The organism is Ferruginibacter sp. SUN106, assembly GCF_050611765.1.
Classification (GTDB): domain Bacteria; phylum Bacteroidota; class Bacteroidia; order Chitinophagales; family Chitinophagaceae; genus Ferruginibacter.
This window is the reverse complement of record NZ_JBODJC010000004.1, coordinates 345685-403355: the sequence shown is the minus strand read 5'-3', so window position 1 is coordinate 403355 and position 57671 is coordinate 345685. Positions and strand designations below refer to the sequence as shown.

Sequence of the window (57671 nt, the reverse complement as noted above, 5' to 3'; positions counted from 1 at the left end):
ACCTGTTGGCGTATTTGCAGCTGATGTTACATTAGCTCGCCATATAACATCTCCAGTGGTTTTATTTTTTATCCAATCATCTGGCTTCATTCCATCTGGATCGATATATCTTAATGGATTATCAAATGCATAATTGTAAGGGGAATATCGGCACATCTGGTCCGTTTTAGGATCTACTGTGTGCCATCTTCCAATTTGTGGGTCATAAAATCTTGCGCCGTAATCATATTCTTCAAGTCCCCTTCCATCACTAAATTCTTTTGCTTGTCTTTCTTTGCCTGCAAATTGATATTTATTCTCTAAGCCACCGGCTGCCTTAGTACTAATCCCCACCATCACCAATCCAAACGGATAATAATGCGTTTCCTCCAAAATTGCACCTCTTGTATGCACCACCTGCAAATTATCAAAGAACACATCAACCGGGCTTTCGTTGCTACAGTAAATATACACATAGCCGCTTTTGCCGGCAATTAAATTCTGCAGTTCTGTGTAATGGTCTTTAACGATGTTCTTATCCCCCACCATGCTAATTTTAAATCCTCCATCATAGGTTTTAAACTGCTCATCAAAAAATATTACATTGATAAATGCCCTTGGGTTATTGGGCAACGCATTGGTTTGGTTATTCTGTTGCGTTACCATAGCATTAATACCTTGTGTACCTGCTGTTGTATTAATAGTATTTGTAGATACTGGGCCATGCGTTCCAGTTATTCCTGTTGCATTAGGCGCTCCTAAAAACCCCGCTAACAAATCCAATACAGGTAAAGTACTATTGCCACCGGTACCGCCTGTATTCTGAAAGTAATAGCTTTTACCAAACACATCAATTTTATCGCCTGCCATTACTTTTAAAGTAATACCTAAACCCATTTTAGCTTCGGTACTTTTAAGTTTGTATAATTTAGTACTGTTGGTGCCGGAGAAAGTTGCATCAGGCGGATTATTTCCAATTCCATTATTATCGTTGAGATAATCTGTAATTCCTGTCGCAAGAGATTTATCAACTACCTGCGCATCTTTAATATCATAATAATTTTTTTCTGTCGCAATCTTTGATGGTTCTAACGATGCTAATGGATATTTATCTACCTGCTGCTCTTCGGTCAATACCATTCTCACATTACCTAAATGATCCTTCAGCATATAATCGTATTCAAGACTGGCGGCTGTTGTACCCGTCATAGTTTTAAACCTGATACGTCCTTCTTCATGGCCTATCAGCTGCAATACATCTGTATACTGAGGATCGCCGGGGGCTGATGGGCTGGCACTTTTACTTTCATATACCGCACTTCCTGCATAGGTGGTAGTAGTGGTATATGATTTACCCGCTGTAATGTAGTCGATAGTTTGTTTTCTTAGTTTATTGCCCAAAGCATCGTAAGTATAAGTTATAGTGCCCTTGCCTGTTATAGTAATTACCTGCGGCAGGTTTAAATGGTTATAAGTAATACTGCTGATAGATTTATTTTTATCCATCGTAAGGTTACCATTAATATCATAACCATAGTCGGTACTTGTTTTGGTGCCGGCATTATACTTAAAGTCGCCCAATGTGGAGCTGTTATCATTAAACTGGTCTGTTACCTGTTGTAGTTTATTTGATCCGGTCAGATAAGTATAACTGAGATCGTCTATTTGTTCACTGGTGTTTAGTTTTAATCCCCATTGCTGCATTCTTTTTATATTTCCGTTATCATCGTAAGCACTGGAAATAGTAGCGCCGTCTCCCATTTTTACATCAAAATTTATTCTTGCATCCTGGTTAAATGCACCGCTGGTATATTGTGTAAAATCTGCTTTCATTAATCTGTTGGCAGCGTCGTAAGCAAAATCGTATTTACGTTTTTCTCCATCACCTTTACTCTTCCAAACCATGCCTTCTATATTGCCATTGTATTGCGGTGCAGTATAGGTTTGGTTACCTATAATATTGTTATTTGTTTTATCATAACCAAGGTCAAATCCAAAATAATTATTGCTGTTATTATCTTTTGCATAGTCACGGTTCATCCCTAATAACCAGCCCCGGATATTGTAATCATAGTTTAGTGTTTCCAGGTTATTATTGCCTAATATTTTCTTTTTCAATCTGCCCAAGGCATCATATTCATTTTGTACAATGGTTTGTTCGGCTTTGGTTACTGTGCCATTTACCTGCCCTACGCTATTTACAGATTTTTTAATATTCAGTAACCTGCCAAGGTCATCATACTGCATTTTGGTGGTTACTGTAGTGGTTCGTGAGTTGCTCATTCCACCTTTTATCATCCTTTGCACTGTTATTAGTGGCTGACCCGCCCAGCTATACTGTGTGGTGGTAGCATCCATACCTCCAGTTACGTTACGGCTTTGCGCTTGTATTAGCCTGCCTTTATCATCGTAAAATAGTATTGAGGCCAGGTATTGGGTAGCGTTCAGTACTTTTACTTCCGTCCAGGTAATCATACCAAGCGTATTAGTAGTTTGCGTTTGTGTCTGCGGGTATGGATAACTGTTTGATGGAGCTAAAAAATTACTGCTCCAGGTATTATCAAAATGTCCATTTGTAATTGTAAGGCCAGAAGGCAGGTCGGCATAGTTATCATAATGGGTAGTGGTTAACCTGTCCCAGCTGCTGCTGCCGGGTATGCCCGTTTTATTAAAAGGATAATAATAAGTAGTGGCCGTAGCTGCCTGTGCAGCATGATAAGCCTGGCTGCCCGTGCTATTCCATAAACCGGTCTGGATAGGTCGGTTCAGTTCGTCATACACTGTTACTATCCATTTTCCCTGTGCCGCAAGATTGCCATCCTGTGTCATAGTAAGCCTGTCACGCTGGTCGTATACCATACTTACCAGCGCTGCACCCGGTACTTTTTTAATGATCATACGATTGCGCTGATCATATTCGTATCTAAAGCATTGCTCATCCAGTAAAGCAGTGGTTAGCTGCCAGTTGTTAGTGGTTAGTATTTGTGTACCAACAGGCTGTATTACGCAGCGAAGGTTACCTGAATCGTCGTAGATATAATAAGTGCATAACCAGCCGGTATAATCTCTTCCTGTACCGTCATCTGCGATTGCGGTAAGCTGCACTTTCTTTAAAATTACTTTACCATCCTTATCTTTAAATTCTATTACCTGTTTACCATGTTCATCCACACTTATGTTTTTAAATAATTCCCCTGCATTATACCTTCCGTTACTATTTACAGATGTATTGATTGCATAAGTACCAAAGCTGTTAGCTACCTCTGTTACATCCCATATTTTTACATCATCGTTTAAAGTATTGGACCAATATTTTTGTTCAGTACCTCTGCCTGCGCCTGCCCAGCTTATGCCCGGTGCCATGGTTTTAGTTATACGATTAAGTGGTGAAGGTTCAAAAACAGCCTGGCTGTAAAAATAGTTTTCACCCTGGCCTTTCAATACACCATTGGCATCGTTATAAAACCCTTGTTGCTCAGTAAGCGGGCTTGGTTTAAAATTACCGTCTGCTAAGGTTGATTTATAAGGCAGGTATCTAAATTGCTCCCTGCCAAGCGCATCATAAACCACCGGAGACACTATGTCTGTTGCATTTGCACCAGTTGGTAACGATTCCTGTTTACTAACTGTTTGTATTACCCTGCCCAATCCATCTATGTACTGTGTCGTTTGCCTTACATCTTTTAAAGGTCTTGTTATTAATGCATTGGGGTCTTGTTCTGGTGCACTTGCATCCCAGGTACGTACATAGTTAAAGGCCTGTTGCGCAAAACCAGCTGCAAACAGGCAATTGAAAGTAACTATTAGTATGAGTTTTTTATTGATTTTATTTTGCATGGTTCCGGAGTATTATTGATTAGTAGGTACATCGCAGGCACTTGAGCAGGTGCCATTTTTATTGGCATATTCCTGGCCTTCTGTATCAAGTAATGCTTTTGCATCTGCATCTGCCTGCGATATCAGTGAAAAATATTTTCCATAAGGCACGGTATAACTTACAAAGTTTCCCGTATAGCCGGCCGCACAGCTCTGGCATTGTATAGAACTGGTAAACGGCTGGTTAAAAAATAAAGCAGTAGTTGCACCCGGGTCAGGTGTGGTATACATATATTCGTTCTTTTTTACCACGTTGCCATCCTGGTCTTTAACTAATAATAGCCGGTTAAAAGCATCGTATTCGTAGCTATTTGTTTTATTATGGGTATCAGTAATGGATGTTACTCCTGCACCGGGTTTGTAAGTATAAGTTGTAACATATGCTGAAGGCAAGTTGGTTCGTATACGGTTTAACTCCACCTGTAATGCAGCACCATCCATAGTTTGCAAAGCCGGTATACCTCCTGCCGATAGTTGAACGACAACCTGGTCATATGTAGCACCTTTTATCTCAGCAACAGGGTATTTGTAACCATAACCCCATAGTATTGTAGTCACAATCCCTGTCTTATTATTGGTAAGCTGTAATACATTACCATTTGCATCATACCTGTCAAAACTTCCTTCAGTCTCCAGTGCATTGCCTTTTGCAGCAGTTTGAAAAGTTTGTGGTAATAGATTACCCGAATTATAAGAGCCATAATTTATTTTCTGCTCATTTGTTATGGTATTACCGGTTTGCAATTTTGTATCAATTACCGGGCTGATGATGTTACCGGAGATCATAGCATCGTATACACTGTTACCTACATAGTCATGCGGGTAAGTCATTGTTGTTTTTATAGGTTGCCCCTTACTGCTAGTGCCTTCAATCCGGGTAGTTTGCAGGTGGTTGGTATTATCATAATAATAATTGGATATTGAAGTAACAGGATTTTGCCCATTCTCATCATATACAGTTTCTGTGGTAGTTTTTAACGGTGCCCAGTAAGAAATAATGCTGTATTTTACCATATCAAAAGCATTCATCTGGTCTTCGGTTACAGTAGTTCCTGCAGGGGGGCAGCTACTGGCAGGGTATGCATAAATTTCATATGCTTTGTTTACTGCATAACCAAATACTTCCCTGTTCGCCCTGTTATCAACCGCATAATCATATACCGTCTTTTTTAGCGGAAATAAATTTCCGTTAGTCGCCTTTTTATAATGTATTTCTTCCCTGAGATTTCCATTGGTAATACTGCTAAAATTACTCAACGTTGCGTTGGGTATATCCTGTCCCCATATCACCTGACCTCTTGCATCCGCACCGGTATAAAATTTAGATTGGGTGGCTCCGCCTTCAAAATTTTCTCCAATACTTTCAATTACCGACCCATAGCTTATTGGAGAAGTATGATAATCGTATAAATTATTTAGTGAGCCTGAGTACATGGCAGTGCATAAGTAATGACATCTCCAGCTACCACTATTTCCCCCTGTTGATATTGTACAATTTGCTGATCGCTGGTAATCTTTGGAATATTGAGGCTGCTGAACATTCAATAAAGAAGAAACTGTCAGGTCGGTAATATCGGCATAGTAATATTTTTTTATCATAGGTGTTTCTCCCGGGTTTCCGGTAAATACCCTTTTTACCCTTACTCCTCCTACTATACTATTTTTATTGATCGAACTTGTAGTTTTTGGATAGTACTTCATTACCACATTTGTTGTAATGGGTGCCCCTTTCGCTTTTAATGTTATAGTATAATTCCCCGGCGCCAGGGGATATGCTGGATTCAGGTAGCGTGTACAGCTACCGTTAGATGGCCTGAATACTTCGTTTAAAACATTTCCATTAGGGCCGTTCACAATTACGGTACTGTAGTTGTGAATTTCTTCAAATGTACCGGTGCCGGTACTATTTATAACCAATTGTATCTGCTGGGCATTGTCAATACTAAAATTGGATATTTGTGAATTTTCAAAAATCGCATTACCTTGTACACTACAGGTAAATTCATGGTACGTTTTATATGTTGCAGCTAAATTTTGTAGTTGGTTACCTTCATATTCAATATTATCTGTTCCGCCTGTTGGATAAACAATCTTTGTCAGCATTCCTTTGCCGGCAAACACAGGGTCAGGTTCCCGGTTAGCCGTAGCTGTTGGAAAGTGCTGTTTCAGGGTTATATCATCTGGCTTGGGTATAAAAGATCCCTGGTTATTTTTTCCATTAAAATATCCCCAGTGATCCTGCGAAAAAGACAATCTTGGGGGCCGGCCAGCAGGGTCATTGTAACTAAAATAATGTGTCTTGCTAAATTGATTGCCGGATGATAGTTCCTGTAAACTTACCAGGTAAGGCGTTTTATCATAACTGGTAGCTGTTTCACTTGCATAAGTAAGATTTGCCTGTTGCTCATTATAATTAAAATTAAAGCTGCTTTGATAAGCAGGAGCATTGATTTGAGTAATAGTTTGAGTAATACTGCTCACCAGTTTATCGCCACAATCTGAACGTGTTTGATAAGAAAAAGATATTGTACTGCTTGTATTATAAATAGAACTCAGTAATACTCCTTGTGTATTTACTTTATTGGTACAGGTTGAATAGCTATACGGAGCACCACCAGGGGGGCAACTTACAGTTGGTCCTACTATACCACAATCCAATTGAGGGTTAACCCATTCCAAAGACTGGCTTACTCCATTATCGTAAGTATAGGTTATAGGTGCGTACAGAAAGGTTATTGTTTCGCCTGAAGGATGTATAATTTTAGACAGGTACCAGGCATTGTTCACATAATCAGTATGTGATTTACCGCAGGAAGTTTCCCGTTTTGTTTTTTCAATTGCACCTGTACCACCAAAATAATATACTATGCCATCTGTGGTGGTAATTTTAAAATTCCAGGCCGTTCCGTTAAAATCATATTCTATTTTGTTTCTGCCGGCAGGTATCTGCATCGGTTGCATTTCATTGTCCAGTACAAAACTTCCCGAAATTCCATTCATACTGAAATTAAAAAGATCCGGCTCCGCATCATAACTGATATTGGTACTGATATTATTCATATAGTTAAAACTGCCGCAATTTTGTTGAACCGGTTCGTAAAGCGGTACTATCCTCATACTCTGCTCATCAGGATTTCCACGCTGCGTTCGTGTCACCACTCCACCAGCATTCAGTGACCACCCCATACCAACCCTTGATGCTATTTCATCTACTTTAATTCCGGTAGAGCTATAACCAAGTGATACAGGAACACTTAGCTTATTACCTTTAAGAACATATAAAGGAATATTAATGGTGGGGCTGCCGGTATTTTTATTTAGTGCAATTTCACTGTGTTTTATAATGGCTGCAGCATTGGGCGCCGGCGGTAAAAAATCCGACATCTTTGCAAAATTGCCCGGATCGTTTGTTTGGCATAGTGAGGCGCTGTACCAGGAAAATGCCATCGCTAGCATTACTAATCGTTTCATTTGGGTTTGAATTTTTTGATTTGCTGTATTTTAAAAATTGTATCCTGCTCTGAACATCAGTGGCTGGCTTACCGGAGCATGGGCTCTTGCCAGTATATCATATAGCAATTGCAATTTTGTTCCTTTAGCCCATTTTGTTTTTACATTTATCTTTCTAGTCAATCCTATCAATCCGGTATTTTGCCAGTCGTTAAAACTTTGCAATTGCTGAATATTTTTAAATGCTGCATTGTGATTCATTTCATAGCCTCCCGTTATGTAAAACTGTTTTTTCATTTTCCAGTCTACAAAACTTCTGAGGCCAATACCCTGGTGGCTGATACTGATATGCTGTATGCTGCCAAATCCCATTTTATAACTGGCACCAAGTCCAATAACACTTTTATCATTTAATTTATAACCAATGCTTAACCCTATATCAGCAGTAGTGGGCACAAGGCTGTTGTTTTTGGCAAATTGGAAATTGTTGCCGAACTCAAGGCGTTGCTTAAAAGTTTGTGTTTTGGTTTGGTTGGGTTTAAAGTCCGGTATTTCGGTATCAGCACCTGCCGATTTTAAGATCTTATCTTTTAAAGTATTTAATTGTGCCTGTGCCGCTTCAATGTTCAGCCTTATTTGCGCTTGTGCATTAGGACCACCCGCAGCAATCTGATTTTGTATCAAAGCATTTACACTGGCTCTAGTTTGTAAGCCAGATAGATTTGTTGTTGCGCCGCCAGCAGATGGCGTACCAAACAGTTTTGCCAACATTCCATTCTGCTGTGCAAATTTTGTAAAGGCTGGTATCCTGTTTAAAATAGTGAGTGCTGTTTCTTCCGCCTTCTTTTTATCATTAAAAATGGCTTTGTAATTTTTAAGCGTTTCTATGTAGTAATAATTTTCTTTAGTAATTTTTTGCAGGTATTTATTATTACCGAGGTATTGCACTGCCTGGTCCATTAATTGTTTGCTCCGCTCTTTAATAAATTGTTGCATGGCTTCGCTACTGGCTTCCTGCTGTTCCAGTTCTTCTGCTTTTTGTTTAGCTTTTTTTACAGGTGCAATTAATTTTTCATCCAGTTTTTCTTTTTGCTGTTCTAAATATCCTAAGCTGGTGGTTAGCTTATCCCTGTATTCATCATATTTTACTCTTTGTGCAGTAACAACAGCTTCGCCTTTCTTGTATTTTTCTAATGCAGTTGTAAACGTGATTTGATTGTTTGCAAAGAGACGTTGCGCTGCTTCGGGATTTACTTTCAACAACAGGCTATGAATTTTATTTTCCCATTTGCTGAGTTTAGTTAATGTCTTTTCTGTTTTATTATTAATGCGGTTAGTATATTGATCAATTTTTTTATCTACCTGGTGAATGTATTTTAAAGGCACCTGTTGTAAAGATTGTAATACAGCAACACTTTTAGCCGTACTACAAAAACAGCAGATTAAAAAATATAACAACATAAAAAACCGAAACAGACTCATAGCCTTACTGATTTTATATTTATAAAAGTTTGGGATAAGGTGTTAAGAAATTGAGAAAGGCAGAACAATGCCTGCCATCTTTATTGACACAGATACGTAATTTTATACCCTGCATCAATAAGAAGCATCAATCAAATTCTTCAATAAAATTTAGGAGGAGAAGGCTTAGAAATGCATAGGTACGAACTATTTTTTAAACAACCAATACCACTAAGTGATAATTTTTTATTTTAATTAATTTTCGTACAAGCATTCTATTTATAAAAAAATAATATAGGTAATAAGCAATAGAAATCGATATTTTTTTACTACCAATTTCCTCTATTTGTTCTATGTTGTTAATTATGCATTATTCTATCCTTTACAATCTTTTCAGTCTCGTATAAAAATCTGCATAATTAAATAAATCTAAATTTAATAAAGAGTATAAAAAATCCTGCAATGGTTTATTATTGCAGGACTTTCATTCCTTTCAAAAATGGAATCGAACCCGTGGAGCCGCAGGGAATCGAACCCTGGTCCAAACATATCCGCCGTAAGCTTTCTACATGTTTATTTAGTTATTAATTGTCGGGATATAGCAGGAACCTAACCAACCAACTGTATACTTAGAAGAATGGTCTTAAGCAGTGGTCACTTCATTCCACTGCAGCATTCCGTTTTGTTTTTGAGTCGGCGGCGGAACATGGTAACAGAACTGACCTGTTCGGCGGCCCTAATGGATGTTAATCTATCGATTAAGCAGCCATGGCATACTGAGTATTGCCATTTAAGTTGTTGAATATTCAGATTAAAGTGCTAATTATCCAACGCACTACATGCTTATACTTACAAAGAACTATGCTGTCAAAACCGGTCGGCCCCGGATATTAATTAATAATTGGGTAATTAATAATTAATAATGGTGCAAATTTACGAAAAGTATTTCGTTATCGTTATAAAAGTACATTTGCAGTACAATCATTTAACAAAACATAGCTATGGAGCCCGATCTGTTTTATAAGCAAAGGATACAATCACTAGAGGAACAATACAAACAATTACAATCCAAAAAATCAATGCTCGCCTGGTTACGCTTTGCGGCCGTGGTTTCCATTATCGCTGCATTGTATTTTTTATTGTCCGTGGGTATCAGCTATGCAATTATAACAGCTTTATTGCTGGCGGTTGTATTTGTGCGGCTGATCTATACCGACCTGCAAAATAAAACTGCTATAAAAAACAACCGCCATTTAAAACAAATTAACGAAGCTGAATTGCAGGCACTGGCATATAATTATTACAGTTTTGATGATGGTCATCAATACATACCTGCCGCAGATCACCCCTACTCCAACGACCTGGATATTTTTGGCAGGGCTTCTTTATTTCAATATTGCAACCGCACCACTTCTGACATGGGTGGTAATATATTAAGCAACTGGTTGTTACAACCTGCAACTATACCAGTGATTGCACAAAGACAAGAAGCAGTAAAAGAATTATCTGGAAAAACAGCATGGCGGCAGCAATTAGAAGCATACGGTAAAGAGCAGAAAATAACAACAGTTACAGCCTCCCGTTTGCAGGAATGGCTGCAGGCCGAACCGCATTTTATCAATAATCTTTTCTGGAAGATTTTACAATATGCTATTCCTGCAATCATCATCACCGTAATTATTTTAAATGCCGAAGATGTAATTACCAACCCGGTCAGGAATCTATTTTTACTGGGCTCTGCTTTAATTGCTTTGGTGATGGCAAAAAAAATTGCGCCTTTACACATGCAGGTAAGCAAAATGGCAGATGAATTAGCCGTGCTGGCTGATAGTATAAAACATGTAGAGCAAACATCTTTTAATGCGCCATTACTGCAATCATTGCAATCAAAATTTGTTATCGAAAATACCAAGGCATCTACACAACTAAAAGAATTAAAAAGAATTGTAGAGCGATTGGACCTTCGATTAAATCCTGTAGTATTTATTCCCCTGGCGGTAATTTTGCAATGGGATATACAGCAGGCGATGGCGCTTGAAAAATGGAAACAACGCAACCGCCAAAATATTAATGATTGGTTTGATGCCATTGGGCAATTTGAAGCGTTGCATAGTTTTGCCGGCTTAGCTTTTAATCATATGGAATGGTGTTACCCAATTTTTACAGCACAACATTTTTTCATCAGCGGAGAAAATATTGGCCATCCATTGATCAATGCTGCTAAACGGGTAAATAATAATATCACCATCAATAGTAATGAAGAGCTGATGCTGATAACAGGTAGCAATATGGCTGGCAAGAGCACTTACCTGCGCAGCATTGGGGTAAATACTGTTTTGGCAATGGCCGGTGCTCCTGTATGTGCCGATACATTCACATTATCGCCTGTGCAAATTATCAGCAGCATGCGTATTGCAGATAATTTAGAAGAGAGCACCAGTACTTTTTATGCAGAACTAAAAAAACTAAAAGCCATAATCGACAAAGTAAATGCCGGTGAAAAAATATTTATTTTATTGGATGAAATTTTGAGAGGAACTAATTCATTAGACCGCCATACCGGTTCTGTGGCATTGGTAAAGCAATTGATCAAACATAAAGCAGCCTGCATTATTGCCACGCATGATGTAGAACTTGCAAAACTAAAAGATAATTATCCCGATAATATTTTAAATTATCATTTTGATGTGCAGGTAGCCAATGATGAATTGTATTTTGATTACAAACTAAAGGAAGGTATTTGCACTAGTTTAAATGCATCAATATTGATGAAGAAGATCGGGATAGAATTGTAGAGGGGTCAGACGGCTCCAAGCCGTCAGACCCCTACGCTATCTATTTACAATCTGTACTAATCGTTTTCCCCCATCCAAACCAGTCGTTACCGTTAGCATACAGCATCAATCCTAAGAGTAATACCATACCAACAATTTGTGCATACTCTAAAAATTTCTCATTAGGCTTGCGGCCGGTGATCATTTCGTATAATGTAAACACCACATGTCCGCCATCCAAAGCAGGAATAGGTAATAAATTCATAAAGGCTAATGCCATAGAAATAAATGCCGTAAACAACCAGAAAGTTTCCCAATCCCAGGTGCCGGGTAAACCATTGGTCATGCCTTTAAAACCGCCAAGGCCTTTATAGGCACCGGTTTCTGGCTTAAAGATCATTTTAAACTGATCAACATAAGAGGTTAATGATTTTACTGCTTTACTTACACCTGCAGGAAATGCCTGGAAGAAAGTGTAAGGTGTTTTTTCGATATGTAATACTTTCATGGTATCATATTTTTCATATGAATACCTGCTGATACCGATCTTGCCATTACAATCTACAATCACATTTTTTGTAACCGTATCTGTTCCCCTGATAGCTTTGAAAGTTACATTCTTATCTTTTTTATCTTCCAGGTAAGCACTGATCTCATCTAAAAAATTAATCGGAACAGCATCAGCTGCAATAATCCTGTCGCCTTCTTTTAAACCACCTTGCACAGCTTTATTGGCTGTATCTTTTGGATCAAACTCACCTAATATTGCCGGAAGCCTTGGAGTAATAAACCCTCTTGCAGCTTTGCGGTTTTCAATCACCTGGTTTAAGAATTTAACCGGTATGGTGATCTGCATTTTTTTACCTTCTCTTTCCAGGTCAACAATCCTGGCTTCTGTACCAATTAATATTTTCTCCGTAAGATCTTCAAAATATACAATCGGCTTACCGTTGATAGCAATTATTTTATCGCCACTTTTAAAACCCAGTTCAGTAATTTGTTTGTTCTGAATACCGATGCCATTTTCTAAACTCGACATAGGTATTTTTGAATCACCCCAAACCCACAATACCATGGCATAGATAAAAAACGCCACCAGCACGTTCATAATTACACCACCCAACATAATGATCAAACGTTGCCAGGCTGGCTTGCTTCTGAATTCGTATGGTTGAGGGGGCAGTTTCAAAGCCTCTTTATCCATGCTTTCATCCACCATGCCGGAAATTTTTACATAGCCGCCCAGGGGCAACCAGCCAATACCATATTCGGTATCGCCGATCTTCTTTTTTACTAATGAAAACCAGGGGTCAAAAAAGAGGTAAAATTTTTCTACCCGGCACTTAAACCAACGTGCTGTAATGTAATGCCCAAATTCGTGTAAAATAACGAGGATCGATAATGCCAGTAAAAGTTGTCCAACTTTTACGCCTACCACCGGCCAATCTATTGATAATAATGTCATATTAATTAGTACTGCTAGGGTAATTGTTTTTTAAATTAAGTATTGCTTTGCATTTAAGGGGTTCAATATAGCTGAAAAAGTTGAAGTGAGTGACACAACGATGTTAAATAGTAGTACTTCGGTTCGTCCCAAAAAAACTTTCTACAGGTTAATCAATGAAGCGGCAAAATTACGGGCTTCGCCGTCGCTGTCAAAATATTCCTGCATGGTGGGTTTTGGTATGAATTTTATATTTTCCATTGTTTTTTCCACTATGGCTGTCATATCCAGAAAGCCCACACGGTTGCGGAGGAAAGCCCACACCGCAATTTCATTGGCCGCATTTAATATACAAGGCATATTGCCACCGCGGAACAAGGCTTCGGTTGCCAGGGCCAGGTTTCTGAAAGTTTTAACATCCGGCTCCTCAAAACTGAGGTTGGGATATTTTCTGAAATCCAGCCTTGGGAAATCGTTTTTGATGCGCTGCGGAAATGCCATGGCGTACTGAATGGGCAACTTCATATCGGGCAAACCCATCTGTGCTTTTATGCTGCCATCTTCAAACTGCACCATGCTGTGAATAACACTTTGCGGATGCACTACTACCTGTATTTGCTCGGGCTGTAAATTGAATAACCATTTGGCTTCAATCATCTCCAACCCTTTATTCATCAGGGTTGCAGAATCTATCGAGATCTTTGCACCCATCGTCCAATTGGGATGTTGCAATGCATGATCTCTTTTTACATTCACTAAATAGTTAGGTTTTTTGCCTAAAAAAGGGCCACCACTTGCGGTAAGTATGATCTTTTCAATCTTGTTCCTGCCCTCGCCTACAAGGCATTGAAATATGGCCGAATGTTCGCTGTCAACAGGAATGATAGGCACTCTTTTTTCAATGGCCTTTTGCATAACCAGGTCGCCAGCCACCACTAAAGTTTCTTTATTGGCAAGCCCCACTACTTTGCCTTTTTCAACAGCTTTCATGGTTGGTTTGAGGCCTGCAAAGCCTACAATACCCGCCAGCATCATATCATAGCTATCAAAATCGGCTACTTCTTCCAGGGCTTTTTCGCCTGAAAATACTTTCACCAAAGTTTTTGCTAAAGCGTCTTTTACTTTTTGATAACGGGCTTCGTCGCCGATAACCACTGCATTGGGCTTAAATTCGATGGCTTGTTTGATCAGCAGCTCATCATTGGTTTGTGCTGTAAGAATCTCTACTTCAAATAAATCAGGATTAGCACGGATAACTTCCAATGCCTGGGTACCGATTGAGCCGGTGGAACCAAAGATAGCAATGCGTTTTTTGGGTGCCTGATCAGCCATTTGTTTTTAAAAATTGTGTCGCAAATCTAACCTAATAATTGTTGTAACGCAATTTTCACTTTATCAAAATTGAATTTTTGGATAATATTTTGCATTGCCTGCTGAATTTGAGGGTTACAGAGGTTACCAATAGATCCTTCGTGAGTATGATTAACCGCAGTGGAATATTGAAAATTGCCATTCTCAATATCCATCCCTACTTTTTTATACGCATCCCTGAAGGGAACACCTTGCAGCACTAACTTGTTTACTTCTTCCACACTAAAGAGGAATTTGTATTTTTCGTCCTGCAACAAATCCTTTTTCACTTCAATATTGCTGAGCATTAAGCCAGCCATCTGCAGGCAGTTGTTTAAATTTTCAAATGCAGGAATGATATGTTCTTTTAATAATTGCAGATCTCTTTGATACCCGGAAGGCAGGTTGGTGGTCATCAGCATGATCTCGTTAGGCAATGCCTGTATGCGGTTGCAATGACTGCGGATAAGTTCGAATACATCCGGATTTTTTTTATGCGGCATGATGCTGCTGCCTGTAGTAAGTTCATCAGGAAAACTGATGAATGAAAAATTCTGGTTGATGAATAAACAGGCATCCATACTTAGTTTAGAAAGCGTGGCTGCAATATTCGCCATTGCAGATGCTACGATACGTTCTGTTTTGCCACGGCCCATTTGTGCATACACCACGTTATAATTCAGGTCTTCAAAGCCCAGTAATTGTGTGGTTAATGTTCTGTTGATGGGGAAAGAGCTGCCGTAACCTGCAGCAGAACCCAATGGATTTTTATTAACCACAGTATAGGCTGCCTGTAATGTGGTCAAATCATCTACTAAACTTTCGGCATAAGCGCCAAACCATAAACCAAATGATGATGGCATGGCTAATTGCAAATGCGTATAACCAGGTAACAGGTCTGTTTTATATTTTTCACTTTGCTGAATCAGCAGGTCAAAAAAGTCTTTGGTATTGAAAACTAATTTTTCAATTTCGTTTCTCAAAAATAATTTCAGGTCTACTAAAACCTGGTCGTTACGGCTACGGGCACTGTGAATTTTTTTTCCTACATCACCTAACTTTTCCGTCAACATTAATTCCACCTGCGAATGAATATCTTCTACCCCTTCATTTAATGTAAAGCCGCCTTTTTGTATTTGCTGATAAATATTTTTCAATTCCACTTCCAATGAAGCCAGTTCATCTTTGGTAAGCAATCCAACAGACTCTAACATTTTGGTATGCGCCAAAGATCCTAACACATCAAATGGTGCTAAATGAATATCTAGTTGATTGTCTTTACCCACAGTAAATTTTTCTACTTCCTGTAATGATGCTTTATCTTTTTGCCAGAGTTTCATTTGATTTGTAAGTTATAAGTTTTAAGCTATAAGTCCTAAGTCTGCAGTTGTATTTTCCTTACAACTTACCACTTAATACTTTTCACTTTTATACAATTTGCTCCACCATTCTAATGTAAGTGGCTATACCATCTTTTATTTCATCTAAATAAATATACTCATCAGCAGTATGGCTTCTGGCACTATCGCCAGGCCCCATTTTTAAAGTAGGGAAAGGCATCAATGCTTTGTCACTTGTGGTTGGCGAACCGTAATAGCCTTTACCTAAGTTGATACCCGCTTTTACCAATGGATGATCCAATGCAATGGAAGTTGATTTCATTCTTGTGGTACGTGGTTTAAAGGCACTTTTCAAATTCGCTTTTAATGCATCCAGTATTTCATCAAAAGTATAGAGTTCATTTACCCGTACATCAATTACAAATTTGCACTGGGCAGGCACTACATTATGTTGTTTATTTTCTGTTTCAATTACAGTAACGGTTAATCTTGATTCGCCTAACAGGTCGCTTACTTTTTCAAACTGGTAATTTCTTATCCAGTTAATATCATCTACTGCGTTATATAATGCATTCTCTCCTTCTTTTCTTGCAGCATGCCCCGCCCTGCCGGGTGCAGTACAATCAATCACCATCAGTCCTCTTTCAGCCACTGCCATTTCCAGTTTTGTAGGTTCGCCCACAATACCGAAATCAATGTTTCCTACATAGGGCAATACTAATTCGATACCATTTACACCGCTGATCTCTTCTTCGGCACTGGCAGCAAATACTACATTGTATTTTGTATTTTCATCGTTGTAAAAATGTATGAATGCAGCAATTAAGCTTACCAGGCACCCTCCTGCATCGTTACTGCCCAAACCAAATAATTTACCGTCCTTTTCAATTGGTTTAAAGGGATCAAGCGTATACCCTTTATTAGGTTTAACGGTATCGTGGTGTGAGTTTAATAAGATTGACGGTTTATTTACATCGTAATATTTATTCCTGGCATAAATATTATTGCCTACTCTTGAAAAAGCAATATCATGCTTTGTAAAAAAAGCCATCAAAATTTCTGCCGTATCATTTTCTTCTTTTGAAAATGAAGGCGTGGAAATTAAATCTTTTAATAAGCTTACTGCTTCACTGTATAATTGTTCCTGTTGCATAATTTTTTTATTAGGCGTCAGACGGTTGCAACCGTCATGACGCCTAAAGGGGTCAGACGGCCTGGAGCCGTCAAGACCCCTTGATCAAAGTACCGGTTGTTTGTTCAGTTACATTTTGTAATAAATCATCCGCATGGCCGATCAACACTTCTTTTACGCCGCTATCAATAGCTGCAAATGCATTATCAATTTTTGGCAGAATGCCGTCGAATAATTTATTGCCGGTTTTTAATTGCTGGTAAATACCTTTTGTGATCAATCGAATGGCTGAACTATCATCATCTACATTTTCCAACACACCTTTCTTTTCAAAACAATAGATCAATCGTACATCATATACCGGCGACAAGGCTACTGCAATTGATGATGCAATGGTATCAGCGTTTGTGTTCAGCATTTGCCCTTTACCATCATGTGTCAGCGGCGCAATGATTGGTGTAAGCCCGTTGTTAACCATCAATTCCAGATTACTAATTCCTAATTCCTTTGTATTTATATCTCCAACAAAGCCAAAATCAATGCCTTCTTTAGTAACTGGTCTTTTAATTGCTGGAATAATATTGGCATCAGCTCCTGTTAATCCGATAGCATTGCATTGTATTGCCTGCAACTGAGCTACTACTTTTTTGTTTACCAAACCACCATATACCATTGTAACCAGGTCAATGGTTTCAGCATCAGTAATTCTTCTGCCATTAATATATTTTGATTCGATGCCTAGCTTATCACCGATCTTTGTTGCAATCTTTCCGCCTCCGTGAATTAATATTTTTTTCCCCTGAACAGCAGCAAATGTTGCAAGGAATGCTGAAAGATTTTTTTCATCATCAATTACATTGCCTCCAATTTTTATAACAAATAATTGCTCCATTATTTTGCTTTCAATATTTCTGATAAAACGGCTTGCGCTGCCCATACCCTGTTGCCTGCCTGCATTGTAACCAAACTATTGTTGCCATCTAAAATTTCATCACTTAATTCTACATTTCTTCTTACCGGTAAGCAATGCATCACTTTAGCATTATTGGTCAGTTTTAATTTTTCCTCTGTCAGCATCCACGAAGGGTCATTACAATAAATTCTTCCATAATCGGTATAGGTACTCCAGTTTTTTACATACACAAAATCTGCATCTTTTAAAGCTTCGTCCTGGTTTTGAGTAATGGTTGCACCCTTTGTGAATTGTTCATCCAGTTCATAATCTTCAGGATGTGTAATTACAAAATCAGCTTCGCCCCATGCATTTACCCATTGTGCAAATGAGTTGGAAACACATTGTGGCAACGGCTTAATGTGAGGAGCCCAGGTTAAAACGATTTTAGATTTACGATTTATGATTTTAGATTTTTCAATCTGTTCTTTGATAGTAATAATGTCTGTAAGTGATTGCAACGGATGCAACGTGGCACTTTCCAAACTAACAATAGGTACGCCGGCATATTGCACAAAAGATTTCATCACCAGTTCGCTGTAATCTTCTTCCTTATTTTTCAATGACGGAAATGCCCGGATGCACAACACGTCAAAATATTGTCCTAAAATTGGAGCTGCGTCTTTTACATGCTCTACCGTGGTGCCACTCATGATAGCACCATCTTCAAATTCCAAAGCCCAGCCTTCTTTATCTACATTAAAAACAATGGCTTCAAAACCTAAATTCTTTGCTGCTACCTGTGTACTTAATCTTGTACGCAAGCTTGGGTTTAAAAATAACAGCCCGATTTTTTTATCAACGCCTAACATCCTGTCTGCATAAGGATTGGCTTTATACTTCAATGCTTTTGCAACTAAAGCATTAATATCAGAAACATCTTTAACAGAAATAAAATTTTTCAATTTTTATCTTTTTATTTTTTTGACACAAACATTTGTACTTCATAACAGCTTTTAACCACATGGTCAGACGAGGGCGTCAGACCATGTTATGCTAATTCCTCAGCAATAGCTTTCAGAAAAATACCGGCATCTTCTTTCGTAATATTTAATGCCGGCAACAACCTGATCACATTGGGCTTTGCTTCACCGGTAAAAATTTTATGTTTGAATAACAAATTCTTTTTTACTTCTTTCAATTCATCCGGCAACACAATGCCGATCATTAATCCTCGTCCTCTTACCTCAACAATTTTCGGAAGTTTCTTTAATTCTTCAATTAAGTAAGTACCAACTGCTGCTGCGTTGTGTAGCAATGCATCTTCTTCAATAATTTCCAGTACCGATAATGCTGCTGCACACGCTAAATGGTTGCCACCAAATGTGGTGCCCAACATAAAATGTTTGGCTTTTAATTTTGGCGCAATAGAAATACCTGCTACGGGAAAACCATTGCCCATACCTTTTGCCATAGTGTAAATATCTGCATCAACGCCACTAAAATCCTGGCTGTAAAATTTGCCGGTACGTCCATAGCCGCACTGTACCGAATCTGCAATGTAAACGGCATCGTATTGATCACACAGGCTTCTTATCTTTTGTAAAAAAGAATCGCTGGCAACATTGATACCGCCCACACCTTGTATGCCTTCGATAATAACCGATGACACTTCATTACCATGTGCATCAAAATAATTTTGCAAGGCAGCTTCATCATTAAAAGGAAGAAACACCACATTATCAGTCTGATTAACCGGCGCTACAATATTGGGATTATCAGTCACAGCCACCGCTAAAGATGTTCTGCCATGAAATGCTTTTGAAAATGCAATGATTGTTTTTCTGCCATTATAAAACGATGCCAGCTTTAATGCATTCTCATTTGCTTCAGCACCAGAGTTGCACAAAAAAAGATGGTAATCTTCTTTGCCGGACACCTCTCCTAATTTTTGCGCCAGCTGCACCTGCAAAGGAATTTTTACAGAATTGGAATAGAAGCCCACCTTATGCAACTGATCTTCTAATCGCTTTACATAATGCGGATGTGTATGACCAATTGATATTACAGCATGACCGCCATACATATCTAAATAAATCTGTCCTTTATCATCCCATACATAAGAGCCTTGTGCTTTGTCAATCACAATATCGTTAAGTGGGTAAACATCGAATAAAGTCATAAGTTTTAAGTAATAAGTTTTAAGTAATAAGTTTTAAGTTAAGTATTTCTAGAGTTTGCTCTTACTATTAATCAGGGCTATTAACATCGCCTTGATTTCATTAATTATTTTATTTAGTATTTCAAAAATTTCTGACTTTAAATACAACAAATCTTTTGATAGCAATAAGTAATATTCGGATTCATTTGCAGAACCTAATCCAATATTTAAAAAATTAGCAAAATCAGCCTGTGAATTTTTACCGCACCCTTCTGCAATATTCGCAGGTATAGATGATGCAGCTCTCCTTAATTGATTAGTCAAACTATAAATTTCTTCTTTAGGAAAAGACTTTGTTATATCATAAACTTTTAAAGTAAATTCATGAGCTTTTTCCCAAACTTTCAGATCCTTATAGTTCTGCATAACTTATTACTTAAAACTTATCGCTTAAAACATGGATGCTTTTAATTTTAATCCAGTTGTTTCTTCTAATCCAAAAATCAAATTCATATTCTGAATGGCTTGCCCGCTGGCGCCCTTAGTTAAATTATCGATAACAGAATGTACTACTAACTTGCTACCCAATTTTTCCAGTTGAATGACACACTTGTTAGTATTCACAACCTGCTTTAGGAATACTGATTCTGTAGTTACAGTGGTAAATGGATGGCCTTTATAAAACTCTCTGTATATCACATTCAATTCTTCTACACTCAAATCGCATTTTATTTGAGAACTGATAAATATGCCTCTTGTAAAATCCCCTCTCCAAGGAACAAAATTGAAAGCATCTTCGTTTAAAGATGAAACTGATTGAAATGAATTTATGGATTGTAATATCTCTGCATTATGTTGATGCGTTAAGGTTTTGTACGCCTGTATATTATTGGCACGCCAGCTAAAGTGAGATGTAGCAGCCAGGCTTTGTCCTGCACCGGTGCTACCAGTAATACCGGTGGTATACACTTCATTCAATAAACCTGCTTTTGCCAAAGGCAATAAACCTAATTGAATAGCAGTGGCAAAACAACCCGGGTTAGCAATATTGTTTGCAGTCTTTATTTTTTCTCTTTGTAATTCCGGTAAGCCATATACAAATTGACGATTGCCGATTGTTGATTTTTGATTTAATCGAAAATCATTTGCTAAATCAATAATTTTAATTGCATCAGGAATAGTATTCTCTGCCAAAAACTTTGCTGACTCACCATGTCCTAAACAAAGAAATAAAACATCAACATCAGTACTCAACTCACCAGTGAATTTCAAATCAGTCTCGCCAACTAAATCCTGGTGCACTTTATAAACATAATTTCCTGCGTTGCTGTTACTATGGATGGACACTAATTCAGCATTGGGATGATTTAATAATATCCTTATCAATTCTCCTGCAGTATATCCTGCACCACCAATAATACCAACACGAATTTTATTTGCCATCGCCTGCCGCATTTACTTTGTGATAAATTGAGGTTTGATTACCGAATATTTTGCTGAAGCCTCTTACATCATCGCCGGTATAACCTGTATTCATTTCGCCATACTTACCAAACTTCGCACTCATCAGGTCAAATTCAGATTCAATACCGATCACCTGGAAATGATATGGCTGCAACTGTACAAATACATCACCGGTTACTGTTTGCTGACTATTGGTAAAAAATGCTTCAATATCCCTCATTACCGGATCCATAATTTGTCCTTCGTGCAACCAGTTACCATAAAATAATGCCAGCTGATCTTTCCAGTTCAATTGCCATTTGGTAAGCACATGTTTTTCCAAAGCATGGTGGGCTTTTAAAATTACCATTGGTGCTGCAGCTTCAAACCCTACACGACCTTTGATACCAATGATGGTATCACCAACATGTATATCTCTGCCTAAACCAAAAGGGCCGGCAATGGTTTGCAAATGTTGTATCGCTTCAGAAGGATGATCAAATTTTTTATCGTTGACAGTAAACAATTCTCCTTTTACAAAACCCAGCTTCACTTCTTCTGCATTAGTTTTGCTAACCTGTGTCGGCCATGCTGATTCAGGTAATAAACCTTTACTGTTTAAAGTTTCTTTACCACCTACACTTGTTCCCCACAAACCTTTATTAATAGAGTACGCACTTTTTTCAAAATTCATTTCCACACCTTTACTTTTCAGGTAGGTGATCTCTTCTTCACGGCTCAGTTTCATATCACGTATCGGGGTAATAATTTCTACACCCGGTATCATGATATTGAAGATCATATCAAATCTTACCTGGTCGTTACCAGCACCGGTACTACCATGCGCTACTGCATCGGCATTTAATTTTTTGGTATGTGCAGCAATACTTAAAGCCTGGCTCAATCTTTCGGCACTCACACTTAAAGGGTAAGTATTATTTTTTAAGCAGTTGCCAAAAATTAAATATTTAATGATATTGTCGTAATAGCTTTTTACAGCATCGATAGTGGTATGTGTTTTTACCCCCAGCTTGTAAGCATGCGCTTCAATCTTTTGTAATTCTTCTTCGCTAAACCCGCCGGTATTAACAATTACGGAATGTACTTCATATCCTTTTTCGTCGGTAAAATATTTTGCGCAGTAGGTGGTATCCAATCCGCCGCTGAAACCTAAAACAACTTTTTTCATGTGAATTATTTTTATTTTTTATTTGCCACATGAAATAACCAAAGGTTATTTCATTTTATACTACAATTTGTTTTAAATGATGAAGATGATGGGTGATATAATCTTTCGCAAGAAATTCAATCGTATGTAATTGTTCCTGTTCTTTACCTGTGTTGCATTGCAACTGGTAATTTGCAACAGGCATATTTTTTAAGATAACAACAATATGTCTGTTCAATAACGACCATAAGGTTATTAAGTCTTTACTATTATACTCTTTATAATTTTGTATGCTTACCCAATTATCCTGTGCGTACACAATGTGCGGAGTAGTTTCATATTGAGTTACAATAAACCGCCTGATATTATTTTGTGCAGAGTCGATGAGGTGGCCGATAATTTCTTTCTTGCTCCATTTATCAGCAGCAGGTTTAAGCGCAAGTTCAGCTTCAGTAAAATTTAAAAATTCAACTGAATAGGTATTTACAATATTATCTAGTTGCTGCGCTGTTTCTTCCATTTTTAAAAATTAAAAAAAGACCTGAATATTGATTTTGACCCACCACCACCATTGCTACCTGATGATTGTTTATCAAAAAATGGTTTTAATAATTTCCATTGTTTAAAGCGGATCAATCTTTCAAAGATGTTTTTATTCTCTTCAAAAAACTGTTTGGTCTCAGCAGGTTCGTAATGATCTTTAGGATCGTACAACATTGCGGTACACATACAATTCTTCCTGTCTTTATTCATTAAGATATCGTAGTTGACACAACTTTTGCAACCAGCCCAAAACTGTTCGTCATCCGTTAATTCGCTATAGGTAACAGGTTCGTAACCTAACTCAGAATTAATTTTCATTACAGCAAGGCCTGTGGTTAATCCAAATATTTTTGCTTCAGGATATTTTTCCCTGCTCAGGTCGAATATTCTTTTTTTGATCTGTTTGGCTACACCACTCTTTCTGAATTCAGGCGCTACAATTAAACCGCTGTTGGCAACGTATTCGCCTTTCCATACTTCGATATAGCAAAAGCCTACCCATTTACCATCGCTGGTATGAGCAATCACCGCTTTGTCTTCGGTCATTTTCTTTTCGATGTATTCGGGAGAACGTTTTGCAATACCTGTACCTCTTGCCCTGGCAGAGGATTCCATTTCATCTGTTATTGTTTTTGCGTAATGCCTGTCGTCTGCTGTTGCTACCCTGATGGTAATGTTACTGTTTTCCAATTTGTATAAATTGAAATGATTTTAAAAAATATTGAGAAAACTTTCGGAGATTTTTTCACTGACAGGGGCAGGTTTCAATTGCTCGTCCTATCAGCAACCACGTCGGGGTCGCGGGAGCGACTCAATTACATTTTCAATTGAAAACATAACCCTTGCAGGGCTGTTGTTCACTGAAATAATATATGGTTGATTCTTTTTCAATTTATTTATCTGTAAAGTCGTCGCAAAGGTATAGCATTATTTAAATAAAATGTGTAAAAAAATACTAAACTTTAAAATACTTTAAAATATCTTTAGTTACCGATCTGCTAAACTAAAGAAGTATTAATCAAACCATTAAACACTTGCATTATGGAAAACAACTACAGCCGTAGACAATTTATTACAACAACAGGTACCGTTTTAGCAGGTTCCATGTTATTGAATGATGCCGTTGCCGAAACCGCCGCTTTATTTACCGGAAAAAAGAAACGCTATGCCATGGTTGGCACCGGCCACCGCGGCAGCAGTATGTGGGGCGTGGATGTGCTGAAAGAATATAGCGATTATGTAGAATTTGTTGGCTTGTGCGATAAGAACAGGGGCCGTGTGGAAACCGTGCAAAAAATGCTGGGTGTTACCTGCCCTACATTTACCAATTTTGAAGAGATGATGCGGACGGTAAAACCTGAAGTACTGATTGTAACCACCGTTTGTTCTACACATAATGAATTTATCATAAAAGGCATGGAAATGGGTGCTGATATTATTACAGAGAAACCCATGACCACCGATGAAACAAAATGCCAGGCTATTATTGATGCCGAAAAAAGAACAGGCAAGAAAGTTACTGTTACCTTTAACTATCGCTACTCGCCGCACCGTGCTAAAATGTGGGAAATGCTTCGTGCCGGTGCAGTAGGAAAAATAACTTCTGTTGATTTTCATTGGTATTTAGATATTCATCATGGTGCCGATTATTTCAGAAGATGGCATCGCCTGAGAGAATTTGGCGGCAGCCTTTGGGTACATAAAGCCACACATCATTTTGATCTGCTCAACTGGTGGATCGATAGTGACCCTACTGAAGTTTTTGCATTCGGTTCGCTTGAACATTATGGAAAAAACAATTCGTTCCGCAGCACCAATTGCAGGCCTTGTGAGCATAAGGATAAATGCAAATTTTATTTTGACATGACCAAAGACAAAAGATTGATGGCCTTGTATGCCGACAATGAAAAGTATGATGGTTATTTAAGAGATGGTTGTGTATGGAAAAACGATATTGATATTTTTGATAAGATGGCCGCTTCCATAAAATATGCCAATGGCGTACAGGTAAGTTATAGTTGCACTACATATTCTCCCTACGAAGGTTACCGCATTGCATTTAATGGCACCGAAGGAAGACTGGAAGCATGGATACAGGAAAGTAATCCACCGGTGAAACTGGATTATGATGAACTGATGCTGACCAAAAATTTTGAAAAGCCTGAGTTTATAAAAGTACCTTTTGCAGAAAGTGGCCACGGTGGTGGCGATAAACTTTTAAAAGACAGAATATTTATTCCCGGCACAGCAGATAATTTACGTCAGTCTGCTGGTGTAAGGGATGGCGCATTATCTTGCCTGGTTGGTATCGCCGCAAGAAAAAGTTGTGATAGTGGTAAGCCGGTAATGATTGGGGATTTAACGAGTTTGAAACCGGGAGTGCAGAAGGTGTGATACAATAAGTTTAATTAAGCAAAGAAGTCAAGTTTCAAAAACTTGACTTCTCTATACTATATCATTAATTTTCGATAAAATCTGAAAGCGCCTCCGCAATCTTTCTATCATTACTCAATCTTGGTAATTTATTTTGTCCACCAAGTTTGCCAATGCTTTTCATATAATCGATAAAGCCATTTTTCTTTACTGCAGATATTTTTAATTGCTGTAAAATATTCCCGGCTATCAAATCATCGTAATACACATTTTTAGTCCGCAGGTTTTCATTTATTTTTTTTGCAAAACGGTTCATGTCTGCCGGCGTATTTTCAAATTCAATAAACCATTCGTGGTAACTTTTTCCGGCATCCTGTGCAATCATTGGAGCCACGGTAAACTCAGTCACTTTCACCTGTTCTTCTTCTGCAGCTTTTAATAGTGCGGCTTCCACTTCTTCGCCAATTACATGTTCGCCAAAGGCGCTGATAAAATGTTTTGTTCTGCCACTTACAATTAAGCGGTAAGGATTGGTAGATAAAAATTTTACCGTGTCTCCAATATTATAACCCCATAAGCCGGCGTTGTTATTAATGATCAATGCATAGTTCTCTCCCACTTTCACATCTTTCAGCGATAACCTCGTCGGGTTGGCGTTGAAAATTTCTCCTGCAGGTACAAATTCAAAAAATATTCCGCTGTTGGTATTTAATAATAAACCTTCTTCATGCTGGCTATCCTGGAAGGCAAAAAAACCTTCGCTTGCCGGAAATAATTCTATGCAATCAATTTTTTTGCCGATGCTTTCGTACAGTTTTGCTTTGTAGGGTTCAAAGTTTACGCCGCCTTGTACCATCACACTAAATTGTGGAAACAGTTCACTTATTTTTTTACCGCTCTTTTCTGTCAGCCTGTCAAAATACATTTGCATCCATGGTGGTATACCGCTGATGAGTGTCATGTTTTGATTGATCGTTTCTTCAACGATCTTATCTAATTTTTCTTCCCACTCTTCAATACAATTGGTTTCGTAAGAAGGCATTTGATTGCTTCGTAAATATTTCGGCACATGATGGTTTACAATGCCACTTAATCTTCCTGTAGGTATGCCTCCTACTCTCTCCAGTTCAGGCGATCCGCTTAAAAAGATAAGTTTTCCATCGGCAAATTGAGTATTGCCTGTTTCGGCCATATAGCACAACAGTGCATTACGTGCCGTGTTGATGTGATTGGGAATAGAATCTTTTGTGATAGGGATATATTTTACACCACTGGTTGTGCCACTGGTCTTGGCAAAATAAATGGGTTGCCCTTTCCACAATACATTGTGTTTACCTTCTTTAATTCTTTCGATGTACACTTTAAAAGCTTCATAATCTCTGATAGGTACCTGCTTTACAAAATCCTCGTAGGTTTTAATATCCGCAAAACCATGTTCTTTACCAAATTCGGTTTTTGCTGCATCTTTTATTAACTGTGCAAAAATGGATTGCTGGTCTTGTACAGCTGTTTCCATTCCTTTTTTTATTTGCTTATGTATGTAAGAGGCAAAGGGTTTTGCCAAAAAAGATTTTATTTTCATATCGCCACTTTATTTCACGAATTTTTGAATTCCGAACTACACGAATTTTCTAATAAAATTAAACCATTAATTTGTGTAATTCCTGTCTTTAATTTGTGTAATTGTTAAAAAATTATTTACAATCGCAATACCAATCCTTATCTAAATCAATTACCGTCACCACCACCAGGTTTTCCTGCTTGGGTGCAAACACAATACGCACATGTTGCTTATCATGCGTAACGCCTTCTAAAGGATAACTTTTGCCTTTATCGCTTTCTTCAATTTTGTTGTTGTTAAGTGTGCCGTTGTCTAATATTTCCTGTACTTCGGTTTCGTCAATATGCCTGCATTCCATCCTGCATTTAGCATGTTTGGTATAGATCAGGTGGCCGCTATGCCTGTTGAATGGAAGATCGTTATTATTGTTTGCTGTAATTGTTGACGGAATGGTTACATGTGGTTCTGTATGGGTGGTTGGACTTGTTTTTCCCCGCTGGTGATTTTTTACATAGAACAACAAACCTGCTGCTGCAATTAAAAACACAAATGACAAATACTTTTTTAACATGACGGGAATTTACAACTGCAAAGTAAAGGTTTAACGAATAAAAATGGCCGATGTTTTATTTAAAGCATCGTTAAGCCAATGTGGGTTGATCAAAGCCAGGTTGCCGGGAATATCTTCTACCTTAAAAAATTGTAATGCTGCGGTTTCATTGTTGGAAAAATCCGGGGCAATAGTTCCATCGAGTTTGGCCTCAAAATAAGAAGTAATATATTGAACCGTTCTATCTTTGTATTGATAGGTTTGTGACGCAGGAGAAGAATACACACCAATAAAACGTGTAATATTTGCCTTAGTGTCGGTTTCTTCTTCAATCTCCCTCAAAATAGCGGCTTCAATTGTTTCTCCAAACTCTACATGGCCAGAGATGATACACCATTGATTGACGTCTTTTCTTTTTTGAAGCAAGATTTCGCCTTTATCGTTAAAGATGGCGGCGGCCACTGCAGGGAGTATTTGTTGGGGTTGATTCATATTTGTAGTGCTGTAAAATAACCAGCATTAACAAAGATAAAGCCGCCAAAATCATTTTTACTACCATTTATCATCTCTGTTTTATCTTTGCAGCTCATGAGTAAATCCGTTGCATTACACACTTTGGGCTGTAAGCTTAATTTTTCTGAAACCTCTTCTATTGGCAGGTTGCTGGAACAGGATGGCTTTATCAAGAAAGATTTTGACGAAGTGGCTGATGTTTATGTGATTAACACCTGCAGCGTTACCGAAAATGCCGATAAGGAATGCCGCTACCTGGTGCGCCGCATACAAAGTAAAGCGCCGGAAGCTATGGTAGTGATCACGGGTTGCTATGCACAACTAAAACCCAAAGAAATAGCAGCCATTCCCGGTGTTGACCTGGTTTTGGGTGCAGCCGAAAAATTTAATATTGCCCATCACCTTAAAGAGATCAGCAAAGGCGATGCTACAAAGATCTGCAGTTGCGATATTGAAGACGTAAATACTTTCACCGCTTCTTATTCTAAAAACGACCGCACCAGGACTTTTTTAAAGGTGCAGGATGGTTGTGATTATAACTGTTCTTTCTGTACCATTCCCATGGCACGTGGTAAAAGCAGAAGTGACAGTATTAATAATGTGGTGGATAATGTAAAAGAATTAGCAGCTTCAGGTATAAAAGAAATTGTATTGACCGGGGTAAACCTGGGTGATTTCGGTAATGGCAATGTGGGTAAAAAAACAGAAGAGAATTTCTTCGGGCTATTGAAGGAATTGGATAATATTGAAGGTATTGAGCGCTACCGTATCTCTTCTATTGAACCGAATTTACTTACTAATGAAATCATTGAATTTGTAAGCAACAGCAAACGGATCATGCCGCATTTTCATATTCCTTTGCAGAGTGGCAGCAATAAAATATTAGGCATGATGCGGAGAAGGTATAAGAGAGAACTGTATGCTGAAAGAGTGGGATTGATCAAAACACTGATGCCGCATTGTTGTATTGGTGTGGATGTGATCGTTGGTTTTCCGGGAGAAACTGATGAAGACTTCAGAGAGACTTTTGATTTTCTGCACAGTCTTGATATCTCTTACCTGCATGTATTCACTTACTCAGAGAGAGATAATACTCATGCATTGACTTTAAAACCAGTTGTGCCCATTACAGTACGCAACGAAAGAAACAAACAATTACGTAATTTGAGTTACCAGAAGATGCAGTATTTTACGCAGCAGCATATTGGTGAAACAAGAAAAGTGTTGTTTGAAAAGCAGGATAAGAATAATATGATGGAGGGTTTTACAGATAACTACATTAAAATTACCGTCCCGTTTAATAAAGAATGGGTAAACAATATTACAACATGGACTATTTAAATGAAAAGGAATTAAATAAGTACCAGGTAACCATTCATTTTGAAATGGATGATGAGTTTATGAGCTTTGTACCACCACACCGGGTATATATTAATTCTTTAATTGAAAAAAATGTGATTGATTATTATTCGGTGAGTATGGAAACACAAAGAAGCTGGATGATCATTAATGCTGAGAGTAAGAAAGAAGTGGAACAAATGCTGGCTAAGTCGCCTTTGCATAAATACTGGACCATTGAAGTGGATGAATTATTTGTGTATGACGGGCAAACTTACCGGTTACCGGCATTGCAATTGAATTAATTTCCTGATAAAAGAAAGATATTCTTTAAAAAATTTTGTCAAAAGTTATTAAACCTTATCTTTGCCCTCCGAAATTCAAAAAGGGAGTTTAGCTCAGTTGGTTTAGAGCATCTGCCTTACAAGCAGAGGGTCGGCGGTTCGACCCCGTCAACTCCCACAAAAAAGCCTCACATTGTGAGGTTTTTTTATTGCATTAATATGCTATAATATAAAAGAGGGAAGATTACTGAGGCTTTCCCGCCCATTTTTGATTAATAAATTTTCTGCAGGGTTTTTCCAGAAAGCGGTAAGAAATAGTAGAAAGGCCCACCAGCGTCAATAAATACAACAGGCAAAATGCGGCACCTTGTAAAAATGGATATAGTATACCAGGGTTAAAATGATAGCCCAGTTTATAGGCCACCATTTTTATAAAAATAATAAGCAGAAAGTGAACCAGGTAAACGGAATAGGAAATATCTCCTAAAAAAGTAAATAGTTTATTATTGAAACCGGCTGAAATCTTACCCGTATTACAAGTGAGCAATAATATTAAAATGGCATATGCCGGTACAAAAAAGATATCTTCCACACCTACATGTAGAGCAAATAAAAGTAATGCCACATAGATGCCACAAATAATATCTGAATTAAACATTTTTCTTACGCTGCTGATTCCATACAACAAATACAATAACATCCCTGTCATAAATCCTGCTATGCTTCTTAAAAATCCATAGTCAAAATTCACATCAAGGTTATGTCCCAGGTTGGATGCCGGCTCATCTACCCCATGCCTGGGTATTAAATACAATATTGCTATATAAAGTAACACGATGCCCGATAGCATAAGCGCAACACCCAGTTTCCTGTTTTTAAATAATAACAAACAAAAAAACGGGAATAGCATGTAGGTCCACCATTCTGCACTGATACTCCAGGAAGGTACATTCCAGGTTAACTCTTTGTTTACAGGAAATGAATGAAGTAACAAGAAGTTGCTGAGAATTGCATGCTGATCGTAACGGCCCTCTGCATCCAGGTAGCCAAAATAAAATAAACCCAGGAGTATCACCAGTGTAAAGAAATGCAATGGATATATTCTTGCAAACCTGGCCAGCATAAATTTCTTAAATGCAGCTACACTTATTTTTTGAGCAAATTCCTCTTTGTAAACATGCATAATTAAGAAACCGCTCATGATAAAAAAAAGGTCTACCATTAAATAGCCCTTATCAATAAACATGCTTTGTTCTTTGGCAACAAACCTGATAAAGTATATCTGGAAATGAAAAGCCGCCACACCAAGGGCTGCGATACCACGTAAAGGAGTAAGGCTGGAAATACTAGTGGCAGAAGGTTTCATTGTGTACTTTTTGTAACTAGCTAAATACTCACCTGGTTAGCTAATGAAAAGCATGGTGCAAGGTATTTTGATAAAACAAAACTAACGAAAATTCACAGAATATATTGCCCTTAGTAATCAATATCAATTAATTATGCATCTTTTAATGAACCTTGCACTTTCTGTAATTCGAAGTTATTTGCCTGCCATTTGCGATTGATGTAATTTCTGCAAGGCTTTTCAATTATATGGTAAGAAACAGCGGAGAGTACAATCAGTAATAAAAGATACAGGATGCATAAAGCAGCTCCTTTAAAAAACGGGAAGATCAGTTCTGAATGATAACGATACCCGAACTTATATGCTACCATCTCTATAAAAATAATGAATAAGAAATGAATGAGATAAATGGAATAGGAAATATCTCCTAAAAAATGAAGTGTTTTATTATTTAACCCTGTAGTTATTTTACCCTTGTTACAGGTCAATGTTAATATCAGTAACGCAAACCCGGGTACTAAAAAAATATCCGGTATTGCTTTATGCAATGCAAATATTATCAGCAGCATACAAACGCCACATAGAATATCTGAATTAAAAAAAGATCTTACTCTATCTACTCCATACAATAAATACAAAAGCATGCCAGTCATAAAACCCGCAATACTTCTTAAAAAACCATAATCATAATTCACATTTAAATCGTGCAGCTTATCCGCAGCCGGATCATAAATATCATGCCGCGGCACTACATACAATACAGCATAATAAGTGGCCACGATGCCTAAAAATATTATCGCAATAGCCTGTACTTTTCGTTTAGCTAAAAACAGACATAATACCGGGAACAACATATAACTCCACCACTCCGCACTGATACTCCAGGATGGTATATTCCACGTAACCTCCCGGTTTAGAGGGAAAGAATGCAATAAAAATATATGGCTTACAATGGCTCCCGGATCGTACAATCCTTTTGGCTTAAGTGATTCAAAATAAAACAACCCCACTAAAAGTATCAGCGTGATAAAATGCAATGGATATATTCTTGCAAATCTTGCTAACACAAATTTTTTAAATGCTTTCAGTGTAATTTTTTCAGCAAACTGTTCTTTATAAACATGCATAATTAAAAAGCCACTCATGATAAAAAAAAGATCAACCATTAAATAGCATTTATCAATGAACATGCTTTCGTCCTTTGTAACAAATCTTAATAAGTAAGATTGGAAATGAAATACAGCCACCAGCAAAGCGGCTATACCACGCAATGGAGTAAGGCTGGGAATATTACCCGTTAAAGAAGGTTTCATTATGCATTTTTGGGTAGCTACACAACTACGCAATTCTCCACTTCATATAGCTTTTGAAAATAAACAGCAAGTCAAATATAACGAAACATTAAAACATATATTGTTTTTACTACAATTTGCCGGCTGGTACCCTATTGATTTAAACTGTATTTATTTTTTATGGTTACGCCGTCCCAGTTATCTGTACGAAACGGAGCTGCAGGAAAACTATTGGTATTAAATAAATTGCCTTCTGATGCATCATCGCACCAGTTATACCGCACAGCAACAGGTTGCAAAACATTATCGCTAAACACAATCACTTTGTCATTTTTGATCATTGCTTTTGCAAAATAAAATTTCTTGTCTGCACCGGCAATTTCAAAGCCTTTTATGTAACCATATTTATCTTTTACTAACCACCCGCCGCCGGTATGTGTAAATGATAATTCAACCTGGCTGCCATTTGTTTTCATTGATTGGTACACTGGCCCGGTATACTCGCCTGCTTGCGCATATACATCATGTAATGCAATTGCAGCAAGCCTTTTTCCTACATCCTGTTTGTTTTTAGGATGAATATCTAAAGGGTTGCCAATATCTGTAGTAACTGCCATGCCTGTATTGGGTAATGACAAAGTCATTGCCTGTGCTTCTCTAAGTTCTGCCCAGTTACTGCCATTGTTACTGTTAGCAGCAGCAGTACCAAAAGTAGATAACTGTACAAACAGAAAAGGGAAATCGCCTTGTTTAAAATGCTGCCTCCAGTCGTTGATCATTAAGGGAAAAGCTGTACGGTATTGATATGCCCTGCCTGCATTGGTTTCGCCCTGGTACCAGATAGCACCTTTAATTGTATAGGGCAATAAAGGGTTGATCATGGCATTAAACAAAATGCAAGGAAAATCGTTTGGCCCTACAGAACCACCCGTGCCGGTTGACGCCACCGACTCTACCCTGAACAACCACTCGCCTGCAAGAGGTAATACTGTTTTATCAATTGTAAGTTTCATAGTTGCGGCATCGCCATAAATGCCACCGCCACCTTGCTGGTCGGTAACTTTTACCGCAATCACATTTTTGCCGGCTTTTAAAATACCTGCAGCAATATTATATTTTCTCAATTCATCCCATTTATCTATGCTTCCCACTTTTACTCCATTTACATAGGTCTCGTCAATATCATCAACTTTTGCCAGTTCAAGTACCGCAGCTTTACCTGCATCAGCTTCACTAATGTCAATCGTTTTTCTAAACCATGCCACGCCATCCAATCCGGGGAAGCCATTCTCTTCCCATGCACCGGGTAATTTCATCGGCCACCATTTGCTGTCATCAAAATTGCTGTTCTTCCAATCAGCCGTTCCTGCTGTATTCTCCAGGCCGCCTTGTGCTTTTTTTATATTTGCCATTACAGCTTCGCTTTTTTGTTTTATCAGCGTGCCCATATCTCCTTTTTCCAGCGCAGCACTGATATCTTTAAACTCGGTACTTTGTGCAAAACCCTCCTTGCTTGTCCATGCTTCTGATTGTGTACCACCCCAGGAAGAATTGATCAAACCAATGGGTACTTTTAATTGTTTGTATAATTCTCTTGCAAAGAAATAAGCAGTAGCAGAAAAATCTCCGGCTGTTGCAGGACTGCAAACTTTCCATTCTCCTCCCGTAATATCTTCTTTAAGTGTTGCACTAACGGTATTGGGCACCTTAAAATGGCGGATGAATGCATAATCGGCATTGGCAATTTCGCTTTCGTAATTATTGATCTTACCCCAGCCTGCTATCGGCATTTCCATATTGCTCTGGCCGCTGCAGATCCACACTTCTCCCACTAAAATATTTTGCAGGCTGATTTTATTTTTGCCTGTTACCGTTAGCTGGTAAGGGCCGCCGGCATTTTCTGGCTGTAGCAGTAACTGCCATTTACCCATCTTATCAGTAACTACAGATTTTTGTTGCTGATTGAATTGCACCATTATTTTTTCTCCGGCATTTGCCCAACCCCAAATACTAATAGGTTTATTACGCTGCAATACCATGTTATCTCCAAATATTTTGGGCAGAGTTACAGTAGCAAAAGCAGAACAAACAAAAATAGAAAGTAGTAGCAGTGCAGCAATTTTTTTCATACAGCAATAATTGAATAAGATTTTTAAATGGCTGACAATATACAAAAATAGCAGGAGCTAATTGGGGAGATGCTTATTCTTTATTGAAGAGAGATAAAATAGTACCAATTACTAAAATTATTTCAACTGACTCGCCGTACGCACCGCAGGTGCCTTAATAAAATCACGGGGGAATTTTTTAATGTAGCGCCATAGAATACCCAGGAATTCAGGATATTCTTTTAAATGTATACCGCGGCTTTTTACCGCTACAATAAATGCCAGGCTAAAGCTTACTGCAAAGTTTAAAAAGCCAATACTGAATACCCCGGCAATAGTATACCATAACTCCTTAGCGGAGATCGCATTGTCCATACCAAAAAGCCCTATGGCAGTGTTGGCTGCAGAGATAGTGATGTGCCGGATATCGAAAGGAAGGCCAAATGTTTTTCCAAAAAAACCGGCCATACCCAAAAAAAAGCCGAGTGCAATATTACCGATAAGTGCGCCCAGATTATTTTCGATGTAATGAATAATTTTATAACGCCTTTTTTCACTAAAAGTATTTTTAAAAGAAGATAAACTGCGAAGCCGGTCGCCGATCTTTCCATACACTACATAATTTTCTACATAGCCTGCAATTAACCCGCTGGCAAATAAAAAGAAACCGGTAAAGCAGGCATACAATAAAGCCAGGCTATGAAAGGGTTGCTGATCGGTTAATAACTTGTGTGCGGCATTAAATTGCTCTGGTGTATTGCCACCAACAATTTTTGTTCCGGTAATTTCAAAAAATAAAAAGGCTAAAATATAGGTGAGCGGAAATACGACGGCCAAATTTCCTGCAAACGAAGCTAGTTGTGTACGGCTTACTCTTGCCACAGTAATAGCAAGATTACGCAGGTCGGGTTGCTCGCCAATTTTTTCCACATCAAAAGAACTGGCTACATTATTAGCGGTATATGCCGGTTGCTTGGTAGCTAAAGTAGACCCTGTATCCTGTATCAATATAAACCCCAGCGAATAATTGGTACTGTATAAAAAGCCTTGCCAGAAAGGTGCCAGCTTCATCTTACCCAGCAAATTTTTCACCACACCAATAAAAGAAATAATTACGCCGCCGCCTGCTGCACTCCAGAACATTTTCCAGAATTCTCTTCTTGTGGTACTGATATATCTTTCACCTGTACGGCCACCATGCTCAGCAATCTGGTAAGCTAAGTAGCCTGTGTTCTCACTTAAAAATTCTCTTACCGAATTTTTCCTGTTCTCATTATGCACTACAGTCTTAAAATAATTGGCAAAGCGTTCGGTATTTAAAGCATTATCGCTATCCAATACATCAATAATAATAAACAAACGGTTGATCTGTTGTTGTAACCTTGTAAGAATATATGTTTGCGCAAGGCTGGTGCCATAGGTCTTTCTTTGATCTCTTATCCACTGAATACTTTGATTGCAATTATGTAGCGCTTCGGTAGCATTACCCAATAAGATGCGCTGTGTTTGTGCATCTTTACCAGATTCATAAGCCAGTAAATATTCATTCACCAAACGGTTCTGTTCTAAAAAAGGGTAAATAGCATCTTCAAAATTATCGTAGCGGTGCGTCATCTCCTTTTCCAGCCCCAGAGTTGTAATGCGGTAACTGAGCAACTGCAATGATTGCTGTAATTGTTTTATCAATGCCGGTTCGGTAAGATTGATTTGAATACCCAGCATTTCAAAAAACTGTTTCCATAATTCATGATCTATACCTTCTACCCAGATATGATCACTCTTTTTATAAAATATTTTGTTGATCACATATAAAAAATTATCAGGGCTTTGCAGCGCCGGTAAAATTTTATGTTTGAGTTTGCTTTGTAACTCCTGCACAAAACCGCGGCTGCTTACAATGCCGCTCTCGGTAAGTGCCGTTACTATATTGGTTTTTACAAACTGGCTTAATAATGCTTTACGTAAAGAGAATAAAGATGTACGCTCCTGCCCTACCTGGTACAGTACGGCTTTAAATTTCAGTTCGGCTTCTTCAATATTGCGGGGATTGTCGGGGCGGATTTTTTTAATCAATTCCACTAAAAACTCCAGGCTACGGTTGCCGGTATGTAAAGGCAACACTACGGCCTGTTGCTTCACTGGCAGTTCTGTCCCCTCCTTCTTTTTCTTTGTGATCCGCAGCATTGTTCTGGTGAATTTTTTAAATATGTTTTCCTGAGCCGTTGGATCTGAGTTGAGAAAAACTAAATCATTCAGTGTTTGTCACTCACGATTCACTATTCACAGTTCACGACACATATTGACAATTATTGTGCCTTAAATGTTGCACCAGTGGCGTTTTATAAAAAATTCGTATTATTTTTGCATTACCACATGCACGCAGTTCAAACACATACTGAAACCAAAGGCTGGGAAGCCACCGATACAATGACCACTGCAGATGAATCCTGCACTTTAATTGTATGGAATGATGAAGTGAACACTTTTGAATGGGTGATAGAAACCCTGATGGAAGTATGCGGCCATACCGAACAGCAGGCTGAGCAATGCAGCATGATCATCCACACCAAAGGCAAATACGCCGTAAAAGAAGGCAGCTACGACACACTTAAACCACAATGCGATGCCATTACCGAAAGAGGTATTAATGCAACCATTGAGGTGTTTGAAATTTAATTTATCTCCCGCAGGTATCGCTGAATAACCAGACAAGAATGCGTTGCATTCTGTTTTTTTGTGACGAGCTTTATTGCCTTGATCTGACATCGTTGCGTCGCACTCTTCAACTGAATAGCATTTTTCAACTTTTATTTTACCGTGGAATATCCTAATATTGAATCTCCTTTAATACGGCGGTTTTCGCACAAAGCTATAGGCAAAATGGAAATTAAATTATTAGTTTTAAGAACAACCGATATACAAAAGCTTGCAGATTTTTATGCTGTTTTTGGATTAACTTTTGAATATCATAAGCATGGCAACGCTCCCTACCATTTCTCAGCATTGATAGATAAGACTGTACTGGAAATTTATCCTCTAGCAAAAAATCAAACTGAGGCAGATAGAAATTTAAGGTTAGGTTTTAGCGTTGATAATTTTAACCAGGTTGTTAGTACGCTTAAGGAAAATCAAATACTATTTAGTGAGCCAACCAGTACAGATTTTGGTTTTATGACAATAGTTACTGACCCCGATGGACGCAAAATTGAATTGTATAAAAAATAAATCTTACTTTAATTCTATTAATCATGAACGAAACATCTTACCAGCAACTGGCCGCACAGCTCCGCCGCCCCACCGGCGAAGCAGGCATACAAACCGGCGAATGGATGAACCGTGGCAATACACAAATTAATATGGATACCCTTGCCATATTGAATGCGATGGCAGGCGATACTATTTTAGAGATTGGTATGGGTAATGGTTTTTTTGTTCAACATATATTACAAATAGATGACAGCATCCAATATACCGGTGCCGATTTCTCGGATGTGATGGTTAAAGAAGCGGAAAGGATAAATGCAGTATGGGTTGATAAAGGCCGGGCTGATTTTATTTTATCTGATGTTGCTGCGCTGCCATTTGCTGCTGCAGCTTTCAATAAAATATTTACCATTAACACTATTTATTTTTGGGATGATGCGGTAACCATACTGAGCGAAATAAAACGGGTGTTGCAACCCGGGGGAAAATTCATTGTTACCCTACGGCCCAGGCGACAGATGATAAACTACCCTTTTACAAAATACGGATTTCATATGTTCAGTAAAGAGGAAGCAGAACAACTGCTCATTCAAAATGGCTTTACCATACTGCAGTCGACGGAATTACAGGAGCCGGATTTTGAATTGAATGGCCAAATGGTAAAAATGGAAAGCCTGGTTATTGAAGCCGTAAAAAAATAATCTTTATTGAAATGCTGAATTATACGCCTGCTACATCCTGAGCCAAAACCCTAAAAAAAACATAGTTTTGGCTCAGGATATTATCCTTCTCTTTGCATGGGGATAAACAAATCATCCAATGTAAGTTGCTGATCTATCAATCCAAGGCTATGCTCATTAGCCTGTAACCCGGTGCTGGTGATAAGTGTTATAAAAAGATGTTTCCGTGTTTTGGTTTCCTGTTGAAAAATATATTTTTTTTGTTGCAGGGCTGCTGCATATTTTTTATCTAACGAAAATTTGTTTTCGTAAAATTTTATTTCGCAAAGATTGATACAATTATCCCTGCGACTGATAACAAGGTCTATCTGGGCTGCACCTTTAATGCTGTTGCCCTTACTTTTCCATATTGCTGTTTCGCTGTAAATGCCGCCAATACCCAATGCTTTTTTTATAGCCGGAATATGTTTCATACAAATGCTTTCAAACGCCAGGCCACTCCAGCTTTTCCAAGTAGGCGTATCGCTCAGGCGCACCCAGGTACCTTTGCTGCCACTGCGATTGGCCTCCATAAATTTTAAATAAAACAAAGAGTATTCGTCTGTTAATTTATAAATACTGTCTTTTACTTTTTTTTCCACCGGTACATAAGGCGTAATAAAGCCCGAAGCGGTTAACTCTTCCAGTAATGCCGTAGTACTTCCCCCGCTTTGTAACTTACAGGCTTTAATTATTTCATTGCGGTTTAAACCCATGGGTTTGGCTGCCAAAGCTCTTATTACTTTAAAATGCCTGTCAGCACTATCAAATAACGCTTTATATAAATCGGTAAATTCATTGTATAAAAATCCGTTTTTGGCAAAGCAGGCTTTGTCAATAATTTGTGCTGCACTTAAACCCGTTGCCGCCTGTTCCAGGTAATGGGGTACACCACCAAAAGCCATGTATAATTGTGTAACCTGGTAGCGGTTTAATTGTACGTTCCTGCTTTTTAAAAATGCTTCTGTTTCGTTCAGGGTAAAAGGTTGCAGGGCAATTTTATGAGTAATACGGTTATGCAACCCGCCTTTGTTGCGTACTACATTTTGTATCATCCAGCTTGCTGCAGAGCCACAAAGTATCACGGCCAGGTTATGTTGTTTGCTGGCCCAGGTATTCCAGAATTGTTCAAAGGCAGCTAAAAAGTTGGACTTGGGTGTTTGCAGCCATGGAAACTCATCTAAAAAAAATACTACTTTTTTGCGCCGCATTTTCTTTTGTAACAAGCGGGCTGTTAACTCAAATGCCGCAAACCAGTCGGCAACTTCCGGCAATGCGATATTGTTATTCAGTTGGGTAGCCAATGCCCTGCAATAACCGGTTAATTGCACAGCAGTTTCTACATTATGAATACCCGAGTATTCCAGTACAATATGTTTTTTTAAGTAACTACGGATAAGGTAGGTTTTGCCTATTCTCCGCCTGCCGTATACAGCAACTAAATCAGCCTTTGTATTAGCCAGAATGCCTTTGAGCAAAAGCTTTTCTTCGTCCCTGCCAATAATACCTGTTTCCTGCATAGTAATTTATCTTGAGCCAAAAGTACAAATAATTTACAGTTTTGGCTCAGGATTTTATCTATATCCTGAGCCAAAACTATGTTTTTTTATTAGTTTTGGCTCAGGATAAAAGTAATCCCCGGCTACAAGAAAGTATCATTTCCCTTACAGTTCATTTAGAAATATGCTACAGTAAGAATAAAAAAATTACCATTACGCTCTTTATTCTGCAATTATTTTAATTAAACAAACAATGGTAAATTGCACCGGTAATTATTATTTATGCAGTATTATATTATAGCAGGCGAAGCAAGTGGCGATTTACATGGCAGCAACCTTATTAAAGAACTGCGTAAGCTGGATCCTGCAGCAGGTATCCGTTGTTGGGGAGGCGATAAAATGGAAGCCGCCGGCGCTACCTTGGTAAAACATTACCGGGACCTGGCTTTTATGGGTTTTGTAGAAGTAATAAAAAATCTACGCACTATTTTCCGCAATATTGATTTTTGTAAAAAAGATATTACAGCACATACACCCGATGCATTAATATTGATTGATTACCCCGGCTTTAATTTACGCATTGCCAAATGGGCAAAGCAGCAAGGCATAAAAGTGATCTATTATATTTCGCCGCAGGTTTGGGCATGGAAGGAAAACCGGGTAAAAGGCATAAAAGAGAACGTTGATAAGATGCTGGTGATCCTGCCATTTGAAAAAGATTTTTATAAAAAATGGAATTACGAAGTGGAATATGTGGGGCATCCCTTAGTAGAAGTAGTTGATGGTTTTTCGTTGGCTGTTGGCGGCAAAGAACCGCTTATAACGAACAACGGCCAACCAGTAACGAACCTTGTTGCATTACTCCCTGGCAGCCGGCAGCAGGAGATTTTAAAAAAACTGCCCATCATGCTGGAAGTGGCTAAACATTTTCCGGCTTACCAGTTTGTTGTGGCTAAAGCGCCGGGTTTAGAAGAGAGTTTTTACAACGAACTATTAGCACCTTACAGCAACGTATCATCTGTAGTAAATAAAACCTACGAGCTTTTATCACAATCAAAAGCGGCATTAGTAACAAGCGGTACTGCTACTTTAGAAACAGCCTTGTTTGCTGTGCCGGAAGTAATTTGTTATAAAGGCAATGCCCTCTCTTACCAGATTGCGAAACGATTGATAAAAATTAAATTCATTGGCCTGGTGAATTTAATTATGGATAAAGAAGTAGTGAAGGAACTGATACAGGATGAATTGACTGTAGACAACTGCAGGAGAGAATTGGAATTATTACTCACCAATGAAAGAAAGCAACAGCAACTTGCTGCGGATTATGCTGCATTAAAAAACCTGCTGAGTAAGGGTGGGCATGCTTCCGCTAATGCAGCAAAAAGTATTCACCATTTTCTTACTGCATCAGCGTAAAAGTTTTACTGCCAATATTATCATTGCCACAATAAAAAGCATAATAGAAAGCCGGTTAATAAAATGCATGGCTTTAATATTAAACGTATGTGGTGCATCGGCGCTTTTCTTTTTGATAAATAAATATTCGGCAACCTGCCTGCGTATTCCCATTTGTCGGTAAGATTACTTTTGAACTGCTAAATTATAACGTAAATTTGTTAACACCAGATTTTGTTAAAAGTTCAGCTCCCGGAAAACTAAAATTGTTCATCTTCCGTATCTTTTTAAAATAAAAAACATGAAACATATTGTATTAGCTGCTATTATACTTATCTCAGCAGCAAGCTGTTCATCAGCACAAACAAAAACTTATGCGGTAACAAAAACTGATGCTGAATGGAAAAAACAGCTGACAGCAGAGCAATACCAGGTAACCCGTAAAAAAGGCACCGAAAATGCTTACACCGGTAAATACTGGGATAATCATAAAGCCGGTATTTACAAATGCATTTGCTGTGGCCAGGAATTATTCAGTTCAACTACCAAATTCGACAGCGGTACCGGTTGGCCCAGCTTTTGGCAACCATTGGTAAAAGCTAATGTGGAAGAGCTTACAGATAACAGCTACGGCATGGTACGTACCGAAGTAAACTGTAGCCGATGCGGTGCTCATTTAGGCCATGTTTTTGATGATGGCCCAAAACCAACAGGCCTGAGGTATTGCATGAATTCAGCCAGCTTAACATTTATTCCAAAGAAATAGACGCTCCAATGAATTTGAGGTTTGAAATTAACGGCGTATCTTAAAATCGTTAGTTCAAACTTCTATTTAAAAAAAGTAATGGCTCAAAAAAAAATTATACAAAAACACCCGCTTGCTATACGATGGTTTCACTGGATCAATTTTCCGGTGCTGGGTGTAATGATCTGGAGCGGCATGTTGATTTATTGGGCTAATGATGTGTACCGCTTGGGCTGGGGCAATACCACTGTGCTTAAATTTTTTCCTGATTCATTTAATAAGGCATTGAATATTCCTTTCAGGTTAGCAGAAGGTATGAGCCTGCATTTTGTTTTTATGTGGCTGTTTGCTATCAACGGTTTGATCTATGTTTTATACCTGTTGTTTTCAAAAGAATATAAATTTATCTTTCCCAATAAAAAATCTTTACAAGAAGCAGGACTGGTGTTACTGCACGACCTGCATTTGAAAAGAGGATTACCTCCTCAAAAAAAATATAATGCGGCACAACGCATTGCTTATACCGGTGTAATTTTTATGGGCCTTGGTTCTTTATTAACCGGGCTGGCTATTTTTAAACCGGTGCAGCTGTATTGGCTATGTACAATTTTAGGTGGTTACGAATGGGCAAGAGCAGAACATTTTATATTAACGATCTTATTTTGCCTTTTCTTTTTAGTACATATTATACAAGTGATACTGGCAGGCTGGAACAATTTTGCAGCAATGGTAAGAGGTTTTGAAACAAAGACGCTCCCTCCTGAAAAAACCAGGATAAATTCCGGGGAAACTGATGAAGACACTACTAAAGAAATTTCAACTGCATCAAATTAGTTAATCATGCAAACGCTTGAAGAAAAAATAATTGAAACAAAAAAGATCAGGAATAAAACCCTGGTCTCTTTTTTGTTTTTCTTTTTGTTTATCGCATCATGCGTTGCCGCATGGCAATGGCTGCACCGGCAACCAGAAGACAATGGTACTCCCAGGCCATTAAGAGCGGTTTTAAATACCAACGAAAAAATTTTCATGTCTCTTTTTGCCAATAACCACCTGGCAAGATCTTATCCTATAAAAGATGCAGTACCAAGGGTAAGAGTAAACGGCGATGCAGGCATGGGAGATAATTTTGATGCAGCCAATTGGAAATTGCAACTCATTCGTAACATCGGCGATACGCAGTATATTTCCATAGATGAAATTAAAGCCCTTCCCAAAACCGAAATTATTTTTGATTTTAAGTGTATTGAAGGCTGGAGCCAGGTTACTCATTGGGCGGGCGTAAAGTTTACCGACTTTGTGAAGCAATACAAACTGGATGCACAAAGCCAGATGAAATTTGTGGGACTCAACACACCAGACAAAGAGTATTATGTAGGCATTGATACCAAAAGTATTTTGCACCCTCAAACCATTTTATGTTATGAAATGAATGGCAAACCGCTGCCCATGAACCAGGGTTTCCCCCTGCGGCTGATTATCCCCGTTAAATATGGTGTAAAAAATATAAAACGCATCGGCTCTATCTTCTTCAGTAATGAAAGGCCACCGGATTATTGGTATGAGAGGGGTTATGACTATTATGGCGGCTTATAAAAAATTACAGTTTCTTTCTCATCATATGTTTGTATTGTTGTAATTTTAGAATTACTTAACTGATACAAACCGGCACAATTTGGTATATACATCGGCACATATTCTTTTAAAAGAAAAAGAAAAGTTTGAAGCATTATTTCAATATGCTTCAATGGGTATATTAGTAATAAACGACAAGAGCGAAATCGTTCTTGCTAATAATTTTCTGCTATCGCAATTTGGCTATACCAATATTGAGGAACTGGTTGGCAAAAAAGTTGATGCACTCATTCCTTCCCGCTATCATCATAACCATACCAAACATCTTTCCAATTACAGTAAAAAACCTGAACGCAGGCCAATGGGTATTGGCAAGGACCTGTATGGTATAAAGAAAGACGGCACCGAGTTTCCGGTAGAGATCAGTTTAAGCCATTACGGGGCCGATGAAGGCAGTTTTGCCATTGCATTTATCAGTGATATTACCAAGCGTAAGGAGATTGAAAATGCGGTACTGGAGCAAAAAGAACAACTGGCCGATATCAATTTAAAAATTGAAGAACTTAATAACGACCTGGAACAAAAAGTAGAATTGCGAACACAGCAATTACAGGAAACATTGGTGCAACTCCAGGATTCAAAAGAAGAGTTAACCAAGGCATTAAGTAAAGAAAAAGAACTGAGTGACCTTAAAAGCCGTTTTGTTTCTATGGCTTCGCATGAATTCCGAACGCCACTGAGCACTATACTTTCTTCGGCTTCCTTAGTAGCAAAATATACCGAAACCGTACAGCAGGAAAACCGGGACAAACATATACAACGCATTAAAACCTCTGTCAACAACCTCACAGATCTCCTCAATGAATTTTTATCCATTGGTAAAATTGAAGATGGAAAAATTACAGCGCATTATACTCAATTTAATATTAAAGAAATGTTGGAAACGGTTTGTGCAGAAATGCAGAACCTTGTAAAACCCGGGCAGCATATACAATACACTCATGCCGGAGATGCAGTCGTTAATCTTGATCCGGCTTTGCTAAGAAATGTAATTCTTAATCTCTTATCTAATGCCATTAAATTTTCTCCCGAAAACGGGATCATTACTATAAGCAGCGCCACTAAACAAAACGAAATTGTTATTACGGTAAAAGATAGTGGCATTGGCATTTCAAAGGAGGACCAGGAACATTTATTTGAACGTTTCTTCAGGGGTACCAATGCTTCTAATATACAAGGCACCGGCCTGGGCCTGCATATTGTTAGTAAATACATAGAATTGATGGACGGACAGATTTCTTATACCAGCGAATTAGAAAAAGGAACCGAATTTATTATTAAATTTACCGTTCTTTAACCTTTACTACATAACCAACATTTATATGAAGCACTTACTGCTTATTGAAGATAATAATGAGATCAGGGAGAATACAGCAGAAATACTGCAACTGGCCGGCTATACTGTGGCTACTGCCGAAAATGGTAAAAAAGGGATAGAGATAGCACTTCAAAAAAAGATCGACCTGATCATTTGTGATGTAATGATGCCTGTGCTGGATGGTTATGGTGTATTACACCTTATTAATAAAAATCCCGAACTGGTAGGTATTCCCTTTATTTTTTTAACTGCAAAAGCAGAACGTAACGATTTTAGAAAAGGAATGGAGATGGGTGCCGATGATTATATCACCAAACCATTTAACGATATTGAATTACTGAATGCAATAGAAAGCCGCTTGCATAAAGCCGACATGCTGAAAAAAGAATACCAGAGCAATGCAGCTGGTGTACAGCAAATGCTGAACGAGTTTGGCGGAAAAAATGCATTGCAATATTTAACCGAAAGCGGCAATATCAACCATTATAAAAAGAAACAGATCATTTATACCGAGGGCAACCACCCGGTACGTTTGTTTTATATAGAAAAAGGCAAAGTGAAAATTTTTAAAACCAACGATGACGGTAAAGAATTGACAGTGGGCCTTTTTAATGAAGGTGATTTTTTTGGTTACACTGCATTACTCGAAGAATCTGTATATAAAGAAAATGCTGAAGCTATTGAAGATGCAGAGATTGCCGTAATACCAAAAGAAGATTTTGAAAAACTGATGCATTCCAACTCTGGTGTGCAGAAAAAATTTATTCAGTTACTGGCAAAAAATGTTTCTGAAAAAGAAGAACAGCTATTGGGCATCGCCTATAATTCCTTAAGAAAAAGAGTGGCTGATGCTTTGATTACGCTGCAAAATAAATATAAGAAAGAAAGTGATGCCATTTTCTCGATGCATATTTCCAGGGAAGACCTGGCCAATATTGCCGGCACAGCTACAGAATCGTTGATCCGTACGCTAAGTGATTTTAAAAATGAAAAATTAATTGAGATTAAAGAAGGCAATATTTTTATACTCAACGAAAAAAAGCTGGCTTCTCTTTTAAATTAATACCCTTTACAAAACTGAAATGAGGTATTTATTAAACTCATTTTTTAGTTGTGTAAAGTTTTTTTCCAGGTATTCAATTTCATTACGCAGCTTGGTCTGCTTAGCTTCTGTTTTTTTAGCCGCTGTTATTTTAGCCGACTCTGAAGGTATTTTAAGTTCAGCATCCATTTCATTTATATCATGCCTCAGTTCGTCCATGAATTCATCTTTAATGATAAATTGATTTTGAAAATGTTCGGCCAGTGCCAGGAATTCCTTGTCTGTATTACGATCAACAACCTCCGAAAGACGGGTTTTTAGAAAAGCATTTTCCTGCTTAAAAAACTCAAGCATTCTTTTCCATGTCAGGTATTCATGGCGATACTGGTCTAATTTGGCGGTATAACTGCTGGTCATATTAGTAAACACTGAATATTATTTTTTTGCTTTCTTAAATTTATTAAACCTATTTTTTCTGTCTCACTTTTTTACCAATCTTCGTCATGCTAAATGATGAACTTAATCAGGTTTTGCACAACAGCTTTTAATTTCTTTTTTCTCTATATCGGCCCTGGGGCTCACATACGGTATACCCAGCCCCATACCCCTGAGTATAAGCAGGCAGGCCATCAGCATCATCATATACGGATAAGCCTTGCGTATTTTTTGCCTGATACCAATACTTACATAGTTGCCAAAGAAAGCAACACTCCACATTACCGGTAAAGTACCTAAACCAAAAAATGCCATAAATAATACGCTATTGCCAATATCGCCGGTAGCTACTGCCCCTGCTGCAGCCATATACACCAATCCACATGGCAGCAAGCCATTTAATAACCCTATTGAAAAAAGGGAGGAATAATTTTTTCTGAAAAAGAGTTGCCCTAATGCAGCTCTGATCTTTTCAAAAAAAGACAAGAGAAAATTATTGTTATTAAATGATGCTATTCTTTTAGGCAATATGATAAAAACAATGATCAATATGCCTAAGATGACAGACAGCCATTGCTGGTATCCAAACAGCGCCACACTTTTACCCAGCGCACCAAATACCAACCCGAATACGGAATAAGTAACCACCCGGCCTGCATTATACAAAAAGGCACCGGAAAATTTTGCCCAATTACTATCACTGCTCAATGGTAATGATAAAGCCAACGGACCGCACATACCCACGCAGTGAAAGCTTCCCAGCAATCCCATAGCAAATGCAGCAAATATTAATTGTACCATTGGTTACTACTTAAATAAATATTTTCTTTTCAAAATAATAATTCACACCATCTACTATCCAGCTGATATGCAATTCGTGTTGCCCTTTGTTACCTTTGGTAAGAGCGATAGTAAATACCTGGTCATCGGTGGTAAAATCCTTTACTATATCTTTAGTTTCATCAGCAGGACAATACAACTGTGCATTGCCACTTATCTTTTTCCCTGCAAAATCTTTTGGAAAATGCAATACCACCTGGTTATCTTTTATCTCGTACTTTATATCTTCAGACAGGGCATTGGCTTTACCGGTTGCATCAATACGTTCCTGGTATTTCAATTCTTTGGCATAATAATCTGTTGTAACCAGGTCCATTTTTTGATTGGATGATTTAAATACCATAAACATGATGCCGGCAACAAAAATGCCGTAAACAAAAAGTATTTTATATCCCCAGTTCATAGTAAATAATTTATCAGTTATATATTTCAGGGCCAATAAAATTAGCCGTGATGGTTTTAATTTTTACATTATTCTCATACATACCAATCTTAAGTTCTGTCTTCCAGCCTTTAATATCGTTGCGATTGAGTTTAATAAAAAACTGCAGGTGAGAATAATCTTCTTTTTTAACTATCATACTTACACTGCCAACATATTCAATCTCGCCATTAAGATTTTCCAGCTTTAAAGTAAACGGAATGTCTTTATGTGTTTTGTTTGCCAGTTTTAAATTATACAGGTTACTGATACGGCCATCAGGCAATGAAGTATACGTCATACCTGCAGTACGCATCAACCTTGCATCAAGGTCAGTTCTGCTCACCAATAAAAATACCAGTAATGATAATAACAGTGCTAGCACTGCTGTGTAGGCTTTTATTCGTGTGGTAAACTTTAATTGCACCCCGTTAGTGATACTATTTTCAGAAGCATAACGAACCAATCCTGTTGGCCTGTCGATACTGGTCATGATGGCATCGCAGGCATCGATACATGCTGTACAATTCACACATTCTAATTGTGTACCATTCCTGATATCAATACCTGTGGGGCAAACACGAACGCAGGCAAAGCAATCAATACAATCACTCTGCGGTTTTAGTTTTATTGCTTCAAATTTTGCAGTAATGCTTTTACAAGCACCATCTTCTTTACAATCGGTACACTTGCAATCATGGTCATCTTTCTTTTTTAATTTCCCTCTTGGTTCTCCCCTCACCCTGTCGTATGCCACCACAATAGAATTTTTATCTAACAGCACGCCTTGTAATCTTCCGTAAGGGCAAACCACAATACATGCCTGCTCACGAAACCACCAGTACACAAAGAAAAATACAGAGGTAAAAATGAATAAGGATATTAGTGTACCAACATGTGTTGCCGGATTTTGCACATAGCCCAGTAAAGTATCCATACCGATAAGATAGGCCAGAAAAAAATTTGCAATAATAAAAGAGATCGCAAAGAACGCAATAAATTTCGCTGCTCTCTTTCTGATCTTCTCCGCATTCCAGGGCATGTTTTTTAATTGCTTTTGCTTTGCTGCATCTCCGTCAATCAGGTACTCAATTTTACGGAAAACCATTTCCATAAAAATTGTTTGAGGGCAGGCCCAGCCACAAAAAATACGGCCAAATACTACGGTAAACAAAATAACAAATACCACAAACGTAAGCATGGCAATACCAAAGATGAAAAAATCCTGCGGCCAGAAAACCATTCCGAAAATGATGAATTTTCTCTCCAGTATATTAAACATCAACAGCGGCTCGCCATTTACTTTAATAAACGGCAGCGTAAAAAAAACAATGAGGTAAAAAACACTAAACCAGGTACGTAAATTATACAACCTGCCCTTAGGCTTTTTAGGATTAATAAAATTTCTTTTACCTTCCTTGCTTATTGTTGCAACTGAGTCTCTGTAGCTGCCTTTTTTGTCTTGTACAATAGTTTCTTCCATAATTCATGTTCTCCTACTTTTTTGATACGGTCTTTACCGTATCTGTTTTATTTACCACCGTAACTTTTTTTGTATTGGTAGTATCAGTTGTAGTTTTCTTTGTTGAATCAGCTGCAGGTGTTGCTGCGGTTTCAGTATATAACTCTCCCTGTGCTGCTTTGGGATTTGGAGGATTAGTACCATGCAATGTTTTAACATAGCTTGCTAAAAAACTAATCTCTTTTGGCGTATAATCTGTAGCCCAGGATTGCATTCCTTTATCAGCATAACCATTTTTTATAGTATGAAAAATATCATTTAATGAACCTTTGTGCAACCAGTAATCGTCTGTAAGATTGGGACCTGCACCACCTTCGCCCAGTTTGCCATGACAAGCCCAGCATTTAGTTTCAAAAATTTCTTTTGCTCTTGCCAAACCTGTCGCATCGGCCATTGGTACATTATTCTCATCTATTTTATCCTTATTGGTAGATTCATAAATTTCCTTTTCTATTCTTGCATTTTCCATCTCTGCGGCATACTCTTCTGTTGGGTTTTTTCCATTACCAAAAACATGAAAATTGAATATGTAAATAAAAGCTACCACGATAGTGAAGTAAAAACCATATTTCCACCATGGTGGTAATGCATTATCGAGCTCCCGTATACCATCATAGTTATGGTCCAGTAGAATGTCGGCTTCTTTTTCAACCGGAATAGCTTTGGTAAATATTTTTTTATCCATCCTTGCCCACCATTCTTTTACTGCTGATTTTTTTACAGCAGTAGCTTCTTTTTGTGGTAACAGTTCACTGTAAATTCTTCTGATAGAAAATGCCAGGAATACGATTGCTATTACTTCGGTAATAATTACAGTAACAAAAAGATAAAATGAAGTGGCAGAAAGACCTCCATAATTAGGCACCACAGTTACTGCATCTTTTGCTGCATCCTGTGCTGCTGCACTTTGTGATGCAAATAATAACACCAGTACTATAATTGCGGAGATTACTTTGGTTGCATTTTTTTGTTTTTCCATTAACTGCCTGCTCAATACCACAAGCACCTGGCCTAATCCCCACAATACAAAAGCAAGTACTATCGTCATTATCACCAATAATGTGGCCAGTTGATTATAACCCGATGTTACGGTAGTGGGTGCTGCAGGAGTTGTTGTTTGTGCCATAGCAACAGATACAACAAACAGTGCAGCTATTGCAAGAATGATTTTTTTCTTTATTAAATATATAAAATGCATACTGATCTGATTTATAAGGTTGAGTTAGTTAGTTCTTCATTTTCAAAAGGGATATTAGATAATTCAGTAACCCTTTCCTTTTTCATTTTTACCACCAGTACGGTAAGTACTATAAAAAAGATGAAGAATATGAATAATGATATCATAGGATAGATATTCGCATTATTCATTGTTTCGGCATATTGTTTTATGAATTTGAACATGGCTTATTTATTTGAAGTGGCTGTTTTATTTTTACTGATATCTACACCTAAACGTTGTATGTAAGCGATCAATGCGATCACTTCTTTTTTAGGTGAAATGCGAATGCTGTCATTAACCAGGTTATTGGATATCTGCTGAGATTGCGTTACGAGATCTGCCACTGCATTTTTTTCATACCCTTTTTCATAAGGAACACCCAGGGTTCTCATCGCATTGATCTTCGCCTCTGTATTGGAAATATCCAGGTCGTTACTCAACAAGAAAGGATATGCCGGCATTACAGAACCTAAGCTCATTGATGAAGGCTCACGGAAATGGCGAAAATGCCAGCCATCTGTTTTCTTAAGGTTACCCGTTCCTTCTCTTGCCAAATCCGGACCGGTACGTTTACTACCCCACTGGAACGGATGATCGTAAACAAATTCACCTGCCTTGGAATATTCACCATAACGTTCTGTTTCACTTCTGAAAGGGCGTATCATTTGGGAGTGGCATACATAACAACCTTCACGTACATAAATATCTCTTCCTTCAAGCTCTAATGGTGTGTAAGGTTTTACACTGGCGATGGTTGGTACATTTGATTTGATGAGGAATGTTGGAACTAATTCAATCATTCCTCCAATTAATATTACTACTAAACTCAGCAACATCAGCTGCACAGGTTTTCTCTCGATCCACCTGTGCCAATGTTCACCTTCGTGTTTTACATATTCTTTTTGTAACGGTGCTGCTTCTGCTTCTTCATTGGCTACAAGTTTACCTGTTCTAACAGTTTTGTATAAATTAACAATCATGAAAATAACGCCGATCAGGTACAGTGTTCCACCTAAAGAACGCATAGCGTAAAATGGCCTCATGTAGGTAACTGTTTCAAGAAAAGTATATTTCAACTGTCCTGCATCGGTAAATTGTTTCCACATAAGGCTTTGTTGTATACCTGCCCAATACATAGGTATGGCATAGAATAAAATACCAAGCGTAGATAACCAGAAATGGTTATTGGCCATTTTTTTAGAGTACAATTGTGTTTTAAAAATACGTGGAATGATCCAGTACAAAACACCAAAGGTTAGCATACCGTTCCAGCCTAATGCGCCTACGTGTACGTGTGCAATGATCCAATCGGTATAATGCGAAATAGCACTAACACTTTTTAAAGACAACATCGGCCCTTCAAAAGTAGCCATACCATAAGCGGTAACAGCCACCACCATAAATTTTAAAATTACATCATCACGTACCCTGTCCCATGCGCCACGAAGTGTAAGCAAACCATTGATCATACCACCCCAGCTTGGGAAGATGAGCATGAATGAAAACACCACACCAAGAGATTGTGCCCAGTTAGGCAATGCTGTATATAATAAATGGTGAGGGCCAGCCCAGATGTATAAAAAGATCAAAGCCCAGAAGTGAATGATGGAAAGACGATAAGAATAAACAGGACGGTTAGCCGCTTTTGGCATAAAGTAATACATCAAACCCAAATAAGGAGTGGTTAAAAAGAAAGCCACCGCATTATGGCCGTACCACCATTGTACCAACGCATCCTGTACACCGGAATAAAAACTATAGCTTTTCAACCAGGTATAAGGCAATTCCCCCGACCGTACTAAATGCAAAACTGCAACGGTAACAAATGTGGCGATGTAAAACCAGATAGCCACATACAAATGTTTTTCCCTTCTTTTAATAATGGTACCAAACATATTCCATCCGAATATTACCCATATCACTGTGATAGCAAGATCTATCGGCCAGATCAGTTCTGCATATTCTGCACCTTGTGATAAACCCAAAGGCAAAGTGATTGCTGCAGCAACAATAATTAACTGCCAGCCCCAGAAATGTATATAGCTCAGTTTATCACTGAACATTCTTGCTTTACATAAACGCTGCAGGGAATAATATACTCCCATAAAAAGCCCGTTACCAACAAATGCAAAAATTACGGCATTGGTATGTAATGGACGAAGCCTGCCAAATGAAAAGTATTGCGTAATGTTTAATACCGTAGGAAACACCAGTTGCAACGCTACCCACAGCCCCACCAGCATACCTACAGCACCCCATACGATCGTGGCGTAGGCAAAGTTTCTAACAATCTTGTTATCATAATAAAATTTTTCTACCTGCATAGTTTATCGTTTAAGTTTTGTTGAGTTTTGGGTTTTATTTATAGATGGAATTGCTTTGGTATCATCAAAAAGCATACGTACAGAAGGGGTGTAATCGTCATCATACTGGCCGGATCTTACACTCCAGAGAAAGGCGGCTAAAAAAACCGAAGCAACAAATATGCTGATACCGATTAGAATAAATAGTACGCTCATTGAAAATGGTTTTATAGATTCAAAAGTAGCAGGCGCCGCAATTTTTGTGGCTGATGAACATCAAACGGTAATATGATTTTGGTCAGTTGCTTTTACAAGCCCTTTGAGCGGGCACTTAAAGAAGATAATAAGGTGACTAATAATACAATACTTATACTGCTTGCAGGCATTAAAATAGCTGCTACCATCGGCGATAAAATGCCTTGTACAGCAAACGATAACCCTACAATATTATATAAAATAGAAAGTATGAAACTGGCGGTGACAATGGTTTTGCCCGACTTTGCATAAGCAATAAATTTATCCAGCAGCCTTACATTGTTACCATCAAGAATAGCATCGCAGGCAGGAGAAAACTGCGCCGTGTTATCACTAACAGCAATACCTACGTTACTTTGCATTAATGCACCGGCATCGTTTAAACCATCGCCTAACATCAATACATTTTTTTTGTTTTGCTGAAGATTGTCAATATAGTCCAGTTTTTGTTGTGGACTTTGATTGAACTGAAGCGGCGTATCATTGCCAAATATTTTTTTCAGGTTCTCTTTTTCCGAATCGTTATCGCCGCTTAATAGTGAAAGAGAAAATCCATCACTTTTTAATTTATTGGTCAATTGTTGTACGCCATCTCTGTATTGATTGCTCACATTAAAGCGGCCCATGTGTACATTATTCATCATTACATGCACATGTGTGCCGGTATCGTATGATGCAAAGCCATGGTTAAACTGGTTGATAAAAGCAGCCGAGCCCATTTTTACATCAATGTTATTTACGCTGCCTTGTAATCCTTTACCTGTATATTCCCTGAAATCTTCTACAATTGTACGCCTGTCGGTTTTTACCTGCAGCCACGCCGCAATAATTTTACTCAGTGGATGTGATGATTGCCTGCAGACCGTTTTTATTGCAGCCAACTCCTTTTCTGTTAATGGCGTGCCTTCGTAGCTTACTAAAGAAGAATGATTTTGCGTAAGTGTACCTGTTTTATCAAATACCACCGTATCAATTTTTGCCAATGATTCCATTACGCTGGCATTTTTAAGGTATAATTTATTTTTACCAAAAATGCGGAGCATATTGCCATAGGTAAATGTTGCTGAAAGTAACAATGAACATGGACAAGCCACAATAAGCACAGATGAAACAGCAGGTAATATTTTTGCCGGATCATTTATCCACCAGAATACTAAAGTAGCTGCTGCCACAGTAAATAGTGCAAGCGTAAAATACCGGCTCCAGGGATGTATAAAAGATTTTTCACCATTCTTTTTGTTATGAAAAATATCATTATTCCAGAGTTGGGTGATATAACTCTGCGAAACATCTCCTGCAACTTCCAGTTCAATAGCGCTGCCAATTTGTTTGCCACCTGCGTAGATCAATGCGCCGGTTCTTTTTTGTACAGGTGTATTTTCACCGCTTACAAAACTGTAGTCCACATTGGCATCGCCGCTAAGCAATAAGGCATCTGCAGGTATCATTTCTTCGTTGCGGATAATAATACGATTGCCCTTTTGCAATTGCGTAACCGGAATATTTTTTTCGATACCATTTTTAATAACACTTACGCCCAATGGAAAATAAGAACGGTAATCTCTGTCGAATGAAAACGAGTCGTATGTTTTATCCTGGAACCAGCGACCGATCAGCATAAAAAATACAATGCCTGTGCCCGAGTCTAAATAACCGGCGCCATGCCCGCTGATGATCTCATAATAGCTTCGGCCATAGGTAACCACAATTGCCAGGGCTATAGGTGCATCAATATTTAAAAACTGCTGGCGCAAACCTTTCCATGCCGATACAAAAAAACCTGATGCACTATATAATAAAACAGGCAATGATAAACCAAGGTTCAGCCAGGTAAAGGTTTCCTTTAATCCGTTTTGCTCAATATTGCCGGATGAAAAATATTCAGGAAAACTCAGCATCATTATGTTAGCAAAGCAAAAACCTGCCACACCAATTTTGTAAATTCTTTGCCTGTTGAATGTTGATGTTTTCTTTGTAACCGTATCCTTTAAGCTGATATCAGGTTCGTAACCGATAAAGGCCAGCAGTTCTACTACTTTGCGTAAAGAAATTTTTTGCGGATCAAAAATGATGAATACTTCTTTTCGCTGAAAATTGGTTTGTGATTTTGTAATGGCCGGATTGATACGATGCAAATTCTCCAATAAAAAAATACAGGAAGAACAATGCATCTGCGGTAAAGAAAAAGTAATATTGGTTTGTGTGGTATTACTGAACTGTACCAGTTTTTTTACAGTCGCTTCATCATCAAGATAGGCAAACCTTTCGCTGACAAATTTGCCCTTTGCTTTAATGCCGGGATTTTTATCGAAATCGTAATACACACAAAGATCATTTTCGTTGAGTAGCAGGTATACCTGTTTACAACCTTCGCAACAAAAATTCTTATCGTCTATGGCAATGTCAATTTCATTGCAGTTATCGCCACAATGAAAGCATTTGGTTTGTATGGTGGTTATTGTTTTAATAATCTACGGTTTAATTTAAAAAAGTAGCCGCCGAATAAGACTACACAGCGGCTTTTTTTTAGACAGAAACTATTGAACACTCTTTTAAATAATTTGCACCTGAAATTTTCAAGCAATTGGATTTTATACGGTTTTATGATATTGCAGAAATGTATTTCAGGAAATTGCATTTCAATTCTATAAAAGTCTTTTCTATTGCTTTGATACGATCTCTCAGAATATCCTGTGTACAAAAAGCATCAACATCATACTCATCTTTTAGCACGCAGTCTTTTTCTAAACGTTGTTGTTGTATGGCTATATCGTTTTCAAGCTTTTGCATTTGATTTTGTTGCTGTTGTAATTGATTGCAAAAAAAATTATCCGCTCTTCTGTCACCGGTTCTGCCAAAGGTTTCAGCGGCTTTTTTTATTGCTGCTTCCTGCCACTCTTTCCACCAAGGTATCTCGTTAACCTGTGCTTTTATAATACTTTGCCAGTTAAGGTTCTCCTGCATAAACAGCCTGTATTTCGCTTCGTCTAATATCAACCTGTTTTCCATTGCAACCGTATTACAATGCAAATGTGCCGCATACACCGGCATATAAAAATGACGGCTATCAAACGATAACATGATATTAATCAGGTATTAAAGAAAGAGGAGCTACTGGTAGTATTATAAGTCAACTTTATGGATCAACCCTGGCTATTTTTCAAATAACCACCTGAAAGGTTTATGAGGTTTTTGTGATGTAAGCCCGAATTTAATAATGCTGTTTTTCTGAATATAAGCAACAGCTTCATCAACAGAATCAGTAACGAGGAATAATTGCGTATCCTCAGGAGAAATAGTGGCTTTGCTTTTGAGGTACTCGATATGAGCAATGAGCTCTTTGTGAAATGCAGTATCAAATATTACAATTGGAAATTCACTTATCTTTTTGGTTTGAATTAAAGTAAGTGCTTCAAAATATTCGTCTAACGTACCAAAGCCTCCCGGCATAACCACAAAAGCGTAAGAATATTTTATCAGTAATGTTTTGCGAATGAAAAAATAACGGATGTTTACCCACTTGTCTAAATACGGGTTGGGATGTTGTTCTACAGGCAAAACAATATTACATCCCACACTCCTTCCGCCAACAGCTTTAGCCCCTTTGTTCGCTGCTTCCATAATGCCTGGACCACCACCGGTCATAATGGTAAAACCTAATTGTGCAATTTTTCCTGAAAGTTCTTCGGTAATATCGTAATAAGGATGGCCATCTTTAAATCTTGCAGACCCAAAAACAGTAACACAGGGCCCCACAAAATGCAGCGCCCTGAATCCTTTAATAAATTCAAATAATACTTTAACGGCAAACTTCAATTCTTCCCAGCGGCTTTGGGGGCCTTCTAAAAATTTGATCTCCGATTTTACCTGTTCATTCATCGAGTAAGTTTAGCAAACTCAAACTTACAGGATTTTATTTATACGGAATGCCATTAAATATTGATTACATCACTTTAACCAGGAATTGCTGAAACTCTTCCTTAAGGTGTGTAAATACTTTTTGTTCTGTTTCAAAACGGTCTTTCAGCAAAAAATGAATAGGTAGTTCTTCTCTGTCAACATGGCCGGCATGCAGTTGTATTTCCGCCGCCATACGTTTCATATGCTTATTAATATCATGCCTTAGTATATCTATATTTTCCGATTGAACAAGAAACTGGTTTTGAAAATGTTCTACCATTTGCATGATCTCTTTATTGGTATTTTTTGATACTACTTCAAGAAGCCGTTTTTTATAGATCATCAATTCATCTTTATAAAAGCCGAGTGAGTTTGTCCACTCGTCGTGATTTCCGGTTACTTTTTTAATACTTGTGGTTAGCATATTTATAGGGTTTTATTAGTTAGCGTTACTCAGAGAATGATAGCCCACTGCATGATGATTAAGCAACACCTGCCCGTGGTGGATAAGATGCGCTTTGATAGAATTAGCTATTATACACTGCTTATATGTTTTTGTAAGCACTTCATTAGCAACAACTATGTCTTCCTGCTTATCTACGTAAATTTTGGGGAACAAATTGATATTGATAAATTCCAGGTGCTCATCCACCAGGCCAATCTGCCCAATGGTACTACATTCAAAATGTGCGATAGCTAATTTTTCTTTTTCGGCAATGGTTAAATAAGTTGTCATAAAAGAACTGCTGAGTGCACTGAGTAATAAATGTTCAGCACTCCACATATCCGGTACGCCACCCGAAAACTCCGGTGGAGTGGCTACCCTGATCACATCTTTTACA

Annotated in this window: 50 protein-coding genes, 1 tRNA gene and 1 other RNA gene (2 of these 52 only partly in view); 14 read left to right on the top strand and 38 right to left on the bottom strand. The window is 38.1% G+C overall.

The features are described 5' to 3' along the window. From ACQ334_RS17800 to ssrA, 4 genes are all read right to left on the bottom strand, one after another. Window positions 1-3816 carry the 5' portion of a DUF6443 domain-containing protein gene (locus ACQ334_RS17800; protein WP_430989602.1) on the bottom strand. 537 nt of this gene lie to the left of the window's left edge, so 3816 of the gene's 4353 nt are visible here — the first part of the coding sequence; its start codon is at window positions 3814-3816; the stop codon falls past the left edge of the window. Window positions 3817-3828: 12 nt separating this feature from the next. Then, window positions 3829-7326 (bottom strand): DUF5977 domain-containing protein, encoded by a 3498-nt coding sequence (locus ACQ334_RS17795; RefSeq protein WP_430989601.1) that lies wholly within the window; start codon window positions 7324-7326, stop codon window positions 3829-3831. A gap of 30 nt (window positions 7327-7356) precedes the next feature. Next, window positions 7357-8787: a hypothetical protein gene (locus ACQ334_RS17790; RefSeq protein WP_430989600.1), complete on the bottom strand. Its 1431-nt coding sequence runs from the start codon at window positions 8785-8787 to the stop codon at window positions 7357-7359. Window positions 8788-9277: 490 nt separating this feature from the next. Continuing rightward, window positions 9278-9651: a transfer-messenger RNA gene (gene ssrA, locus ACQ334_RS17785) on the bottom strand. A gap of 116 nt (window positions 9652-9767) precedes the next feature. On the opposite strand from ssrA, the gene ACQ334_RS17780 reads away from it, so the two are divergent. Next, complete coding sequence (locus tag ACQ334_RS17780) at window positions 9768-11561, top strand: MutS-related protein (RefSeq protein WP_430989599.1); 1794 nt, start codon at window positions 9768-9770, stop codon at window positions 11559-11561. Between the two features lie 40 nt (window positions 11562-11601). Here the strand turns inward: ACQ334_RS17780 and rseP are convergent, their stop codons facing one another. The 12 genes from rseP to ACQ334_RS17720 all read right to left on the bottom strand — a co-directional run bounded on the left by rseP (window position 11602) and on the right by ACQ334_RS17720 (window position 23703). Next, window positions 11602-13005, bottom strand: a complete 1404-nt coding sequence (gene rseP / locus ACQ334_RS17775; RefSeq protein ID WP_430989598.1) for an RIP metalloprotease RseP — start codon at window positions 13003-13005, stop codon at window positions 11602-11604. Window positions 13006-13146: 141 nt separating this feature from the next. Continuing rightward, window positions 13147-14316 carry a 1-deoxy-D-xylulose-5-phosphate reductoisomerase gene (locus ACQ334_RS17770; RefSeq protein WP_430989597.1) on the bottom strand — a complete coding sequence of 390 codons (1170 nt, stop codon included), beginning with the start codon at window positions 14314-14316 and terminating at the stop codon, window positions 13147-13149. Between the two features lie 26 nt (window positions 14317-14342). Further along, window positions 14343-15674, bottom strand: a complete 1332-nt coding sequence (argH, locus tag ACQ334_RS17765; protein WP_430989596.1) for an argininosuccinate lyase — start codon at window positions 15672-15674, stop codon at window positions 14343-14345. Between the two features lie 88 nt (window positions 15675-15762). Further along, on the bottom strand, window positions 15763-16827 hold the full coding sequence (locus tag ACQ334_RS17760; RefSeq protein WP_430989595.1) for a M20 family metallo-hydrolase: 1065 nt from the start codon (window positions 16825-16827) through the stop codon (window positions 15763-15765). Window positions 16828-16897: 70 nt separating this feature from the next. Further along, the gene (gene argB / locus ACQ334_RS17755; protein WP_430989594.1) at window positions 16898-17698 is read right to left on the bottom strand and encodes an acetylglutamate kinase; all 801 of its coding nucleotides are present in this window, start codon (window positions 17696-17698) and stop codon (window positions 16898-16900) included. Then, complete coding sequence (locus ACQ334_RS17750) at window positions 17698-18663, bottom strand: N-acetylornithine carbamoyltransferase (protein ID WP_430989593.1); 966 nt, start codon at window positions 18661-18663, stop codon at window positions 17698-17700. Before ACQ334_RS17750 ends, argB begins: the two co-directional genes overlap by 1 nt. An 86-nt stretch (window positions 18664-18749) precedes the next feature. Next, the gene (locus ACQ334_RS17745) at window positions 18750-19880 is read right to left on the bottom strand and encodes an aspartate aminotransferase family protein (RefSeq protein WP_430989592.1); all 1131 of its coding nucleotides are present in this window, start codon (window positions 19878-19880) and stop codon (window positions 18750-18752) included. 48 nt (window positions 19881-19928) lie between these two features. Beyond that, window positions 19929-20285, bottom strand: coding sequence for a four helix bundle protein (locus tag ACQ334_RS17740; RefSeq protein ID WP_430989591.1), 357 nt, complete (start codon window positions 20283-20285; stop codon window positions 19929-19931). 24 nt (window positions 20286-20309) lie between these two features. Next, a complete protein-coding gene (argC, locus tag ACQ334_RS17735; protein ID WP_430989590.1) occupies window positions 20310-21302 on the bottom strand; it encodes an N-acetyl-gamma-glutamyl-phosphate reductase in 993 nt (330 codons plus the stop codon). Then, a complete protein-coding gene (locus ACQ334_RS17730) occupies window positions 21292-22491 on the bottom strand; it encodes an argininosuccinate synthase (RefSeq protein ID WP_430989589.1) in 1200 nt (399 codons plus the stop codon). Before ACQ334_RS17730 ends, argC begins: the two co-directional genes overlap by 11 nt. A 55-nt stretch (window positions 22492-22546) precedes the next feature. Continuing rightward, window positions 22547-22990, bottom strand: a complete 444-nt coding sequence (locus ACQ334_RS17725; protein WP_430989588.1) for a DinB family protein — start codon at window positions 22988-22990, stop codon at window positions 22547-22549. A 2-nt stretch (window positions 22991-22992) separates the two neighbouring features. Beyond that, window positions 22993-23703 (bottom strand): GNAT family N-acetyltransferase, encoded by a 711-nt coding sequence (locus ACQ334_RS17720; protein WP_430989587.1) that lies wholly within the window; start codon window positions 23701-23703, stop codon window positions 22993-22995. A 351-nt stretch (window positions 23704-24054) separates the two neighbouring features. On the opposite strand from ACQ334_RS17720, the gene ACQ334_RS17715 reads away from it, so the two are divergent. Continuing rightward, window positions 24055-25407 carry a Gfo/Idh/MocA family protein gene (locus tag ACQ334_RS17715; RefSeq protein WP_430989586.1) on the top strand — a complete coding sequence of 451 codons (1353 nt, stop codon included), beginning with the start codon at window positions 24055-24057 and terminating at the stop codon, window positions 25405-25407. A 64-nt stretch (window positions 25408-25471) separates the two neighbouring features. Here the strand turns inward: ACQ334_RS17715 and ACQ334_RS17710 are convergent, their stop codons facing one another. The 3 genes from ACQ334_RS17710 to ACQ334_RS17700 form a co-directional block, all read right to left on the bottom strand. Next, complete coding sequence (locus ACQ334_RS17710) at window positions 25472-26968, bottom strand: GH3 auxin-responsive promoter family protein (RefSeq protein WP_430989585.1); 1497 nt, start codon at window positions 26966-26968, stop codon at window positions 25472-25474. Window positions 26969-27080: 112 nt separating this feature from the next. After that, window positions 27081-27518 (bottom strand): DUF4258 domain-containing protein, encoded by a 438-nt coding sequence (locus tag ACQ334_RS17705; RefSeq protein WP_430989584.1) that lies wholly within the window; start codon window positions 27516-27518, stop codon window positions 27081-27083. A gap of 30 nt (window positions 27519-27548) precedes the next feature. After that, entirely contained in the window at window positions 27549-27989 is a 441-nt protein-coding gene (locus ACQ334_RS17700) for an NUDIX domain-containing protein (protein WP_430989583.1), read from the bottom strand. 96 nt (window positions 27990-28085) lie between these two features. On the opposite strand from ACQ334_RS17700, the gene mtaB reads away from it, so the two are divergent. The 3 genes from mtaB to ACQ334_RS17685 all read left to right on the top strand — a co-directional run bounded on the left by mtaB (window position 28086) and on the right by ACQ334_RS17685 (window position 29810). Continuing rightward, window positions 28086-29351: a tRNA (N(6)-L-threonylcarbamoyladenosine(37)-C(2))-methylthiotransferase MtaB gene (gene mtaB / locus ACQ334_RS17695; protein WP_430989582.1), complete on the top strand. Its 1266-nt coding sequence runs from the start codon at window positions 28086-28088 to the stop codon at window positions 29349-29351. Then, complete coding sequence (locus ACQ334_RS17690; RefSeq protein WP_430989581.1) at window positions 29339-29653, top strand: hypothetical protein; 315 nt, start codon at window positions 29339-29341, stop codon at window positions 29651-29653. The genes mtaB and ACQ334_RS17690 overlap by 13 nt, the downstream gene beginning before the upstream one ends. 82 nt (window positions 29654-29735) lie before the next feature. Beyond that, a tRNA-Val gene (locus tag ACQ334_RS17685) sits at window positions 29736-29810 on the top strand. Between the two features lie 66 nt (window positions 29811-29876). Here ACQ334_RS17685 and ACQ334_RS17680 read toward each other — a convergent pair. The 4 genes from ACQ334_RS17680 to ACQ334_RS17665 all read right to left on the bottom strand — a co-directional run bounded on the left by ACQ334_RS17680 (window position 29877) and on the right by ACQ334_RS17665 (window position 36561). Next, window positions 29877-30998, bottom strand: a complete 1122-nt coding sequence (locus ACQ334_RS17680) for an acyltransferase family protein (RefSeq protein WP_430989580.1) — start codon at window positions 30996-30998, stop codon at window positions 29877-29879. Window positions 30999-31129: 131 nt separating this feature from the next. Beyond that, window positions 31130-32290 (bottom strand): acyltransferase family protein, encoded by a 1161-nt coding sequence (locus ACQ334_RS17675; RefSeq protein ID WP_430989579.1) that lies wholly within the window; start codon window positions 32288-32290, stop codon window positions 31130-31132. A 131-nt stretch (window positions 32291-32421) separates the two neighbouring features. After that, complete coding sequence (locus tag ACQ334_RS17670) at window positions 32422-34398, bottom strand: sialate O-acetylesterase (protein WP_430989578.1); 1977 nt, start codon at window positions 34396-34398, stop codon at window positions 32422-32424. Between the two features lie 117 nt (window positions 34399-34515). Beyond that, on the bottom strand, window positions 34516-36561 hold the full coding sequence (locus ACQ334_RS17665) for a site-specific recombinase (protein WP_430989577.1): 2046 nt from the start codon (window positions 36559-36561) through the stop codon (window positions 34516-34518). A 189-nt stretch (window positions 36562-36750) separates the two neighbouring features. Here ACQ334_RS17665 and ACQ334_RS17660 point away from each other — a divergent pair, with 189 nt between their 5' ends. The 3 genes from ACQ334_RS17660 (at window position 36751) to ACQ334_RS17650 (ending at window position 38282) form a co-directional block, all read left to right on the top strand. Then, complete coding sequence (locus tag ACQ334_RS17660) at window positions 36751-37053, top strand: ATP-dependent Clp protease adaptor ClpS (protein WP_430989576.1); 303 nt, start codon at window positions 36751-36753, stop codon at window positions 37051-37053. Between the two features lie 204 nt (window positions 37054-37257). Beyond that, window positions 37258-37602: a VOC family protein gene (locus ACQ334_RS17655; RefSeq protein WP_430989575.1), complete on the top strand. Its 345-nt coding sequence runs from the start codon at window positions 37258-37260 to the stop codon at window positions 37600-37602. A 23-nt stretch (window positions 37603-37625) separates the two neighbouring features. Then, entirely contained in the window at window positions 37626-38282 is a 657-nt protein-coding gene (locus tag ACQ334_RS17650) for a class I SAM-dependent methyltransferase (protein WP_430989574.1), read from the top strand. Between the two features lie 80 nt (window positions 38283-38362). Here ACQ334_RS17650 and ACQ334_RS17645 read toward each other — a convergent pair whose 3' ends face one another. Further along, entirely contained in the window at window positions 38363-39820 is a 1458-nt protein-coding gene (locus ACQ334_RS17645; RefSeq protein ID WP_430989573.1) for an AAA family ATPase, read from the bottom strand. Window positions 39821-40081: 261 nt separating this feature from the next. Between ACQ334_RS17645 and lpxB the strand changes: the two genes are divergently transcribed. After that, window positions 40082-41215, top strand: coding sequence for a lipid-A-disaccharide synthase (gene lpxB, locus ACQ334_RS17640; RefSeq protein ID WP_430989572.1), 1134 nt, complete (start codon window positions 40082-40084; stop codon window positions 41213-41215). Here lpxB and ACQ334_RS17635 read toward each other — a convergent pair. After that, the gene (locus tag ACQ334_RS17635; protein ID WP_430989571.1) at window positions 41207-41368 is read right to left on the bottom strand and encodes a DUF6728 family protein; all 162 of its coding nucleotides are present in this window, start codon (window positions 41366-41368) and stop codon (window positions 41207-41209) included. The two genes, lpxB and ACQ334_RS17635, sit on opposite strands and share 9 nt — an antisense overlap. A 127-nt stretch (window positions 41369-41495) precedes the next feature. On the opposite strand from ACQ334_RS17635, the gene msrB reads away from it, so the two are divergent. The 5 genes from msrB (at window position 41496) to ACQ334_RS17610 (ending at window position 45955) form a co-directional block, all read left to right on the top strand. Beyond that, the gene (gene msrB, locus ACQ334_RS17630; protein ID WP_430989570.1) at window positions 41496-41960 is read left to right on the top strand and encodes a peptide-methionine (R)-S-oxide reductase MsrB; all 465 of its coding nucleotides are present in this window, start codon (window positions 41496-41498) and stop codon (window positions 41958-41960) included. Window positions 41961-42038: 78 nt separating this feature from the next. Next, window positions 42039-42773, top strand: a complete 735-nt coding sequence (locus ACQ334_RS17625) for a cytochrome b/b6 domain-containing protein (protein ID WP_430989569.1) — start codon at window positions 42039-42041, stop codon at window positions 42771-42773. Window positions 42774-42779: 6 nt separating this feature from the next. Further along, window positions 42780-43535: a molybdopterin-dependent oxidoreductase gene (locus ACQ334_RS17620; RefSeq protein ID WP_430989568.1), complete on the top strand. Its 756-nt coding sequence runs from the start codon at window positions 42780-42782 to the stop codon at window positions 43533-43535. A gap of 79 nt (window positions 43536-43614) precedes the next feature. After that, on the top strand, window positions 43615-44871 hold the full coding sequence (locus ACQ334_RS17615; RefSeq protein ID WP_430989567.1) for a PAS domain-containing sensor histidine kinase: 1257 nt from the start codon (window positions 43615-43617) through the stop codon (window positions 44869-44871). A 25-nt stretch (window positions 44872-44896) separates the two neighbouring features. Further along, window positions 44897-45955 carry a response regulator gene (locus tag ACQ334_RS17610; protein ID WP_430989566.1) on the top strand — a complete coding sequence of 353 codons (1059 nt, stop codon included), beginning with the start codon at window positions 44897-44899 and terminating at the stop codon, window positions 45953-45955. 6 nt (window positions 45956-45961) lie between these two features. Here ACQ334_RS17610 and ACQ334_RS17605 read toward each other — a convergent pair whose 3' ends face one another. From ACQ334_RS17605 to ACQ334_RS17545, 13 genes are all read right to left on the bottom strand, one after another. After that, the gene (locus ACQ334_RS17605; RefSeq protein WP_430989565.1) at window positions 45962-46363 is read right to left on the bottom strand and encodes a hypothetical protein; all 402 of its coding nucleotides are present in this window, start codon (window positions 46361-46363) and stop codon (window positions 45962-45964) included. A 90-nt stretch (window positions 46364-46453) separates the two neighbouring features. Continuing rightward, complete coding sequence (locus ACQ334_RS17600) at window positions 46454-47170, bottom strand: sulfite exporter TauE/SafE family protein (protein WP_430989564.1); 717 nt, start codon at window positions 47168-47170, stop codon at window positions 46454-46456. Between the two features lie 10 nt (window positions 47171-47180). Next, window positions 47181-47612 (bottom strand): FixH family protein, encoded by a 432-nt coding sequence (locus ACQ334_RS17595; RefSeq protein WP_430989563.1) that lies wholly within the window; start codon window positions 47610-47612, stop codon window positions 47181-47183. A 13-nt stretch (window positions 47613-47625) separates the two neighbouring features. Then, the gene (gene ccoG, locus ACQ334_RS17590; RefSeq protein ID WP_430989562.1) at window positions 47626-49113 is read right to left on the bottom strand and encodes a cytochrome c oxidase accessory protein CcoG; all 1488 of its coding nucleotides are present in this window, start codon (window positions 49111-49113) and stop codon (window positions 47626-47628) included. Window positions 49114-49126: 13 nt separating this feature from the next. After that, window positions 49127-50350, bottom strand: a complete 1224-nt coding sequence (locus ACQ334_RS17585) for a cbb3-type cytochrome c oxidase N-terminal domain-containing protein (protein ID WP_430989561.1) — start codon at window positions 50348-50350, stop codon at window positions 49127-49129. Window positions 50351-50361: 11 nt separating this feature from the next. After that, window positions 50362-50553 carry a CcoQ/FixQ family Cbb3-type cytochrome c oxidase assembly chaperone gene (locus tag ACQ334_RS17580; RefSeq protein ID WP_430989560.1) on the bottom strand — a complete coding sequence of 64 codons (192 nt, stop codon included), beginning with the start codon at window positions 50551-50553 and terminating at the stop codon, window positions 50362-50364. A 3-nt stretch (window positions 50554-50556) separates the two neighbouring features. After that, on the bottom strand, window positions 50557-52695 hold the full coding sequence (gene ccoN, locus ACQ334_RS17575; protein WP_430989559.1) for a cytochrome-c oxidase, cbb3-type subunit I: 2139 nt from the start codon (window positions 52693-52695) through the stop codon (window positions 50557-50559). Between the two features lie 3 nt (window positions 52696-52698). Then, entirely contained in the window at window positions 52699-52890 is a 192-nt protein-coding gene (ccoS, locus tag ACQ334_RS17570) for a cbb3-type cytochrome oxidase assembly protein CcoS (protein ID WP_430989558.1), read from the bottom strand. Window positions 52891-52982: 92 nt separating this feature from the next. Beyond that, window positions 52983-55379, bottom strand: a complete 2397-nt coding sequence (locus ACQ334_RS17565) for a heavy metal translocating P-type ATPase (protein WP_430989926.1) — start codon at window positions 55377-55379, stop codon at window positions 52983-52985. A 151-nt stretch (window positions 55380-55530) separates the two neighbouring features. Next, complete coding sequence (locus ACQ334_RS17560) at window positions 55531-56010, bottom strand: hypothetical protein (RefSeq protein ID WP_430989557.1); 480 nt, start codon at window positions 56008-56010, stop codon at window positions 55531-55533. Window positions 56011-56082: 72 nt separating this feature from the next. Then, window positions 56083-56808 carry a TIGR00730 family Rossman fold protein gene (locus ACQ334_RS17555; protein ID WP_430989556.1) on the bottom strand — a complete coding sequence of 242 codons (726 nt, stop codon included), beginning with the start codon at window positions 56806-56808 and terminating at the stop codon, window positions 56083-56085. Between the two features lie 64 nt (window positions 56809-56872). Further along, a complete protein-coding gene (locus tag ACQ334_RS17550; RefSeq protein WP_430989555.1) occupies window positions 56873-57253 on the bottom strand; it encodes a hypothetical protein in 381 nt (126 codons plus the stop codon). Between the two features lie 15 nt (window positions 57254-57268). Further along, window positions 57269-57671, bottom strand: the 3' portion of a protein-coding gene (locus ACQ334_RS17545) for an OsmC family protein (protein ID WP_430989554.1). Its footprint extends 89 nt past the window's final position; only the last 403 of its 492 coding nucleotides appear in the window; its start codon lies off the right edge, out of view; the stop codon is at window positions 57269-57271.

Coding starts and splice junctions, on each gene's coding strand:
- ACQ334_RS17625 (WP_430989569.1), top strand. CDS start 42,039: ATGGCTCAAAAAAAAATTATACAAAAACACCCGCTTGCTATACGATGG.
- ACQ334_RS17660 (WP_430989576.1), top strand. CDS start 36,751: ATGCACGCAGTTCAAACACATACTGAAACCAAAGGCTGGGAAGCCACC.
- ACQ334_RS17580 (WP_430989560.1), bottom strand. CDS start 50,553: ATGTTCAAATTCATAAAACAATATGCCGAAACAATGAATAATGCGAAT.
- ACQ334_RS17700 (WP_430989583.1), bottom strand. CDS start 27,989: ATGAATCAACCCCAACAAATACTCCCTGCAGTGGCCGCCGCCATCTTT.
- ACQ334_RS17705 (WP_430989584.1), bottom strand. CDS start 27,518: ATGTTAAAAAAGTATTTGTCATTTGTGTTTTTAATTGCAGCAGCAGGT.
- ACQ334_RS17635 (WP_430989571.1), bottom strand. CDS start 41,368: ATGGGAATACGCAGGCAGGTTGCCGAATATTTATTTATCAAAAAGAAA.
- ccoG (WP_430989562.1), bottom strand. CDS start 49,113: ATGGAAGAAACTATTGTACAAGACAAAAAAGGCAGCTACAGAGACTCA.
- lpxB (WP_430989572.1), top strand. CDS start 40,082: ATGCAGTATTATATTATAGCAGGCGAAGCAAGTGGCGATTTACATGGC.
- ACQ334_RS17555 (WP_430989556.1), bottom strand. CDS start 56,808: ATGAATGAACAGGTAAAATCGGAGATCAAATTTTTAGAAGGCCCCCAA.
- ACQ334_RS17780 (WP_430989599.1), top strand. CDS start 9,768: ATGGAGCCCGATCTGTTTTATAAGCAAAGGATACAATCACTAGAGGAA.
- ACQ334_RS17760 (WP_430989595.1), bottom strand. CDS start 16,827: ATGCAACAGGAACAATTATACAGTGAAGCAGTAAGCTTATTAAAAGAT.
- ACQ334_RS17600 (WP_430989564.1), bottom strand. CDS start 47,170: ATGGTACAATTAATATTTGCTGCATTTGCTATGGGATTGCTGGGAAGC.
- ACQ334_RS17665 (WP_430989577.1), bottom strand. CDS start 36,561: ATGCTGCGGATCACAAAGAAAAAGAAGGAGGGGACAGAACTGCCAGTG.
- ACQ334_RS17655 (WP_430989575.1), top strand. CDS start 37,258: ATGGAAATTAAATTATTAGTTTTAAGAACAACCGATATACAAAAGCTT.
- ACQ334_RS17560 (WP_430989557.1), bottom strand. CDS start 56,010: ATGTTATCGTTTGATAGCCGTCATTTTTATATGCCGGTGTATGCGGCA.
- ACQ334_RS17710 (WP_430989585.1), bottom strand. CDS start 26,968: ATGAAAATAAAATCTTTTTTGGCAAAACCCTTTGCCTCTTACATACAT.
- ACQ334_RS17620 (WP_430989568.1), top strand. CDS start 42,780: ATGCAAACGCTTGAAGAAAAAATAATTGAAACAAAAAAGATCAGGAAT.
- ACQ334_RS17690 (WP_430989581.1), top strand. CDS start 29,339: ATGGACTATTTAAATGAAAAGGAATTAAATAAGTACCAGGTAACCATT.
- ACQ334_RS17740 (WP_430989591.1), bottom strand. CDS start 20,285: ATGCAGAACTATAAGGATCTGAAAGTTTGGGAAAAAGCTCATGAATTT.
- mtaB (WP_430989582.1), top strand. CDS start 28,086: ATGAGTAAATCCGTTGCATTACACACTTTGGGCTGTAAGCTTAATTTT.
- ACQ334_RS17795 (WP_430989601.1), bottom strand. CDS start 7,326: ATGAAACGATTAGTAATGCTAGCGATGGCATTTTCCTGGTACAGCGCC.
- ccoN (WP_430989559.1), bottom strand. CDS start 52,695: ATGCAGGTAGAAAAATTTTATTATGATAACAAGATTGTTAGAAACTTT.
- argC (WP_430989590.1), bottom strand. CDS start 21,302: ATGGCAAATAAAATTCGTGTTGGTATTATTGGTGGTGCAGGATATACT.
- ACQ334_RS17770 (WP_430989597.1), bottom strand. CDS start 14,316: ATGGCTGATCAGGCACCCAAAAAACGCATTGCTATCTTTGGTTCCACC.
- ACQ334_RS17670 (WP_430989578.1), bottom strand. CDS start 34,398: ATGAAAAAAATTGCTGCACTGCTACTACTTTCTATTTTTGTTTGTTCT.
- rseP (WP_430989598.1), bottom strand. CDS start 13,005: ATGACATTATTATCAATAGATTGGCCGGTGGTAGGCGTAAAAGTTGGA.
- ACQ334_RS17550 (WP_430989555.1), bottom strand. CDS start 57,253: ATGCTAACCACAAGTATTAAAAAAGTAACCGGAAATCACGACGAGTGG.
- ccoS (WP_430989558.1), bottom strand. CDS start 52,890: ATGAGCGTACTATTTATTCTAATCGGTATCAGCATATTTGTTGCTTCG.
- msrB (WP_430989570.1), top strand. CDS start 41,496: ATGAAACATATTGTATTAGCTGCTATTATACTTATCTCAGCAGCAAGC.
- ACQ334_RS17680 (WP_430989580.1), bottom strand. CDS start 30,998: ATGAAACCTTCTGCCACTAGTATTTCCAGCCTTACTCCTTTACGTGGT.
- ACQ334_RS17715 (WP_430989586.1), top strand. CDS start 24,055: ATGGAAAACAACTACAGCCGTAGACAATTTATTACAACAACAGGTACC.
- ACQ334_RS17730 (WP_430989589.1), bottom strand. CDS start 22,491: ATGAAAAAAGTTGTTTTAGGTTTCAGCGGCGGATTGGATACCACCTAC.
- ACQ334_RS17675 (WP_430989579.1), bottom strand. CDS start 32,290: ATGAAACCTTCTTTAACGGGTAATATTCCCAGCCTTACTCCATTGCGT.
- argB (WP_430989594.1), bottom strand. CDS start 17,698: ATGGAGCAATTATTTGTTATAAAAATTGGAGGCAATGTAATTGATGAT.
- ACQ334_RS17585 (WP_430989561.1), bottom strand. CDS start 50,350: ATGCATTTTATATATTTAATAAAGAAAAAAATCATTCTTGCAATAGCT.
- ACQ334_RS17610 (WP_430989566.1), top strand. CDS start 44,897: ATGAAGCACTTACTGCTTATTGAAGATAATAATGAGATCAGGGAGAAT.
- argH (WP_430989596.1), bottom strand. CDS start 15,674: ATGAAACTCTGGCAAAAAGATAAAGCATCATTACAGGAAGTAGAAAAA.
- ACQ334_RS17745 (WP_430989592.1), bottom strand. CDS start 19,880: ATGACTTTATTCGATGTTTACCCACTTAACGATATTGTGATTGACAAA.
- ACQ334_RS17645 (WP_430989573.1), bottom strand. CDS start 39,820: ATGCAGGAAACAGGTATTATTGGCAGGGACGAAGAAAAGCTTTTGCTC.
- ACQ334_RS17595 (WP_430989563.1), bottom strand. CDS start 47,612: ATGAACTGGGGATATAAAATACTTTTTGTTTACGGCATTTTTGTTGCC.
- ACQ334_RS17790 (WP_430989600.1), bottom strand. CDS start 8,787: ATGAGTCTGTTTCGGTTTTTTATGTTGTTATATTTTTTAATCTGCTGT.
- ACQ334_RS17725 (WP_430989588.1), bottom strand. CDS start 22,990: ATGGAAGAAACAGCGCAGCAACTAGATAATATTGTAAATACCTATTCA.
- ACQ334_RS17650 (WP_430989574.1), top strand. CDS start 37,626: ATGAACGAAACATCTTACCAGCAACTGGCCGCACAGCTCCGCCGCCCC.